This window comes from Cupriavidus sp. GW823-FHT07B10 (assembly GCF_058794355.1).
Window position 1 is genome coordinate 54,980 of the sequence record NZ_JBXAGS010000012.1, and the last position, 55,025, is coordinate 110,004.

57 protein-coding genes, 1 tRNA gene and 1 pseudogene (2 of these 59 running past the window's edge) are annotated in these 55,025 nt (G+C 64.9%); 21 read left to right on the plus strand and 38 right to left on the minus strand.

Features of this window, described 5'->3' with window-relative positions; translation table 11 throughout:
• Positions 1–2,391: the 5' portion of a carbohydrate-binding family V/XII gene (locus AC1Q6V_RS22975; RefSeq protein WP_454750845.1), read on the minus strand. 6 nt of this gene lie to the left of the window's left edge; 2,391 of the gene's 2,397 nt are visible here — the first part of the coding sequence; it begins with the start codon at positions 2,389–2,391; its stop codon lies off the left edge, out of view.
• A gap of 372 nt (positions 2,392–2,763) precedes the next feature.
• Here AC1Q6V_RS22975 and AC1Q6V_RS22980 point away from each other — a divergent pair, with 372 nt between their 5' ends.
• A complete protein-coding gene (locus AC1Q6V_RS22980) occupies positions 2,764–3,912 on the plus strand; it encodes a metallophosphoesterase (protein ID WP_010812268.1) in 1,149 nt (382 codons plus the stop codon).
• A 369-nt stretch (positions 3,913–4,281) separates the two neighbouring features.
• Here AC1Q6V_RS22980 and ettA read toward each other — a convergent pair whose 3' ends face one another.
• Positions 4,282–5,949, minus strand: a complete 1,668-nt coding sequence (gene ettA / locus AC1Q6V_RS22985; RefSeq protein WP_010812269.1) for an energy-dependent translational throttle protein EttA — start codon at positions 5,947–5,949, stop codon at positions 4,282–4,284.
• A gap of 138 nt (positions 5,950–6,087) precedes the next feature.
• On the opposite strand from ettA, the gene AC1Q6V_RS22990 reads away from it, so the two are divergent.
• Together AC1Q6V_RS22990 and AC1Q6V_RS22995 are read left to right on the plus strand one after the other, a co-directional pair.
• Positions 6,088–6,312 (plus strand): hypothetical protein, encoded by a 225-nt coding sequence (locus AC1Q6V_RS22990; RefSeq protein ID WP_010812270.1) that lies wholly within the window; start codon positions 6,088–6,090, stop codon positions 6,310–6,312.
• Positions 6,313–6,361: 49 nt separating this feature from the next.
• Positions 6,362–6,886, plus strand: coding sequence for a M48 family metallopeptidase (locus AC1Q6V_RS22995; protein ID WP_037023855.1), 525 nt, complete (start codon positions 6,362–6,364; stop codon positions 6,884–6,886).
• Here the strand turns inward: AC1Q6V_RS22995 and AC1Q6V_RS23000 are convergent.
• Entirely contained in the window at positions 6,868–7,767 is a 900-nt protein-coding gene (locus AC1Q6V_RS23000) for an endo alpha-1,4 polygalactosaminidase (RefSeq protein WP_010812272.1), read from the minus strand. The genes AC1Q6V_RS22995 and AC1Q6V_RS23000 overlap by 19 nt on opposite strands.
• Before the next feature lie 416 nt (positions 7,768–8,183).
• Here AC1Q6V_RS23000 and AC1Q6V_RS23005 point away from each other — a divergent pair, with 416 nt between their 5' ends.
• From AC1Q6V_RS23005 to AC1Q6V_RS23020, 4 genes are all read left to right on the plus strand, one after another.
• A complete protein-coding gene (locus AC1Q6V_RS23005) occupies positions 8,184–9,086 on the plus strand; it encodes an amidohydrolase family protein (RefSeq protein WP_011616127.1) in 903 nt (300 codons plus the stop codon).
• 45 nt (positions 9,087–9,131) lie between these two features.
• A complete protein-coding gene (locus tag AC1Q6V_RS23010) occupies positions 9,132–10,046 on the plus strand; it encodes an amidohydrolase family protein (protein ID WP_010812274.1) in 915 nt (304 codons plus the stop codon).
• 109 nt (positions 10,047–10,155) lie between these two features.
• A complete protein-coding gene (locus AC1Q6V_RS23015) occupies positions 10,156–11,598 on the plus strand; it encodes a UbiD family decarboxylase (RefSeq protein ID WP_454750844.1) in 1,443 nt (480 codons plus the stop codon).
• A 230-nt stretch (positions 11,599–11,828) separates the two neighbouring features.
• Positions 11,829–13,220, plus strand: coding sequence for a nucleobase:cation symporter-2 family protein (locus tag AC1Q6V_RS23020; RefSeq protein WP_010812276.1), 1,392 nt, complete (start codon positions 11,829–11,831; stop codon positions 13,218–13,220).
• Between the two features lie 5 nt (positions 13,221–13,225).
• On the opposite strand, the gene AC1Q6V_RS23025 is transcribed toward AC1Q6V_RS23020, so the two are convergent.
• A complete protein-coding gene (locus tag AC1Q6V_RS23025; protein WP_010812277.1) occupies positions 13,226–14,149 on the minus strand; it encodes a LysR family transcriptional regulator in 924 nt (307 codons plus the stop codon).
• 192 nt (positions 14,150–14,341) lie between these two features.
• Between AC1Q6V_RS23025 and AC1Q6V_RS23030 the strand changes: the two genes are divergently transcribed.
• From AC1Q6V_RS23030 to AC1Q6V_RS23050, 5 genes are all read left to right on the plus strand, one after another.
• A complete protein-coding gene (locus AC1Q6V_RS23030; protein WP_010812278.1) occupies positions 14,342–15,214 on the plus strand; it encodes an FAD binding domain-containing protein in 873 nt (290 codons plus the stop codon).
• Complete coding sequence (locus AC1Q6V_RS23035; protein ID WP_010812279.1) at positions 15,202–15,708, plus strand: (2Fe-2S)-binding protein; 507 nt, start codon at positions 15,202–15,204, stop codon at positions 15,706–15,708. The genes AC1Q6V_RS23030 and AC1Q6V_RS23035 overlap by 13 nt, the downstream gene beginning before the upstream one ends.
• Positions 15,708–17,996, plus strand: coding sequence for a xanthine dehydrogenase family protein molybdopterin-binding subunit (locus AC1Q6V_RS23040; RefSeq protein WP_454750856.1), 2,289 nt, complete (start codon positions 15,708–15,710; stop codon positions 17,994–17,996). The genes AC1Q6V_RS23035 and AC1Q6V_RS23040 overlap by 1 nt, the downstream gene beginning before the upstream one ends.
• Complete coding sequence (locus tag AC1Q6V_RS23045) at positions 17,993–18,589, plus strand: UbiX family flavin prenyltransferase (RefSeq protein WP_010812281.1); 597 nt, start codon at positions 17,993–17,995, stop codon at positions 18,587–18,589. Before AC1Q6V_RS23040 ends, AC1Q6V_RS23045 begins: the two co-directional genes overlap by 4 nt.
• A 62-nt stretch (positions 18,590–18,651) precedes the next feature.
• A complete protein-coding gene (locus AC1Q6V_RS23050; protein ID WP_010812282.1) occupies positions 18,652–19,740 on the plus strand; it encodes a CobW family GTP-binding protein in 1,089 nt (362 codons plus the stop codon).
• A gap of 33 nt (positions 19,741–19,773) precedes the next feature.
• Here AC1Q6V_RS23050 and AC1Q6V_RS23055 read toward each other — a convergent pair whose 3' ends face one another.
• Together AC1Q6V_RS23055 and AC1Q6V_RS23060 are read right to left on the minus strand one after the other, a co-directional pair.
• Positions 19,774–20,250, minus strand: coding sequence for a MaoC family dehydratase (locus tag AC1Q6V_RS23055; protein WP_010812283.1), 477 nt, complete (start codon positions 20,248–20,250; stop codon positions 19,774–19,776).
• Between the two features lie 54 nt (positions 20,251–20,304).
• Entirely contained in the window at positions 20,305–21,288 is a 984-nt protein-coding gene (locus AC1Q6V_RS23060; protein ID WP_010812284.1) for a tripartite tricarboxylate transporter substrate binding protein, read from the minus strand.
• Positions 21,289–21,445: 157 nt separating this feature from the next.
• On the opposite strand from AC1Q6V_RS23060, the gene AC1Q6V_RS23065 reads away from it, so the two are divergent.
• Both AC1Q6V_RS23065 and AC1Q6V_RS23070 read left to right on the plus strand, forming a co-directional pair.
• On the plus strand, positions 21,446–22,348 hold the full coding sequence (locus tag AC1Q6V_RS23065; RefSeq protein WP_011616132.1) for a LysR family transcriptional regulator: 903 nt from the start codon (positions 21,446–21,448) through the stop codon (positions 22,346–22,348).
• Positions 22,349–22,478: 130 nt separating this feature from the next.
• Positions 22,479–23,669, plus strand: coding sequence for a CaiB/BaiF CoA transferase family protein (locus AC1Q6V_RS23070; protein ID WP_454750843.1), 1,191 nt, complete (start codon positions 22,479–22,481; stop codon positions 23,667–23,669).
• Between the two features lie 38 nt (positions 23,670–23,707).
• Here the strand turns inward: AC1Q6V_RS23070 and AC1Q6V_RS23075 are convergent, their stop codons facing one another.
• Entirely contained in the window at positions 23,708–24,715 is a 1,008-nt protein-coding gene (locus AC1Q6V_RS23075) for an AraC family transcriptional regulator (protein WP_037023832.1), read from the minus strand.
• A 345-nt stretch (positions 24,716–25,060) separates the two neighbouring features.
• Between AC1Q6V_RS23075 and AC1Q6V_RS23080 the strand changes: the two genes are divergently transcribed.
• The 3 genes from AC1Q6V_RS23080 (at position 25,061) to AC1Q6V_RS23090 (ending at position 28,359) form a co-directional block, all read left to right on the plus strand.
• Complete coding sequence (locus AC1Q6V_RS23080) at positions 25,061–26,410, plus strand: nucleobase:cation symporter-2 family protein (RefSeq protein WP_439668317.1); 1,350 nt, start codon at positions 25,061–25,063, stop codon at positions 26,408–26,410.
• 3 nt (positions 26,411–26,413) lie between these two features.
• On the plus strand, positions 26,414–27,820 hold the full coding sequence (locus AC1Q6V_RS23085) for an amidohydrolase family protein (protein WP_058698054.1): 1,407 nt from the start codon (positions 26,414–26,416) through the stop codon (positions 27,818–27,820).
• A gap of 359 nt (positions 27,821–28,179) precedes the next feature.
• Entirely contained in the window at positions 28,180–28,359 is a 180-nt protein-coding gene (locus tag AC1Q6V_RS23090; protein WP_037023834.1) for a DUF1484 family protein, read from the plus strand.
• A gap of 69 nt (positions 28,360–28,428) precedes the next feature.
• Here AC1Q6V_RS23090 and AC1Q6V_RS23095 read toward each other — a convergent pair whose 3' ends face one another.
• The 7 genes from AC1Q6V_RS23095 to AC1Q6V_RS23125 all read right to left on the minus strand — a co-directional run bounded on the left by AC1Q6V_RS23095 (position 28,429) and on the right by AC1Q6V_RS23125 (position 33,763).
• Positions 28,429–28,851 (minus strand): type II toxin-antitoxin system VapC family toxin, encoded by a 423-nt coding sequence (locus AC1Q6V_RS23095; RefSeq protein ID WP_010812291.1) that lies wholly within the window; start codon positions 28,849–28,851, stop codon positions 28,429–28,431.
• Positions 28,848–29,102: a type II toxin-antitoxin system Phd/YefM family antitoxin gene (locus tag AC1Q6V_RS23100; RefSeq protein ID WP_010812292.1), complete on the minus strand. Its 255-nt coding sequence runs from the start codon at positions 29,100–29,102 to the stop codon at positions 28,848–28,850. Before AC1Q6V_RS23100 ends, AC1Q6V_RS23095 begins: the two co-directional genes overlap by 4 nt.
• Positions 29,103–29,311: 209 nt before the next feature.
• Positions 29,312–29,770: a DUF2846 domain-containing protein gene (locus AC1Q6V_RS23105; RefSeq protein ID WP_010812293.1), complete on the minus strand. Its 459-nt coding sequence runs from the start codon at positions 29,768–29,770 to the stop codon at positions 29,312–29,314.
• A complete protein-coding gene (locus tag AC1Q6V_RS23110; protein ID WP_010812294.1) occupies positions 29,767–30,174 on the minus strand; it encodes a hypothetical protein in 408 nt (135 codons plus the stop codon). The genes AC1Q6V_RS23105 and AC1Q6V_RS23110 overlap by 4 nt, the downstream gene beginning before the upstream one ends.
• 264 nt (positions 30,175–30,438) lie before the next feature.
• The gene (locus tag AC1Q6V_RS23115) at positions 30,439–31,443 is read right to left on the minus strand and encodes a Bug family tripartite tricarboxylate transporter substrate binding protein (RefSeq protein WP_454750842.1); all 1,005 of its coding nucleotides are present in this window, start codon (positions 31,441–31,443) and stop codon (positions 30,439–30,441) included.
• Positions 31,444–31,458: 15 nt separating this feature from the next.
• A complete protein-coding gene (locus AC1Q6V_RS23120; RefSeq protein WP_454750841.1) occupies positions 31,459–32,880 on the minus strand; it encodes an amidase family protein in 1,422 nt (473 codons plus the stop codon).
• Positions 32,881–32,986: 106 nt separating this feature from the next.
• Positions 32,987–33,763 (minus strand): FadR/GntR family transcriptional regulator, encoded by a 777-nt coding sequence (locus AC1Q6V_RS23125; protein WP_010812297.1) that lies wholly within the window; start codon positions 33,761–33,763, stop codon positions 32,987–32,989.
• Between the two features lie 253 nt (positions 33,764–34,016).
• On the opposite strand from AC1Q6V_RS23125, the gene AC1Q6V_RS23130 reads away from it, so the two are divergent.
• A complete protein-coding gene (locus AC1Q6V_RS23130; protein WP_010812298.1) occupies positions 34,017–34,340 on the plus strand; it encodes a 2TM domain-containing protein in 324 nt (107 codons plus the stop codon).
• 38 nt (positions 34,341–34,378) lie between these two features.
• On the opposite strand, the gene AC1Q6V_RS23135 is transcribed toward AC1Q6V_RS23130, so the two are convergent.
• Positions 34,379–35,140, minus strand: a complete 762-nt coding sequence (locus AC1Q6V_RS23135) for a LytR/AlgR family response regulator transcription factor (RefSeq protein WP_010812299.1) — start codon at positions 35,138–35,140, stop codon at positions 34,379–34,381.
• A 13-nt stretch (positions 35,141–35,153) separates the two neighbouring features.
• Positions 35,154–35,996, minus strand: coding sequence for a sensor histidine kinase (locus tag AC1Q6V_RS23140; protein WP_454750855.1), 843 nt, complete (start codon positions 35,994–35,996; stop codon positions 35,154–35,156).
• 389 nt (positions 35,997–36,385) lie between these two features.
• On the opposite strand from AC1Q6V_RS23140, the gene AC1Q6V_RS23145 reads away from it, so the two are divergent.
• Positions 36,386–38,218, plus strand: a complete 1,833-nt coding sequence (locus AC1Q6V_RS23145; RefSeq protein ID WP_454750840.1) for a DEAD/DEAH box helicase — start codon at positions 36,386–36,388, stop codon at positions 38,216–38,218.
• A 20-nt stretch (positions 38,219–38,238) separates the two neighbouring features.
• Here the strand turns inward: AC1Q6V_RS23145 and AC1Q6V_RS23150 are convergent.
• The 7 genes and pseudogenes from AC1Q6V_RS23150 to petA all read right to left on the minus strand — a co-directional run bounded on the left by AC1Q6V_RS23150 (position 38,239) and on the right by petA (position 42,935).
• Positions 38,239–38,474, minus strand: a pseudogene (locus AC1Q6V_RS23150) (type II toxin-antitoxin system Phd/YefM family antitoxin).
• A 152-nt stretch (positions 38,475–38,626) separates the two neighbouring features.
• Positions 38,627–38,702, minus strand: a tRNA-Thr gene (locus AC1Q6V_RS23155).
• A 52-nt stretch (positions 38,703–38,754) separates the two neighbouring features.
• Positions 38,755–39,243 (minus strand): ClpXP protease specificity-enhancing factor, encoded by a 489-nt coding sequence (locus AC1Q6V_RS23160; RefSeq protein ID WP_010812310.1) that lies wholly within the window; start codon positions 39,241–39,243, stop codon positions 38,755–38,757.
• 57 nt (positions 39,244–39,300) lie between these two features.
• Positions 39,301–39,912: a glutathione S-transferase N-terminal domain-containing protein gene (locus tag AC1Q6V_RS23165; protein ID WP_010812311.1), complete on the minus strand. Its 612-nt coding sequence runs from the start codon at positions 39,910–39,912 to the stop codon at positions 39,301–39,303.
• Between the two features lie 219 nt (positions 39,913–40,131).
• Complete coding sequence (locus AC1Q6V_RS23170) at positions 40,132–40,875, minus strand: cytochrome c1 (protein WP_010812312.1); 744 nt, start codon at positions 40,873–40,875, stop codon at positions 40,132–40,134.
• 36 nt (positions 40,876–40,911) lie between these two features.
• Positions 40,912–42,315: a cytochrome b gene (locus AC1Q6V_RS23175; protein WP_454750839.1), complete on the minus strand. Its 1,404-nt coding sequence runs from the start codon at positions 42,313–42,315 to the stop codon at positions 40,912–40,914.
• Between the two features lie 2 nt (positions 42,316–42,317).
• Positions 42,318–42,935 (minus strand): ubiquinol-cytochrome c reductase iron-sulfur subunit, encoded by a 618-nt coding sequence (gene petA, locus AC1Q6V_RS23180; RefSeq protein ID WP_010812314.1) that lies wholly within the window; start codon positions 42,933–42,935, stop codon positions 42,318–42,320.
• A 214-nt stretch (positions 42,936–43,149) separates the two neighbouring features.
• Here petA and mscL point away from each other — a divergent pair, with 214 nt between their 5' ends.
• Complete coding sequence (mscL, locus tag AC1Q6V_RS23185; protein WP_010812315.1) at positions 43,150–43,575, plus strand: large conductance mechanosensitive channel protein MscL; 426 nt, start codon at positions 43,150–43,152, stop codon at positions 43,573–43,575.
• 72 nt (positions 43,576–43,647) lie between these two features.
• Here the strand turns inward: mscL and AC1Q6V_RS23190 are convergent, their stop codons facing one another.
• On the minus strand, positions 43,648–44,394 hold the full coding sequence (locus tag AC1Q6V_RS23190) for a Nif3-like dinuclear metal center hexameric protein (protein WP_010812316.1): 747 nt from the start codon (positions 44,392–44,394) through the stop codon (positions 43,648–43,650).
• Positions 44,395–44,414: 20 nt separating this feature from the next.
• Here AC1Q6V_RS23190 and AC1Q6V_RS23195 point away from each other — a divergent pair, with 20 nt between their 5' ends.
• Positions 44,415–45,608 (plus strand): Do family serine endopeptidase, encoded by a 1,194-nt coding sequence (locus AC1Q6V_RS23195; protein ID WP_010812317.1) that lies wholly within the window; start codon positions 44,415–44,417, stop codon positions 45,606–45,608.
• Between the two features lie 453 nt (positions 45,609–46,061).
• On the opposite strand, the gene AC1Q6V_RS23200 is transcribed toward AC1Q6V_RS23195, so the two are convergent.
• The 14 genes from AC1Q6V_RS23200 to hisC all read right to left on the minus strand — a co-directional run.
• The gene (locus AC1Q6V_RS23200; RefSeq protein ID WP_454750838.1) at positions 46,062–47,168 is read right to left on the minus strand and encodes a porin; all 1,107 of its coding nucleotides are present in this window, start codon (positions 47,166–47,168) and stop codon (positions 46,062–46,064) included.
• A gap of 243 nt (positions 47,169–47,411) precedes the next feature.
• Complete coding sequence (gene tatC / locus AC1Q6V_RS23205) at positions 47,412–48,209, minus strand: twin-arginine translocase subunit TatC (RefSeq protein WP_010812319.1); 798 nt, start codon at positions 48,207–48,209, stop codon at positions 47,412–47,414.
• A 140-nt stretch (positions 48,210–48,349) separates the two neighbouring features.
• The gene (tatB, locus tag AC1Q6V_RS23210; protein WP_010812320.1) at positions 48,350–48,862 is read right to left on the minus strand and encodes a Sec-independent protein translocase protein TatB; all 513 of its coding nucleotides are present in this window, start codon (positions 48,860–48,862) and stop codon (positions 48,350–48,352) included.
• Between the two features lie 95 nt (positions 48,863–48,957).
• Entirely contained in the window at positions 48,958–49,191 is a 234-nt protein-coding gene (tatA, locus tag AC1Q6V_RS23215) for a Sec-independent protein translocase subunit TatA (RefSeq protein WP_010812321.1), read from the minus strand.
• Between the two features lie 148 nt (positions 49,192–49,339).
• Positions 49,340–49,696 carry a histidine triad nucleotide-binding protein gene (locus AC1Q6V_RS23220; RefSeq protein WP_011616140.1) on the minus strand — a complete coding sequence of 119 codons (357 nt, stop codon included), beginning with the start codon at positions 49,694–49,696 and terminating at the stop codon, positions 49,340–49,342.
• Between the two features lie 63 nt (positions 49,697–49,759).
• Complete coding sequence (locus tag AC1Q6V_RS23225; RefSeq protein ID WP_010812323.1) at positions 49,760–50,152, minus strand: DUF4870 family protein; 393 nt, start codon at positions 50,150–50,152, stop codon at positions 49,760–49,762.
• Positions 50,153–50,212: 60 nt separating this feature from the next.
• Positions 50,213–50,584 (minus strand): phosphoribosyl-ATP diphosphatase, encoded by a 372-nt coding sequence (locus tag AC1Q6V_RS23230; protein ID WP_010812324.1) that lies wholly within the window; start codon positions 50,582–50,584, stop codon positions 50,213–50,215.
• Entirely contained in the window at positions 50,581–50,985 is a 405-nt protein-coding gene (gene hisI, locus AC1Q6V_RS23235) for a phosphoribosyl-AMP cyclohydrolase (protein WP_010812325.1), read from the minus strand. The genes AC1Q6V_RS23230 and hisI overlap by 4 nt, the downstream gene beginning before the upstream one ends.
• A gap of 2 nt (positions 50,986–50,987) precedes the next feature.
• On the minus strand, positions 50,988–51,758 hold the full coding sequence (gene hisF / locus AC1Q6V_RS23240) for an imidazole glycerol phosphate synthase subunit HisF (RefSeq protein ID WP_058698047.1): 771 nt from the start codon (positions 51,756–51,758) through the stop codon (positions 50,988–50,990).
• 60 nt (positions 51,759–51,818) lie between these two features.
• A complete protein-coding gene (gene hisA, locus AC1Q6V_RS23245) occupies positions 51,819–52,565 on the minus strand; it encodes a 1-(5-phosphoribosyl)-5-[(5-phosphoribosylamino)methylideneamino]imidazole-4-carboxamide isomerase (RefSeq protein ID WP_010812327.1) in 747 nt (248 codons plus the stop codon).
• Between the two features lie 138 nt (positions 52,566–52,703).
• Positions 52,704–53,357 carry an imidazole glycerol phosphate synthase subunit HisH gene (gene hisH, locus AC1Q6V_RS23250; RefSeq protein ID WP_010812328.1) on the minus strand — a complete coding sequence of 218 codons (654 nt, stop codon included), beginning with the start codon at positions 53,355–53,357 and terminating at the stop codon, positions 52,704–52,706.
• Positions 53,354–53,977: a YchE family NAAT transporter gene (locus tag AC1Q6V_RS23255; protein WP_010812329.1), complete on the minus strand. Its 624-nt coding sequence runs from the start codon at positions 53,975–53,977 to the stop codon at positions 53,354–53,356. Before AC1Q6V_RS23255 ends, hisH begins: the two co-directional genes overlap by 4 nt.
• A gap of 92 nt (positions 53,978–54,069) precedes the next feature.
• Complete coding sequence (gene hisB, locus AC1Q6V_RS23260) at positions 54,070–54,657, minus strand: imidazoleglycerol-phosphate dehydratase HisB (RefSeq protein ID WP_010812330.1); 588 nt, start codon at positions 54,655–54,657, stop codon at positions 54,070–54,072.
• A gap of 4 nt (positions 54,658–54,661) precedes the next feature.
• Positions 54,662–55,025, minus strand: partial view of a histidinol-phosphate transaminase gene (gene hisC / locus AC1Q6V_RS23265; RefSeq protein WP_439668327.1) — the 3' portion only. The gene runs 737 nt beyond the window's last position; the window shows 364 of its 1,101 coding nt (coding positions 738–1,101); its start codon lies off the right edge, out of view; the stop codon is at positions 54,662–54,664.

Genomic DNA, 55,025 nt, shown 5'->3' on the forward strand with positions numbered 1-55,025 from the left:
GCGGAACCCGCCATGGAAACCGCCGCCGCGGAAACCCCCGGCACGGCCGCCAAAACCGCCCCCACCGCCGCGCCCCTGCCACTGCTGGGCCGTGCCCTGGAAACGCTGCTGGCCAATCTCACGCGCCTGGCGCTGCTGCTCTAGCCGCGCAGTGGCGTCGTTGCCGGACTGCACCGGTTCCCAGCCGCTGGGGGTGTGCTTCTGCCAGCCGTTGTCGGTGTGCTGGTACACCGAGCCGTCGTGGCCGGCATACACGTTGCCGTTGTTCCACACCACCGCATTGTTCTTGTCCGGATTGGCGACAAAGCCACGGCTGCCGGCAGTGTGCTGGCCGGTCTGTGTATTGCCGGCAATGCCCGCCTCGGCCGCGCCGACGCGGCCGGTCTGCGCGTTGTAGCCCGCCGCCTGGCGGCCGGCGGCATAGTTGCCGGTGTAGGTGTTGCCGGCCACGCCGCCGCGCGCGGCGCCCTCGCGCCCGGTCGACGGATTGGCGAACGAGCCCTGGCGGCCCGCCGCATAGTTGCCGGAATAGGGATTGAACGCCGCACCGCGGCTGCCCTGGTAGCGCGCCCCGGTGGCCGGGTTGTAGCCGGCGCCGGTGGTGCCGCGCCATTCGGTGCCGGTCCACGCGTTCCAGCCCTGGGCGTGGGTCACGGTGCCCTGGCCCCAGCGGCCGTAGAAATTGGCCCGGTTCACGTTGACGTAGTTCCAGTTGTACGCGCCGCCCCACCAATAAGGGCCCCAGTACGGCGACGCCGCCCCCCAGAACGCACCGGCGGCGAAGCCGAAGGCAAAGCCCTCGGCCATGCCGATGCCAAAGCCGGCGCCGTAGCCATAGGTGGCCGGGTAGCCGTAGTAGACCGCGCCCACATAGGGCGGATAGACATAGCCGGTGCCGTACACCACCGTGCCGTCGGCGCTGACCACCACGCCCATGTAGCCGGGGGTATAGCCCACCACCACGGTCTCCGGCGTGACCGAATAGATGCGCACATAGGTCACGTAGTACACCGGCGAAGTCGGCGGGATGGTGTAGATCGCCGACGGCACTTCGGTGGCCACACGCCACGGGCCGGACGGTGCCGGCGCCGTGAACCAGACGCCGTTGGCGACCGCGTAGTAGTGGCTGCTGTCGACCTCGATCACCGGCGTGCCGCTGTTGACCGCGTAGCTGAGCGAGGTGCCGGTGATCGGCGTGAAGCGCGGCGCGCCGTCATACGCCACCGCCAGGCTGGCCTTGCTGCGCGACAACGTGGCGGTCTGCGGAATGGTCGCCGCGATCTCGGCCTCGCGTGCCTGCGGCGTGCCGGGCACCGAGACCAGCACATTGGCCTTGGGGTCGGTCGCCGGGATCCTGGCGAAGTCTGCCGGCAGCTGGGCGCCGGGCACGTACTCCCACGGCCCGGTCAGCATCGGCGCGCGGAACCAGCGGCCCGAGACCAGCACGTAATACTGGTTGGCACCCGGATCGACAAAGACCGCGTGGTCGGCATTGGACATCGTCAGCAGGCTGACGCCGCTGACCGGCGTCATCTGCGGCGCGCCGCTGGTCATGACCAGCTCGGTCGGCTGCGTGGCAAAGAGGATCGCCGGCGCCCTCGCCGGCCGCTTGCCGTCGGCCGGCAGCATCGTGTCGGGCTTCATGCCGGCCGCCGCCTTGGTGGCCGCGCTCTCCAGCGCCTTGGGCACGGTCGTCATCACTTCCCAGGCGCCGCCGGCCGATTCGGAGCGATACCAGTAGCCGGCCGCCTTCAGGTGCAGCTCGCCGCCGGATTCGCGCAGCAGCAGCGCTCGGCTGTTCAGCGCCCGTTCGTACTGCGTGCCCGGCACGGCGCGCCAGGCCGGCTCGCCGTCGACCAGCACCAGCAGCGTCGGCGTGGTGGCAAAAAGGATCTGGGGCACGTCATTGCGCACCGCCACGCGGCCAGCCTTGGCCAGTTGCTGCGATACCGCGTAGCTGGCCTGCAGCTGGTCCAGCGGCACCGTCAGCCCGTTGGCCGGCAGGCGCGACACCAGCGCCTGGCGCACCCGGTCGGCGGCGTCGGGCCGGGTCGGCACTTCGACGCTGTCCACCGTGATTCGGGTCAGTTGCACCAGCCCTGAGGACTTGTCGATATCGCCGGTTGCCGAGAAATGCACCACGCCGTAGGTCGGAGAACCCGACTTCTCGCCCACCGCCACCGCCGCGCGCCCGGACAGCCGGTTGCCGTCCCAGGTCTCGATCTGGGGCTGGTACAGCTCCACGTGATCGGTGGCGGCGTCAAAATTGCGCGGCCAGCTCAGGGCAGCCGCGGTTGGCGTGGGCGGCGTGGCGGCCTGCGGGCTGAGCGGGGCGAATGCAAGCCACGCCGCGGCGATCAGGGCGCTGGTCTGCTTCAGGCGAAAAGACATGGGTTTCTCCGGGAGGAAGCCGCCTGCGCCGGCGGGCCGGCACCGCGGGCACGATGCTGCACAACAGGCGGTCCATCCCGCGAATCTAAATTAGGCCGCCAAGCCGAACAATCTGATTCGAAAACATTCAGGATCCGTCCCCAAAAAAGACAGATCAGCCGGTGGCATGGGGCATGCGCGGCGGCCATCGACAGCGGCCTTCATACAAAGAAGTAGTCGGGGCGGCAGGCGGCCATGTCAAGCCGCAATGCGCCGTTGCGACGCGCGCAGGCAAGGCGGGTGTGCATCTTGCTTGGCCTGATGCCACCACAACGGCCCTTGAAGCCGCCCCGCACGGCCTCATCTTTGAAGACTCCGCCCAGGCCCGCCCCCATGCCTCCACGCACCACCATCCTGACCGCCGCCCTCGTGACAGCCCTGCTGCACGGCTATATCGGGCTGCGCCTGCTGCCGGCGATGCCGGTGCCGATGGCGGTCAAGGCATTGGCCGTCGCCTGGCTGGCCCTCTCCTGCGCCCTGCTGCCGGCCGGGCTGCTGGCGCGGCGCGTCAGCCAGCCCTGGTCGGACCTGGTTTCCTGGATCGGCATGCTGGCAATGGGATTCTTCTCATCCCTGCTGGTGCTGACGCTGGTACGCGACGTGGCGCTGGCGGCGGCCTGGCTGGCCGGGCAACTGCTCGGCTGGCACGCGCCCGGCCTGTCCGCGGGCAGTGCGGTGGCGGTGCCGCTGCTGGCGCTGCTGGTCACGCTGGCCGGCTATATCAATGCCCGCCGGCTGGCGCGCGTGGTTGAAGTCGACGTGCCCGTGGCCGGCCTGCCCGACGCCCTGCATGGTTTCACCATCGCCCAGATCAGCGACATCCATGTCGGGCCCACCATCAAGCGGCCCTACCTCGACCGCATCGTCGACCGCGTCAACAGCCTGCAGGCCGACGCCGTCGCCATCACCGGCGACCTGGTCGACGGCACCGTGCGCGAACTATCCGCCCACACCGCGCCGCTGGCCCGGCTGCAGGCGCGCCACGGCACCTACTTCGTCACCGGCAACCATGAGTACTACTCCGGCGCGGAGCCGTGGATCATTGAGCTGCGCCGCCTGGGCGTGCGCGTGCTGATGAACGAACATGTGGTGCTGCAGCACGACGGCGACGCGCTGGTACTTGGCGGCGTCACCGACTACTCCGCCGGCCGCTTCCACGAAAGCCACCGCAGCGACCCGCACCGCGCCATCGCCGGCGCCCCGGCACACGCCGGCGCGCGCGTGCTGCTGGCCCACCAGCCACGCACCGCTGCCGCCGCGGCGGAAGCCGGTTTCGACCTGCAGTTGTCCGGCCATACCCACGGCGGCCAGTTCTGGCCGTGGAACCTGTTCGTGCCGATGCAGCAGCCATACACCGCCGGACTGGTGCGGCATGGTTCACTGTGGATCTATATCAGCCGTGGCACCGGGTATTGGGGGCCGCCGAAGCGGTTTGGGGCGCCGTCGGAGATTACGCGGGTTAGGCTGGTGAAAGCGGGCTAGGAGAATGCCGTAGAAGGCCGAAGAATGGTCGCAGGGACTACTCAGCAGAAAGCCCCGCTCATTTGAGTCGGGGCTTTTGCTTATGGCACGAGCGCTGTCTGCTCACCGCTGGCGCCGCTCGGGCCCCAGGGGCTTTATTTGCCCTTCAGGTTCATCGAGCTGAATGCCTTTCGAGCCAAGTCTGAGATGCGTTTCTTGTTCCGCCTTAGCTCGGCGATTTCGGATTTTGTCAGGTATAGGGAAACTGGAGACCTGCCAGATTTCATCATCACTCCTCCCGTCCTGCAGGACTTGCGACAACACTGCGTCATTCGCCATTCGCCATTCGCGCGAAAGCGCGAACGACGAATTAACTCCCCTCCACAACGCTCACCGCACAATCGGCTTATACCGAATCCGCTTGGGCTTGGCCCCTTCCTCACCCAGCCGCCGCTTCTTGTCCGCCTCATATTCCTGGTAGTTGCCGGGGAAGAACTCCACATGCGAGTCCCCCTCGAACGCCAGGATGTGCGTAGCAATCCGGTCCAGGAACCAGCGATCGTGCGAGATCACCATCACGCAGCCCGCGAATTCCAGCAGCGCATCTTCCAGCGCCCGCAGCGTTTCCACGTCAAGGTCGTTGGACGGTTCGTCCAGCAGCAGCACGTTGCCGCCCGCAATCAGCGTCTTGGCCATGTGCAAGCGGCCGCGTTCGCCGCCCGACAGCGTGCCGACCTGCTTCTGCTGGTCGCCGCCCTTGAAGTTGAAGCGGCCGATATAGGCGCGCGACGGCGTTTCGTACCTGCCCACCGTCAGGATGTCGGAGCCGCCCGAGATCTCTTCGAACACGGTCTTGGTGCCATCAAGCGCGTCGCGGCTCTGGTCGACAAAGGCCATCTTCACGGTCGGCCCGATCTTGATCTCGCCGCTGTCGGGCTGTTCCTTGCCGGTCAGCATGCGGAAGAAGGTCGACTTGCCGGCACCGTTCGGGCCGATGATGCCGACGATGGCGCCCGGCGGCACCTTGAAGCTGAGGTTGTCGATCAGCAGACGGTCGCCGTAGCCCTTGCTCACGCCGTCGAACTCGATCACCTCGTTGCCCAGGCGCTCACCCACCGGGATGAAGATTTCCTGGGTTTCGTTGCGCTTCTGGTAGTCCTGGCTGTTCAGTTCGTCAAAGCGGGCCAGGCGCGCCTTGGACTTGGCCTGGCGGCCCTTCGGGTTCTGGCGCACCCACTCCAGCTCCTTGTGCAGCGCCTTCTGGCGGGCCGATTCGCTGGCCTCTTCCTGCTTCAGGCGCGCTTCCTTCTGGTCCAGCCACGAGCTGTAGTTGCCCTTCCAGGGGATGCCCTGGCCGCGGTCCAGTTCCAGGATCCACTCGGCGGCGTTGTCGAGGAAGTAGCGGTCGTGGGTCACGGCCACCACGGTGCCCGGGAAGCGCGTCAGGAACTGTTCCAGCCATTCCACCGATTCCGCATCCAGGTGGTTGGTCGGCTCGTCCAGCAGCAGCATGTCGGGGCGCGACAGCAGCAGGCGGCACAGCGCCACGCGGCGCTTTTCACCGCCGGAGAGATGCTCGATCCTGGCGTCCCACGGCGGCAGGCGCAGCGCGTCGGCGGCGATTTCCAGCTGCAGTTCGACATTGTTGCCGTCGCTGGCGGCCAGGATGGCTTCGTACTTGGCCTGGTCGGCGGCCAGTGCATCGAAGTCGGCGTCCGGTTCGGCATAGGCCGCGTAGATCTCGTCGAGCTTCTTGCGCGCCTCGAACACGCCGCCCAGCGCCTCTTCCACCGATTCGCGCACGGTCTGCTCGGGATTGAGTTGCGGTTCCTGCGGCAGGTAGCCGATGTTCAGGTTCGGCATCGGCGTGGCTTCGCCCTCGATTTCCTTGTCGAGGCCGGCCATGATCTTGAGCACCGTGGACTTGCCCGAGCCGTTCAGGCCCAGCACGCCGATCTTGGCGCCGGGGAAGAACGACAGCGAGATGTCCTTCAGGATGTGACGCTTGGGCGGGACGATCTTGCCCACGCGGTTCATGGTGAAAACGTACTGTGCCATGGGTGCGTGTTGGAGGGTTGTTCGGGAATGGCGGGAGTGTATCAGGCAGGCGCGGCGCGCTGAGGCAGCGCTGCTCGATTCCGCCCTGGCCGGTACAATGACAGGTTCGATTTTTCGCCGATTTCCCGAGCCATCGCCATGAGCAAACCCGCCCTGACCCTGAAGTTCAAGTGCAAGAAGTGCACCAAACCCGTCACGCTGTACCTGCAGAAGACGTCGGCCTGCTCGCACATCACCCCGTACCAGGGCTTCTGCAAGTGCGGCGAGATGATGCGCCACGCCACCGGCGACAAGGACGCGGTCGAGTCCTTCGTCAACTCGCTGGACAACAGCTGGATGCACCACCATCACCACCACCACTGAGCAGGCCACTGCCGTGAGTGAAACCTGGCGCCCCGCCGCCAAGGACCCGATGCGCTTCCTGGGCGGCTACCCGCCCGGCGTGCTGGAGCAGGTGCGCGAGCTGATCGCCGCCGGCCGGCTCGGGGACCATATCGCCCGCCGTTACCCCGGGCGCCATACCGTGCAGACCGATCGCGCGCTGTACGAGTACACCACGGACATCAAGCAGGAATATCTGCGCAGCGCGCCGCCGCTGCACAAGGTCGGCTTCGATGCGCGCCTCGATTCGGCCCAGCGTGCGCTGGGCCTGCACACCGCGATCTCGCGCGTGCAGGGCGGCAAGCTCAAGGCCAAGAAGGAAATCCGCGTGGCGTCGCTGTTCAAGGAAGCGCCGCCGGAATTCCTGCGCATGATCGTCGTGCACGAGCTCGCCCACCTGAAGGAGAGCGATCACGACAAGGCCTTCTACCGGCTCTGTGAACACATGGAGCCGCGCTACCACCAGCTGGAATTCGATACCCGGCTCTACCTGGCCTGGCGGGAGCTGGAACGCGCCGCCCCCGCCGGCGCAGGCACTCAGGCGTCGCAGGCGTAGCGGAACGAGCCGTTCAGGGTCTTGGGCAACACCAGCGTGCGCAGGTTGGCGGCCTGCGCCTTGGCGCACAGCCCGGCGCGCGTGGCCGCGTCCTTGTACTTGGTGGCGTACTCGATCTGGAACACCGGCTTGCCCTGCCCCGTGAACGCCGTATAGGCGCCGCACTCCCGGTACTGGAAGCACTGCTCGTTGATGGCGAAATCGAAGCTCGCCGCCAGGTCCGCCACCTGCTCCACATCGTTCTTCAGCCCCACCGCCAGCCCGCGCGCATGCGCCTCGGCCGCCAGGAAGCGGTTGTAGTCGAGCTGGGTCTCGGCCGTCAGCGGCAGGCCGGTGCTGTTGGTATAGCCATCGACGTTGTCCGGATCGACCGCGTCGCAGCCCTTGCTGACCGCCAGGTCCATGCGCGCCTGCATGATGCGGCGCACGTTGGCCGAGCGCGTATCGAGCCAGCGCTCGCCCGCCCAGCCCGACAGCGGCGCGCCCATGTCCGCGGCGGCAAACTGGTTGTAGTCGGGGCGCCAGTCCTCGGAGCTGCCCGCGGAGAAATAGCAGATCACGCGCCGGCCCTGGGCCTTGAGCGCAGCGATAGTGGCCTGCGGCGTATCGAACAGGTCGAAGTCATAGGCAGTCACCGCATAGCTGGTGTTGAGCTTGCCGGTCAGCTGGATCTGCCAGGTATCGGTCAGCGCCGGTGCCCAGCGCGTGGTCGCGCTGGTGGTGGTTTCCGTGACCCCGTATTTTGTTGTCGTGGCCGCCGTGGTCGTCGCAGTCGGCGACACCATCTCCGTCTGGCCCCCATCCCCGCCGCAGCCGCCCAGCGCCATCGACAGCGCAACAGACAGCATGGCCCCCGCCATCACCGCATAGTTGCCGTGCATGTTTTTCACCCTTCCCCGTGATAAACCCCGTTCAAAGCAATCGGCCCGAGTTCTCCCTGCCCCGCGCCGGCGGGCCTGCCACCACGGTTTATGCAATGTAGCGGATTCGTACCATGGTTGGAATGCACGTGCGCCCGCTGTTCGTGCGGCGCAACACACGATGCGCTTGACGCAACGCTTGCGCGCTAGGTATAAAGAGCGCGTGGGTAGAAGCGGTCGATTGGACAGCAGCGGTGCAATGCCGCGAGGTTCAACTGGAGATTGCTCACTGACGGAGGGTTTCGTCGGTGGCGCAGTGGTCCAACAGCTCCCCTGACAAAGACTCCCGATAGCAGCATGCAAGGCCGGCCCCGCGGCGTTGTTCGCGCACGCCCGCCGCATGCGTGTCCAACCTAGTCATTGTTAGGGGATCTCCCATGATCATCGACACCAGCTGTTATCCGACCAACCTGGTGGACCTGGCCTGGCGCCACGACGGCGACCCGTTCACCGGCGAGCGCCTGATCCAGATGATGGACGGCCCGTTCACCATCAACGGCAAGCCGCGCCGCATCGACAAAGCCTTTATCCAGCCCCCGCAGGGCAACACCATCTACACCTACACCGACGGCGTGAAGTCAGGCAGCGAGTCCATCGACGCGTACATGGCCTACACCGCGGAGATGGTGAAGAAGTATCCGGAACGCTTTATCGGCTGCTTCGTCTACAACCCGCGCTGCGGCGTCGAGAACGGCGTCAACGCCATGGAGCACTACGTCAGGAAGCTGGGCTTCAAGATGGTCCAGTTCCAGGCCAACATGCATGCCTACCGCCCGGACCGCGCCCTCGACTGGCTGCGCCCGGCACTGCAGAAGTGCGCCGAGCTGGGCGTGCTGGTCAAGCTGCATACCGGCGACGGCCCCTACAGCATCCCGACCGAATGGGTGCCGATGATGAAGGAGTTCCCGACGGTGAACTTCATCATGGCCCACTTCGGCGTGCAGACCGGCGGCGTGTATTGCTTTGAGCCGTTCCAGATGGCCATGGACATGCCCAACGTGTACTGCGAATCGGGCTGGTGCCTGCAGTCGCGCATCGTCGAGTTCGCCAAAGTGCTGCCCAAGCACAAGATCCTGTTCGGCTCCGACACCCCGCCCAACGAGCCCGGCATGTGGCTGCGCCTGCTGGAAGTGCTGTGCTTCGAGCCGCCGCAGGGCCTGAACCTGGATGAAGACACGCTGGAAGACTACCTCGGCAACAACGTCGCCCGGATGATCGGCCTGGAACCGACGCCGGTCCCGCGCACGCTCGAAGAAGCGAAAGCACGCCTGGCCGCGTAAGCGCACAGGCCCGCGCCACCGACAACGGACTCCGGAGCACACAACATGATTATCGATACCCATCTGCACCCGACCAATCTCGTCGACGAGGCCTGGCGCCACACCGGCGAGCCCTTCAACGGCGAGCGCATGCTCAAGATGATGGACGGCCCCTACATGATCAACGGCAAGCCGCGCCGCATCGACATGGGCTTTATCCAGCCGCCGCCGGGCAACACCGGCTACCGCGACGGCAACCGCCGCGGGCGCGAAGGCATCCGCGACTACATGGCCTACATCGCGGAGCTCTGCCAGAAGTACCCCGACCGCTTTATCGGCAACTTCACCTTCAACCCGCGCTGGGGCCCGGAAGAAGGCGCGCAGGAGCTGGAATTCCACGTCAAGGAATACGGCTTCAAGATGCTCAAGCTGCATGCCAACATGCACGGCTACCGCCCCGACCGCGCGCTGGACTGGCTGCGCCCGGCGATGAAGGTCTGCGCCAAGTACAACGTGGTGGTGCTGATCCACACCGGCGACGGCCCGTACACCATCCCGACGATGTTCTACCCGATCATCCGCGAATTCCCGATGGTCAATTTCATCATCGGCCACTTCGGCATCCAGACCGGCGGCAACTACTCGTTCGAGGCCTTCTGGATGGCAATGGACACGCCCAACGTGTATTGCGAATCGGGCTGGTGCTTCCAGTCGCGCATCGTCGAGTTCGCGCGCCAGCTGCCGCGCGACAAGATCGTGTTCGGCACCGACACCCCGCCCAACGAGCCCGGCATGTGGCTGCGCGAGCTGGAGATGCTGTGCGGTCCCGCGCCGCAGGGCATGGACCTGGACGAGGACGGGCTGGAGGACTACATGGGCAACAACATCGCCCGGCTGGTCGGCATCGAGACCACGGCGCCGCCCAGGACGCAGCAAGAGGCATTGGCGCGGCTGAAGGATACGTACGCCAGCACGCGCTGACATGTAGTCGCTAGCTGTTCGGCAGGCAGGCACGGCACGGCGGCCGGGAGCACTCCCGGCCGCCGGGGCAGCCTTCGCCCTGGCCAACCCTGACCACAGGAGCCGATCCATGAACTCACCCTCAGCGCCCTTCGCCTCAGCGGCATCGGCGCGCAAGCCCTTTCACGACACCTCGCAGGACTTCCACCAGTTCCTGGCCGCCTACCGCGAGGCCTTTCCCGAAGACGTGCTGCATATCCGCGAGCCGGTCGGCGCGGACCAGGACCCGACCGCACTGGTGTGGGCGCTGGCCGCGCAGGGCCGCCATCCGGCCCTGCTGTTCGACCATGTCGAAGGGCTGGGCACGTCGCTGGCGACCAACCTCTTCGCCTCGCGCGAGCGCGTGGGGCGCATGCTGGGCGGCGTGGCGCCCGCCGGCATCCATGCCGAATACCAGACCCGCAGCCGCCGCATGGTGGCGCCGCGCGTGCTGGACAGCGGCGCCGTCACCGGCCATGTCGAGACTGAACACATCGACCTGCGCACGATCCCGGCGATCAAGCACTTCGCCACCGACCGCGGCCCCTACATCACCAACGCGATCCTGATCGCGGAAGACCCCGACACCGGCATCGGCAACGCCAGCTACCACCGCTCGATGCTGCACTCGCCGACCGAGATCGCCACCAGCCTGCATTCGCGCGGGCACCTGTGGCGCATGCAGCAGCGCGCCACCGAACTGGGCCGGCCGCTGCCGGTGGCCATGGTGATCGGCGCGCATCCGCTGTTCATGCTGGCCGGCGCTGCGCGGCTGCCCTACGGCGTGGACGAGCGCCACGTTGCCGGCGGCCTGTTCGGCGCGCCGCTGGAAGCGGTACGCACGCCGCGCCACGGCATCCTGGTGCCGGCGCATGCGGAGATCGTGCTTGAAGGCGTGATTGATCCCGACGCGCGCGTCGACGAAGGCCCCTTCGGTGAATTCACCGGCTATTCGTCGGACCGCTCGACCAACAACCTGCTGCGCGTGGAAAGCGTGATGCGCCGCACCGATGCATGGCTGGTCGACGTGGTCGGCGGCAACTCGGCCGAACACCTGAACCTGGGCCGCATCCCGCGCGAATCGGAGATGGTCGAAAAGCTCAGGGAGCGCTTCCCCGGCGTCACCGCCGTGCACTACCCCAGCTCCGGTACGCACTTCCACGCCTACGTGGCGCTGCGCCAGAGCCGCCCAGGCGAGGCGCGCCAGGTGATGCTGGGCCTGCTCGGCTGGGATCCGTACCTGAAGACGGTGGTCGCGGTGGACGAGGACGTCGACATCACCCGCGATGAAGAAGTGCTGTGGGCGATGGCCACGCACCTGCAACCGCACCTGGACGTGGTGGTGGTCGACGGCCTGCCTGGCAGCGCACTCGACCCCTCGGCCTCGGGCGTGGGCACCACATCACGCATGGGACTGGACGCCACGCGCGGACCTGCCTTCGACGGTATCCGCGCTCGCATCGACCCTGCCGCGATGGAGCGCGCGGCAGCACTGCTGAAGCGGCTGGAACGCGCGGGCTCCCACATGCCGTAAGGGATAACCCGCTGAAACAGGCGGATTCATCGTTTCACCCGATCGATAAATCCGCCGCGAACGTTGTACCTTCCCGCCGCCGCTGTCATGCTGGACTGACAAGACAGGACAGGCGCGGGCATCGCACGAGAAGGATGGCGACTGACCATCCCGGAAAGGAAACTGCCGGCGACCTTGGCGACACGTGAGCGCAATGCGCGACCGGCGTGGTACCGACCAAAGGAGACAGTATGAATTCCACCCTGCCTACGCAAGGGAATGCCCCCGTGCATCCCGTCGACGAGGTCCTGCCCCCGACCCGCCTGCTGGCCCTTGGCCTGCAGCACGTGCTGGTGATGTATGCCGGCGCCATTGCCGTGCCGATGATCATCGGCGGCGCCCTCAAGCTGCCCAAGGACCAGGTGGCCTTCCTGATCGCCGCGGACCTGTTCTGCTGCGGCCTGGTGACGATGATCCAGAGCATCGGCATCTGGAAGGTCGGCATCCGCCTGCCGGTGATGATGGGCGTCACCTTCACCGCCATCGCACCGATCATCGCCACCGGCTCCAATCCGTCGCTGGGCCTGCCGGCCGTGTTCGGCGCGGTGATGGTGGCGGGCATCTTCACCTACATTGCCGCGCCCTATGTCGGCAAGATGGTGCGCTGGTTCCCGCCGGTAGTGACCGGCACGGTGGTGCTGGTGATCGGCGTCTCGCTGATGCGCGTCGGCATCAACTGGGCGGCGGGCGGCAACCCGACCATCAACACGGCGGCCGGCCCCGTGCCCAATCCCAACTTCGGCCTGCCGGTGAACATCGCCATCGCCACCGCTGTGCTGTGCACGGTGCTGGCGCTGGTGGCCTTTGCCAGGGGTTTCCTGTGCAACGTGGCGGTGCTGATCGGCATCGCGGTGGGCTTCGTGATCGCGCTGTCGCTGGGCAAGGTCAACTTCGACGGCCTGCACAACGCGCACTGGGTGGAGTTCATCACGCCCTTCCACTTCGGCTGGCCCACCTTCGATGCCATGACCGCGGTCACGCTGTGCGTGGTGATGATCGTGATCATGATCGAGGGCGTGGGCCAGTTCCTGGCGCTAGGCGAGATCGTGGGCCGCCCGGTGGGCTGCGACGACCTCGCGCGCGGCCTGCGTGCCGACGGCGTGGGCGCGCTGGTGGGAGCGGTGTTCAACACCTTCACCTACACCTCGTACGCGCAGAACGTGGGGCTGGTGCAGGTCACCGGCGTGCGCAGCCGCTGGGTCTGCGCCACCGCCGGCGGCATCCTCATCGTGCTGGGCTGCCTGCCCAAGCTGGCCTTCTTTGCCGCCTCGATCCCGCAATACGTGCTGGGCGGCGCCGCGCTGGTGATGTTCGGCATGGTGGCCGCCACCGGCGTGCGCATCCTCGGCCATGTGGACTTTGTCGAGAACAAGAAGAACGCCTATATCGTCGCCGTCAGCGTAGCGCTGGGCATGATCCCGCTGGTGTCGGACAAGTTCTTCGCGCAGATGCCGGAGCTGCTGGCCAAGTTCTGCCAGAACGGCATCCTGCTCGGCACGCTGACCGCGGTGCTGCTGAACCTGCTGTTCAACGCCCGCTCGCCGGTCCCCCAGGCCCACGGGCTGGCGAAGGAGCCGGCATGACGTAGTCAGGCTGCGTCGGCCAGCTTGGCGCGATAGCGCATCAGCAGGTCGCGGAAAGCCTGGGCCGGCGGTGACAGCGACCGGTCCGCGTGCACCAGCAGCGAGATCTCGCGGTGGATCACCGGATCGGTCGGCATCACCGTGGCCAGCCCCAGCGCGGAAGTCAGCCGCGTGACCGCCGCGCTCATCACCGCGATGCCCAGCCCGGCATCCACCATGCCCACCATGGTCAGCGGCAGGAACACCTCGTGCACCCGCTGCAGCGAAATGCCGCGCGCGGCCAGCGCGGTATCCAGGCAGTCGCGGATCGGGTTGCCCTTGTGCGGCCCGATCACGGGCAGGCCCGCCACGTCTTCCCAGCGCAGCGTCTTGCGCCGCCGCAGCGGATGATGCGCCGGCATCACGATCACGAAGGGATCGGACATCAGCCGGTGGGCGCTCAGGTCGGGCTGGCCCTCGGGAATGGTGCCGATGCCGAAATCCACCTCGCCCGAGCTGACCATCTTGGTCACCTCATGCTCGGACACGTCGTGCAGTTCCACCTTCACGCCGGGATGGCTCACGCAGAACTCGCGGATCACGCGCGGCAGCATCAGCGCGGCCTGGATCGACGACGCCGAGATCGACACGCGCCCGCGCCCCAGCGTGCGCAGCTCGCTGGAGTTCTCGATCACGCTGTCGATATCGGCCACCGCCTTCTTCACCAGCGGCAGCAGCTCCGCGCCCGCCTGCGTGATGTGCAGCTGGCGCGTGTGGCGGTCGAACAGCTTCAGGCCGAGGTTGCCTTCCAGCTCGTGGATCAGCGCGCTGACCGACGACTGCGACAGGTCCAGCTTCTCGGCCGCGCGGGTGAAGTGGCGCTCCTGCGCCACGGCGATGAACGCGCGCAGCTGGCGCAGCGACACGTTCATGTTGCTGATGTTTGGCACGTTGTCTACCTCCGGGATGTCGGGGTGCGCACTTGTCTTGCCAGATTGGCCGGCGCGTCTGATTCAGAGGGTAACACGATCAATTAATCCGTTTCCGGGTCTTTACCGATGAAGCCCATCCGCCCATGATGACTTCAACGGTGCGCGCCCCACACGACAGGCAGACGCCGATGGCACAGACCAGGAGGAGCAATGAGAGCGTTTGAATATTTCGAACCGGCAACGCTGGCGGAAGCCTCGGCCATGCTGCACCGGTGCGGCGGCAAGGCCAGCGTGCTGGCCGGCGGCACGGACCTGCTGGTCCAGATCAAGGAGTCCGTGCGCAAGCCCGAGCAGGTGATCAATATCAAGAAGATCCCGGGCATGGACGTGCTGACGTTCGACCCCGTCAACGGCCTGCGCATCGGCGCGCTGGTGACCACGCGCGCGGTGGAGACCTCGGGCTTCGTGCAGCGCCATTACGCCAGCCTGGCGAAAGCCGTGACGGACTTCGCCTCGATCCAGGTGCGCCATCGCGCCACCGTGGTGGGCAACGTCTGCCGCGCGTCACCGTCGGCCGATTCGATCGCGCCGCTGGTGGCGGACGGTGCTTCGGTACACCTGTATGGCCTGTCAGGCTCGCGCGAGCTGCGCGTCGAGGACTTCGTCACCGGCGTCGGCAAGACCGCCATCGCGCCGGACGAGATCGTCACCCGCATCACCGTGCCGGCGCCGCGCCCCCACACCGGCAAGGTCTACCTCAAGCATGGCCGCCGCGTGCAGATGGAACTGGCCACTGTCGGCGTGGCGGTATCGCTGACAGTCGAGAACGGCCATTGCGCCGAGGTCGGCATCGTGCTGGCAGCGGTCGGCCCCACCCCGGTACGCGCCATGCGTGCCGAGCAGGTGCTGCGCGGCCAGCGCGTGACGGACGCCCTGGTCCTGCAGGCCGCGCACGCCGCCATGGGCGAAGCGCGCCCCATCAGCGACGTGCGCGCCAGCGAAGCCTACCGGCGGCAGATGGTCAGCGTGCTGACCCGCCGCGCCCTGGAACAAGCCCTGGAGGCCGCAACATGCGAAAGATAATCGAACTCGTCATCAACGGCGAACCGCGCGAACTGGCGGTGGAACCGCACGGCACGCTGCTCGACGCCCTGCGCAACGACGCCTGCCTGACCGGCACCAAGAAGGGCTGCGACGTGGGCGAATGCGGTTCATGCACCGTCATCATCGACGGCCAGCCGATGAATTCCTGCCTGGTGCTGGCGCCCGAAGCGCACGGCTGCCACATCACCACCATCGAAGGCGTGCAGCCCGCGCCCGACACCGTGCACCCGATCCAGGAGCAGTTCATGCAGTGCGGCGCCGCGCAGTGCGGCTTCTGCACGCCGGGCTTCGTGGTGATGGCCAAGGCGCTGCTGGACGAGAACCCGCGTCCCACGCGCGACGAAATCCGCTTTGCCATTGCCGGCAATATCTGCCGCTGCACCGGCTACACCAAGATCATCGAGGCCATCGAGAGGACCGCCGAGGCCATGGAATTCGCGGGCTGCAAGGCCCGCGCCAGCGAGGAGGCATGATGACCCACGCCGTGATCGGACACAGCGTCAAGCGCACCGACCTGCTCGACAAGGTCACCGGCAACGCCAGATACGTTGCCGACATGCCCTTCCCCGGCCTGCTGTTCGGCAAGATGAAGCGCTGCAACCTCGCGCACGCGAAAATCCACCGCATCGACACCTCGCGTGCGCTGGCATTGCCAGGCGTCAAAGCCGTGCTGACCCATGAGAACGTGCCGCGCGTGCTGCACGCCGGCTCGCCCCACCCGCGCTCCGCCTCGGTGACCTGCGACCAGTACATCCTGGACGACAAGGTGCGCTACTGGGGCGAAGGCGTCGCCGCGGTGGCCGCCATCAGCGAAGAGATCGCCGAGCGCGCGGTCGAGCTGATCGAAGTCGAGTACGAAACGCTGCCCGCCGTCTTCACCACCGAGGACGCCGAGCGCTCTGACGCCCCGCGCATCCACGACCGCGAACCCGGCGGCAACCTGGTGCTGCCGCCGGTGATCATCAAGCGCGGCGACGTCGAAGCGGGCTTTGCCGAGGCGGACTTCATCCTCGAAGGCATCTACGAAGGCGGCCGCCCCACCCCCGCCTACATGGAGCCCAACGTCTGCACCACCAGCTGGGACGGCAACGGCAACCTGACGGTGTGGATCTCCACCCAGACCGCCTTCATGGTGCGCGGCATCATGGCCGAGGTGCTGGGCCTGCCGCTGCACAAGGTGCGCGTGCTGGTCGACCACATGGGCGGCGGCTTCGGCGCCAAGCAGGACCTGTTCCAGCAGGAGTTCCTGTGCGCGCTGCTGGCGCGCGAGACGCGCCGCCCGGTGCGCATGGAATACACGCGCGAGGAAACCTTCCTCGGCGGGCGCACGCGCCATCCGGCGAAGATCTGGCTCAAGCAAGGCTTCCGCAACGACGGCACCATCACCGCGCGCCAGGCCAAAGTGGTGTTCAACTCCGGCGCCTATGGCTCGCATGGCCCGGGTGTGACCAATGTCGGCACCGCCGCCATGGTCTCGCTGTACCGCTGCGACAACGTGTTGCTCGAAGGCCGCTGCGTCTACACCAACAGCCCCATCGCCGGCGCCTTCCGCGGCTATGGCGTGGTCCAGACCTATTACGCGCTCGACGTGCAGATGGACGAGGCCGCCGAGCACCTGGGCCTGGACCCCGCCGGGCTGAAGCTGAAGAACGCCGTGCGCGAAGGCGACATTGCGCCGTCCAACCATCCGCTGATCGGGCACGGCCTGGAGGCCTGCATCGAGAAAGGCATGGAACTGGTCGACTGGCCCGCGCTACGCCGGCGCCCGCGCGACACCAACGGCCCGATCCGCACCGGCTGGGGCCTGGGCTGCGAAATGCACGGCAGCAGCGCCTATCCCGGCATCAAGGAGCAGGGCAACGCCATCATCAAGATGAATGAGGATGGCACCGTGGTGCTGCTGACCGGCGCGGCCGGGCTGGGTACCGGTGCGCATACCGCCCTCGCCCAGATCGTTGCAGAAGAACTGACCCTGCCGTTCGAAGCGGTGGCGGTCGTGCACGGCGATACCGACGTGGTGCCCTGGGACATCGGCGCCTTTGCCAGCCACACCACCTATATGGTCGGCAAGGTCGCGCAGATGGCGGCGGGCGAGATCAAGCGCCAGCTGTTCGATCGCGCGGCCAAGCTGATGGAATGCGAGCCCGAGGCCCTGACACTGACCGCCGGCGTGATCGCCGTGCGCGACCGCGACGGCCCGACCCTGACCGTGCGCGAGGCCGTGATGCCGCGCAAGGGCATCCCCGCCGCGCAGCTGGTGGGCACCGCCACCTATCACCCGACCAAGTCGTATTCATTCGCCGCGCATTTTGTCGAGGTGGCGGTCGATACCGAAACCGGCTTCATCACCGTGCAGCAGGTGTTGCCTGTGCATGACGTCGGCAAGGTGATCCACCCGGTGGCTGCCGCAGGGCAGATCGAAGGCGGCATCCAGCAAGGCATCGGCCATACGCTGTATGAGGACTACCAGATCGATATGCGCACCGGGCGCTCGCTCAACGCCAACTTCGTCGACTACAAGATGCCGCTGGCGATGGACATGCCACCCATCCACACGGTGATCCTGGAAGCGGCCCCCGACCCCGGCGGCCCGTTCGGCGCCAAGGGGGTGGGCGAGGACCCGATCGTCGCGATCGGGCCGGCGATTGCCAATGCGGTGTTCGATGCCATCGGCGTGCGCTTCCGGCACTACCCGATCAAGCCGGAGCAAGTGCTGCAGGCACTGGCTGAGAAGGCAGCGAAGGAAGGCGCCACCCCATGACCCGCAAGCAACGCCTGGTGGTGGCCATTACCGGCGCCAGCGGCGCGGTGTACGGCGTGCGCGTGCTGCAGGCACTGTCGGCACTGGACGGCTGGGAGACCCACCTGGTCTGCTCGCCGTCCGGCCTGCTGACCGCGCACCATGAACTGGGATTGCAGCGCCCGCAGCTCGAAGCCATGGCCGACGTGGTGCACAACGTGCGCGACATCGGCGCCACCATCGCCAGCGGCTCGTTCCGCTGCGACGGCATGGTAGTGGCGCCGTGCTCCATGCGCACGCTGGCCGCCATCGCCACCGGGCTTGCCGACAACCTCGTCACCCGCGCCGCCGACGTGATGCTCAAGGAGCGCCGCCGGCTGGTGCTGCTGGCGCGCGAGACGCCCTTCCACCTGGTGCACCTGCGCAACATGACCACGGTGACCGAGATGGGCGCCATCGTGGTGCCGCCGGTGCCGGCCTTCTACACACATCCGCAGTCAGTGGACGACATCGTCAACCACACCGTGGGGCGCGTGCTGGACCTGTTCGACGTGCCGCACGACGGGCTGGTGGAACGCTGGCAAGGCTTGCGCCCCAACGTGGCTACCGCCTGAAGAGAACTAGAGAACTTTCGCCCCGCGATAGCGGGGAACGCAGTACCCAATCAGGAGACAACATGAACGCACCTGCCGTCGCACAACAACCGCCCGTCCCGGTCACCATCCTTACCGGCTTCCTCGGCTCGGGCAAGACGACGCTGCTCAACCACATCCTGACGCAGAAGCATGGCCACCGCATCGCCGTGATCGAGAACGAGTTCGGCGAGGTCGATGTCGATTCCGACCTGGTGATGACCTCCGACGAAGAGATCTACCAGATGACCAACGGCTGCATCTGCTGCGTGGTCGATGTGCGCACCGACCTCGTGCGCATCCTGCAGAAGCTGCTGGAGCAGCCCGAGCGCTTCGACCATATCCTGGTCGAGACCAGCGGCCTGGCCGATCCCACGCCGGTGGCGGCCACCTTCTTCATGGACAACGAAGTCGCCAAGCAGGTCACGCTCGACGGCATCCTGACGCTGGTGGACGCGGTGCATATCGAGAGCCACCTCGATGATCCCCAACTGACCGGCTTCGACAACCAGGCCGTCGACCAGATCGTGGCGGCCGACCGCGTGATCCTCAACAAGACCGACCTGGTGAACGCCGCGCAGCTAGACAGGCTGGAGGCACGCATCCACCGCCTGAATGAGGGTGCGCAGATCCTGCGCTCAAACTTTGCGCAGGTGGACCTCGGCAAGATCCTCGGCATCGGCGGCTTTACCACGGGCACGATCCAGGCGGACGCGCACGCTGACCACCACGAACATGCGCACGACCACGACCATCACGACCACGTGTGCGACGAGCATTGCGACCACGTGCACGATGACGACGCGCACGGCCACCGCCACGATCCGTCGGTGACGTCCGTATCGCTGGTGTTCGACCAGCCGTTCGACCGCCAGCGCCTGGAGCACGGCCTGAAGGCACTGCTCGCGGCGCAAGGGGACGATGTGTTCCGGATGAAGGGGATCGTGGCCGTGGAGGGCGATGACCGCCGCTACGTGCTGCAAGCCGTGCACCGGCTGATGGATTTTCATCCCGCCGATGCGTGGGGCGCGGAGGCCGCGCAAAGCAAGTTCGTATTTATCGGCCGGCACCTCGACAAGCTGCGCTTGCAGACGCTGCTGAGGGTCTGCCTGCCCGTGGCCCAGGCAGCCTGACGGTCCTGACCGGCAGCGGAGGCTGACCTCCCGTCAGTCCCCGCTGCTGCCCGGCACACGCTTGCGCAGCAAGTACCTTTGCGTACCCTCCATGACGCAGACGTCGTTCTGGTTTCGCACCTCCGACCGCATCGCCAGCACGCCGGTCGTACGACCGGGAACCAGCTCGGTGACGGTGAGGCGGCAGTACAACGTATCGCCGACATAGACAGGCGCGAGGAAGCGGCTGCTCTGCTCGATAAAGCCCTTCAGGGACTCCTCGACCATATGGGGAAACAGGCCCGCCCCCGCGGCAGTCTGGATCACGACCTGGAAGCCGTGCGCCAGCATGTGCGGCATGCCGAGAGCACGGCAGTACTCGACGTCGTAGTGAACCGGATGGTTGTCCCCGCTTGCCAGCTGGAACGCCGCGAACAGCGCGTCGGTCATGGTGCGGGACGGCAGGTTGAAGTGCTCTCCGAGTTCGAAATCCTCAAAGTAGCGTTGCGGACAAAGTTGATAGGCGTTCATGGCTTCTCCGTATTCCTGATGGTTGGTTCCGGCGCTGGCCTGCGCGGGTTTCGCTCAGTCGGCTTTCATATTCGTGGCGACGGCCACCCGCTTCCACTTCTCCAGTTCCGCGCGCAGGAACTGGTCGAGCCCCGCTGGTGTAGGCTGCGTCTCCAGCTGCAATCCGAGTTCGAAGGCTTTGCTTTGCAGGGCGGGATCGCTGAGTGCATCGCCAAGTGTCGAGACCAGCTTCTGGACAACTGCCGACGGTGTTCGGGCTGGCACGAATACCGCGTTCCAGGTGTACGCCTCATAGCCTGACACGGCTTCCGCAATCGCCGGCGTCTCCCTGGTCTGCGGCAGGCGTTTTCCCATCGACGTTCCCAGCAATCGCACCGTTCCCGCGCGCACCTGCGCCAGCCCTGTCGGTGCGCTGTCGATCATGAATTCGACATGGCCACCGATAAGATCGGCCATGGCAGGCGCGCTCCCCCGATATGGGACGTGGACCGCTTTCGTTCCTGCCGTGTAGTTCAGCAGTTCCCCGGCGAGATGCGGGGCACTGCCAACTCCGGCTGAGCCATAGTTGACCTGGCCGGGACGCGACTTCAGATAAGCGAAGAATTCCGGCAGTGTTTTCGCCGGGACGCCCTTGTTCACGACCAGCACCAGCGGCGCACGAGCCGCCAGCCCGACTGGCGCAAAGTCCTCGATCGTGCGATACGGCAGGCTGGCGTGAATGCTTGGGTTCACGGCATGCGCGACAGTGGTCAGCAGCAACGTATAGCCGTCCGGTGCCGCTTTCGCCGCGAGCTCGGTGCCGACTATCGTGCCGGCCCCCGACTTGTTCTCGACAACCACCGAGGTGTTCAGCTTGCGGCCCCAGCTTGCAGCCAGCGATCGGGCGAAGGTGTCCGTCGGCCCGCCAGCGGGGTACGGAACGATGAGTCGGACAGGCCGCACCGGGTAGTCTGTCTGCGCCACTGACGGGGACGCCCAGGCCAGGAGTGTCGCGGCGCTGCCCAGCGCGCTGGCGATCCTGCGGAAGAATATAGTCATGTTGGTCTCCGATTATTTCTCGCATAGCACAGCGGTAGCTGCCGTGACGAGCCGAAATATAGAATCGGACCCTGCAAGGACACCAGTCGAAAGCTCCTGGGGTGTCGTTAGAATTCCTCTAAACATCCCCAGGAACTGTCGGGCAACGGAGACAAGCGTGCGTTTCGAACTCACCGATCTGCGAGTATTCCTCGCCATTGCGCAGGCCAAGAGCGTGACGGCAGGAGCGTCAGATATGCATTTGACGGCGCCTTCGGCCAGCTACCGCCTCAAGAACCTCGAACAGGCGATGGGCGTCCCGTTGTTCAACAGGACGCAGAAGGGCATGGCCCTGACGCCGGCGGGCGAGACGGTACAGCACTATGCCGAGGCGATCATGGAGAACGTCGAACGCTTGCAGTCGGACATGCGGCGCCATACCGACGGCATTGAAGGGCATATCCGTGTCTACGCGAACAGCAGCACCATGGCCAGCCTGCCCGCGGCGCTTAGCCGGTTCCTGGCGGCGTACCCGAACGTCAATGTCGACCTGGAGGAGCACCTCAGCGAGGACAGCGTGCGGGCAGTGATCGAGGACCGGGCGGACGTCGGACTGGTGGCCGGCGCGATCGATATGCGGGGCCTGGAGTTCATTCGATATGGCGTCGATGAGTTGATGTTCGTGGTTCCGGCACGCCACCCGTCCGGGCTGCTCGACAAGATGTCCCTTGCACAGGCATTGGCTTACGACCTGGTATCCGTCGGCAGCAAGAGCAGCAATTTCCTCTTCCTCAATGACATGGCCGCGCGTGCCGGCATCAAGCCACGCGTTCGCGTGCATGCACCCGACTTTGCCGCGGCCATGCGTTGCGTACAGGAAGGCGCCGGCATCTCCCTCGTGCCACGTTCCGTAGCGGGCCCCCTGATTGAGCAAGGGGTGGTGGAAGGGGTCACCCTGGATGAGCCATGGGCCCGGCGCGAGCAGCGGATTGTCGTGCGGAGCCAGAAGGCGCTCCCGGCCTATACGCGGGACTTTATCCGGTATGTCGCCGAATGGGGCGCACCGGACGCTGCGCCCTAAGGGCAGGCATGCGGCCAGTTTCGAAGACTTCGAAGCCGCCTTAGGAATTCTCGACTGTTCGGGGGAAGAGGACCATTCCTATACTTTGTCGTCCGGCCCGTGTGCCGCCAGGCCCCTTCATTCTCCCTCCATGAAACCCAGCCTACGCCCCCTTGATGGCATCACCGTTCTGGCGCTTGAGCACGCTGTAGCGGCGCCCTTCGCCAGCCGCCAGCTCGCCGATCTCGGCGCCCGCGTCATCAAGGTGGAACGCCCGCTCGTTGGCGATTTCGCCCGCGACTATGACCATTCCGTGCACGGCCAGTCGTCGTTCTTTGTCTGGGCAAATCGCGGCAAGGAAAGCCTCACGCTGGATCTCAAGAAGCCCGAGGCCAAGGCGATCGTGCACAAGCTGCTCGCCGAAGCGGACGTGTTCATCCAGAACCTGGCGCCGGGAGCCGCCCAACGCATGGGACTGGACTTCGAGTCATTGCATGCTGACTATCCTGAGCTGATCGTCTGCGATATCTCAGGGTATGGTGACAGCGGGCCATACCGCGACAAGAAGGCTTATGACCTGTTGATCCAGGCCGCTGCGGGCCTGATCTCGGTAAGCGGTACGGAAGCTGCGCCGTCGCGCACCGGCATTTCCATCGCGGACATTGCCGCTGGCATGTACGCCTATACCGGCATCCTGTCCGCCTTGCTGCAACGCGCACGGACTGGCGCCGGCCTCCGGGTTGAAGTCACCATGCTCGAGGCGTTGAGCGAATGGATGTCATATCCCCTGAACTTTGCTCACTATGGCGGCACGCCGCCGGCACGCAACGGCGTTGCGCATCCGGGTATCGCCCCCTATGGCCAGTACCAGACCGGCGATGGGGCCAGCGTCATCTTCGGGCTGCAGAACGAACGGGAATGGCAGCGGTTCTGCTCCGAGGTGCTGGAGGACCCGGCCCTGGCGGCAGATGACCGCTTTAACTCCAATCTCCAACGCGTCGCCAATCGCGCGGCGCTGGACCAGGAGATCGCCAGTCATCTCCGCTCCATGACCGGGGAACAGCTGGTCAAACGTCTCGATCGCGGGGGCATTGCCAACTCGCCCCTGAACGACATGCATGATGTTTGGCAGCACGCGCAATTTGCCGCACGCAATCGCTGGCGGGAAGTCCAGACGCCGGGTGGCGCCATCCAGGCACTTCTGCCGCCGGCTACGCTGTCGGGCGTACCGGCTTCCATGGGGAATGTTCCGGCAGTCGGCGAGCACTCTGCTTCTGTCCTGAAGTCGCTCGGCATGAACGAGGCAGAGATCGAGGCACTGGCGGCGGCGGGCACGATCTGAGTGCTGAAGGTCCTGAGCAACAGGGGGCCGGCTCGCCGTCAGCCCCCCTGCTGCGCTGCCGCCCGCAAGGTCTGCGACGGCAGCTCGCCAAACTCGCGCCGGTACTCGCGCGAGAACAGGCTCAGGTGCGTAAAGCCGTGCCGCAGCGCAATCGCGCTGACCATCCCCTTCTGTTGCCGCGCCCGTTGCAGATCGGCGCGTGCGCCATGCAGGCGCAGCAGACGCAGGTACTCCATCGGCGTGGTGTTCTTGCTCTTGCGAAAACCCAGTTGCAAGGTGCGCGCCGATACGCCGCAATGTGCGGCGATCTGCTCCAGCGTCAGCGGCTGTTCAAGATTGGCGCGCAGGTAGGCGATGGCATTGCGCACATAGTCAGGCAGCACCGCCTCGAACCGGCGCGGCAGCATATTGCCGTCCGCGGCAAAGCGGTCGAGCAGCAGTGTCGACAGCACGATGCGCTCGATGCTGCCGTCCACCGCCGGCACGCCGCTGCCTTCGCGCCGCACCCGCGTTTCCGCGCGCAGGTAGCTCACCAGCGCCTGCCAGCGCGCGGCGCGGCCATCGTCCGCCACCGGCTGCATGTCGAATTCAATCGGCACCGGCGGCTCGAAGCTGAACTGCTGGCGGAACGCCTCGTCGATCAGCTGCCGGCGGATCACCACGCTGAAGCGCTCGCAGCCAGGGTCCAGCGACAACGTGGCCGGCACGGTGGGCGAGAACACAAAGGTCGCACCCGGCGGCATCAGCATCGCACCGCGCGGGGTCTCCACGCGGCACGTACCCGCCAGCACGGTCTGGATCACGAACTCATCCTTGTTCGGCTGCGGCTCGATCTGCACTGCCTGGTTGTAGGCAATGGTGACCAGCGTCAGCCGGCCGATGGTGCTGGTGTCGATACGGGCATCGAGCGCCGCATCGGCCTCCGTCGCGCGCAGCCGCGTGGGACCGAACACGCGGCCGGACAGAGACTGGATGCGGTCGAGGTCACCGCCGCGGCTGACTGGCGAGCGGGAGGCAGCAGCAGACCATCCTGCGGTGGGTGACATGGCGTTGGGAAAATGGTGGAAAGCGCCGGGAATACGTCTTCGCTTCCAGCGCATTCGGATAGCAATGAAGAAGCGCATCCATCCTATGACCACCCCCGCCCTCACGCAACCCAAGGGAAACCCCTGATGCCCCGGGCGCGCATTTTGCAAGCGCGATTGCGGCCCGGTGCCAGGGCCTTCGCAATAGCGCTATGACGGCATGCCGTGCATCACTACTGTGCAAGGCATGCGTCGGCCATGCGCCGCGCATGGCACCGTGACGGACCGAGCCCGGCAACCAACAGACCGGGCCAGCCGCCGCCGGCATGGCGCACTTTCCCCCAGCACGCGGCAGGAGACAACATCATGCAAGCAGCGGTTCACCCCGTCGACCAGGTCCTGCCGGCACGCGCCATGGCGACGCTCGGCTTCCAGCACATGCTGGTCAGTTATCTCGGTGCCATCGCCGTGCCGATGATCGTGGCCGGCGCGCTCAAGATGACGCCGGCGCAGACCACCATGCTGATCAGCACCGCGCTGTTCACCTCCGGCATCGCCACCCTGCTGCAGACCGTCGGCTTCTGGAAGTTCGGCGTGCGCCTGCCGCTGATGCAGGGCGTTGCATTCAGTTCAGTGGGCCCCGTCATCGCCATCGGCACCGATCCGTCGCTGGGCTTCAACGGCGTCTGCGGCGCCATCATCGCCGCGGGCGTAATCGCGATGTTCCTTGCGCCCATCATCGGCAAGCTCAAGCGCTTCTTCCCGCCGGTGGTTAGCGGTTGCACCATCACCGCGGTGGGCCTGTCGCTGTTCCCGGTTTCGTTTCACTGGTTTGGAGGCGGAAGGGGGGCGTCGGATTTCGGCGCCCCCATTTTTTTCATCGTTGCCTTCGGCGTGGTGGCGCTGATCCTGTTCATCAACCGGCACGGCAGCGAGCTGATCCGCAACCTGTCCGTCGTGATCGGCCTGCTGGTCGGCGGCGCGGTGGCGTGGATGCTGGGCATGGGCAGCTTCGACGAAGTTGCGCGCGCACCGTGGTTCACCATGGTGACGCCGTTTGCCTTCGGCATGCCCACCTTCAACGTGGGCGCCATCACCACCATGGTGATCGTGATGGTGGTGCAGATGGTGGAATCGATGGGCCTGTTCATCGCCGTCGGCGATATCGTCAAGCGCCCCCTGACCGAGCGCGATGCCACCCGCGGCCTGCGTGCCAACGGCCTGGCCAGCGCCATCGGCGGCATGTTCGCGGCGTTCCCGTATATCGCCTTCATGGAGAACGTGGGCCTGGTCATCGTCACCGGGGTGCGCAGCCGCTGGGTAGTGGCCACCTGCGGCGCGATGCTGTGCGCCGTGGCGCTGGTGCCCAAGATCGGCGCCCTGTTTGCCTCGATCCCGGCCGCGGCGCTGGGCGGTGCAACCATGGTCATGTTCGGCGTAGTCGTGGCCGCCGGCATCAAGACGCTGGGAGAGGTCGAATACGACCGCAATCCCAACAACCTCTCCATCGTCTCCATCACGCTCGGCTGCGCGATGATGCCCGTGATGCTGCCCGGCATGCTGGAGAAGCTGCCCGGCTTCCTGCAGCCCTTTGTCCACAGCAGCGTGATCATCGCCTGCGTGGTCTCTGTGCTGCTCAACCTGATTCTCAACGGCGTGCCCGCCCGTGAAGCCGACGAGCTGCCCGCCAGTGCCGACAACGTCCAAGGGGTCTGAAACATGGTGCAGAACACCAACGCCACCAGCGCCGCGCCCGCCGGCGGCCTTCTGATCCGCAACGCCGCCGCCGTGATGACCGGCCGCACCGGCAATGCCGCGCGAGCGGGCGCCGCCGACATCCGCATCCGCGACGGCCGCATCGCCGAGATCGGTGCAGTCCTGCCGCGCCACGACGACGAGGCTGTGCTGGACGCCACCGGTTGCGTGGTCTACCCGGGCTGGGTCAACACCCACCACCACCTGTTCCAGAACCTGCTCAAGGCCGTGCCCAGCGGCATGAACGTGGGGCTGGAGCAATGGCTGGCCTCCGTCGCCTACCCGCGCCTGGCGCGCTTCACGCCGGAGATCTTTCGTACCGCCGTGCGACTGGGCATGGCCGAACTGCTGCTGTCCGGCACCACCACCTGCGCCGATCACCACTACCTGTATCACCACGGCCATGGGGCGGAGACCGGGGACGTGCTGTTCGAGGTAGCGGAAGAGCTTGGCATGCGCCTGGTGCTGTGCCGCGGCGGCGCCATCCAGTCAGCCTCCGATCATCCGGGTATGCGCGCCACCGCGCTGGTGCCCGAGACGCTGGACGAGATGCTGGCCGATATCGAGCGACTGAAGGCGCGCTATCACGACGCTTCGGCCGATGGCCTGCGCCGCGTAGTGGTCGCACCAACGACGCCAACCTTTTCGCTGCCCCCCGCACTGCTGCGCGAGCTGGCCGCCTTCGGGCGCGGCATGGACCTGCGGCTGCATTCGCACCTGTCGGAGACCGACAACTACGTGAAGTTCTGCCGCGAGAAGTACCAGTGCACGCCGGTGCAGTTCGTGGCCGACCACGACTGGCTGGGGCCGGACGTCTGGTTCGCGCACCTGGTCACCGTGAATCCCGAAGAGATCCGAATGCTCGCCGTAACCAACACCGGCATGGCGCACTGCCCCGTCAGCAATGCGCGGCTCGGCAGCGGCATTGCGCCAGTGCGCGCGATGGCCGATGCGGGCGTGCCGATTTCACTGGGCGTGGATGGAGTGGCGTCCAATGAATCGGGCAGCATGGTGCATGAGGCCAATTTCGCGTGGCTGGTGCACCGGGCGCTGGGCGGGGCCGCGCAAACCCGCGTGGAGGAAGTCATCCACTGGGGTACCGCAGGCGGTGCGCAGGTGCTGGGGCTGCCGGGTATCGGCACGCTCGCGCCAGGGCAGTCTGCCGACCTGGCGATCTATGACGTCAGCGGGCTGCGGTTCCATGGCTTCCATGACATCGGCACTGCGCCTGTGGCGGCTGGCGAGCCTACGCCGGTGCGGGATGTGCTGGTGCGCGGGCGGCACGTGGTGCGTGATGGCGCGATCGTGGGGCTGGATCTGGAGAAGCTGCGCCGGGAGGCGCGGGAGGCATTGGCGACGCTGGTGGATTGAGGCGAGTGGTTTAGGCGTTTGGCTATTTGCTGGCGGGCGTGGCTCGGGCAGGATGCGGCGTCCGTGTAGGAATGCGAAGTGTCTTATCGAGTTGTTGGCTCTGACGCGTGAGACTGACACGGTCATCGCACACAACGGTGACCGGGTGTGGAAACCCGAATGTCAGCAGCCGGACGGTCGTCCCTGACGACCGTTCTTGCCTATACGGGCAAGCCATCTATGGCGGGCCGGATGAGGCAGCCGCAAGGCTGACCGGCAATGGCTGTGGCACCGGTTTCCACCCTCGTCGTCAGGCCCGCCGCCCTTCCCTAACGTCGTGCGGCGGACCTTCACTCAACGATAGGAGGTCCTAGTCGGAAATCGATCTATCCACGGCGCGGTACAGCCTTCAGTCAGTCTCGGCTGGTATGGATGGTGTGCTTACCCTGCTGGAACAGCAGAGTGTGCAATTCGAGGGCTGCTTTAGTGCATTTTGCTTGTTGGGGCTGGTGAAGGCGCAGCTGGAGAGTGTGTTGGCGGATGAGCTGCCTGCGTCTTAACGGGGATGGCTTCCCGGCTTGATGACTGTGACGTCGGGAAGCTCCTTGGGAAAAGACGGCGGCTCACGATCAGGCGTCCCAAGGGTTCAGGACGCTCACGCCAGTTGCCATGAAGTCGGCGACATTTTGTGTAACGACGGTCATTCCATGCACGATTGCTGTTGCGGCAATCAACGCATCCCGCTCCGATTGCCGGTCTGGTACGTGCAGCCGAGCGCAACGCAGGGCCACGGCGGTATCAATGGGCAAAACGCGGCCTGCGAATTCGGGCAATACATGGTGGTCCAGCCACGCCCGCAGCAGCGCACCTTGGCGGGCATCCCGCCGCTCGATTTGCAAGACACCGGTTTCCAGTTCCATGATGGTGACCGCCGACACAAAGAGCCAAGCTGCATCAACGCTGGCAGACCACGCTGCAACGTTTGCATCAGCCTTACCGGCTCGGACCTTGCGCAGTTCGGAAACGACATTGGTATCGAGCACGAACATCATGTGAGATCAGCGGGCCGGAATTTGATGTTGGCACGTGGCGGATTGAACTCGATGTCCTCAATGCCGGGCATCGCGAGTGCATCTGCAATATTGCGACGCTGCTGGGTGAGCCTCTGATATTCCTCGAAGCTCAACAGCACATGCGCCGGTTTGCCGCGGTCCGTGATGAAGACCGGACCGTCCTTCGTCGCCTTCTTGGCTTTTGTCACGTCCTGATTGAGTTCTCGGCTCGATAGGGTTGTGATCGTCATGATGACCCTCCTAGCAACTTCAATGTAGTTACGTTACTACAATGAAAAGGGTGGCGCAACCCTGCTTTGCCAACATCACGAGGAGGTGCCCCGCCTACGTTGATAGGCCCGCGCTGAGCCGCAAGCCATGCGGAATTCCGATGCGTCAATTGACGACGCACCGGCGTCGTCAACGCGACTCAGCCTGCAACGCGGCTGAATCAATCCGCTTACTTCGCCGCAGTCTTCACCTGGTCCCCCGTGTAGCTCAGCGACGCCAGCTCTTCCTTCGCCTTCTCCGGCGTTTCCAGCTCCAGCACCACGCGGCCCACCATCAGCCCCAGCGACGGCGAGCTGCGCACGTACTTGGTCTCGCCGGCATCCAGCACGAAGCTGAGTGTCTTCTCGGTTTCGGTCGAGGCCGCCGCGACATACTTGCCAGCCGTGCGGTCCACGAAGAAGAAACCGCCGGGCTTGGATTCGCCAACGACCTGGCTATTCAGGCGGATATCCGGCTGGATGGCCGCCCCGAACATCGACGCCGAACGCAGGAAATAAATCCGACCCTCGCCCGGCTTCAGCGTGGGCATCGATGCCGCCATCTCGGCGTGCTTCACGCCCGAAGCGCATCCCGCCAGCAGCGATGACACCGCCAGTCCGGCGATCAGCATGCGCGCAACCCGTTTCATTCCGATTCTCCCAAGTTCAAAGGTACTGCTGTCGTTAGCGGGGAGTAGTTCTGCTCCCCAGGCAGATAGAAGCCCACCAGCGTCTTGTTGCGGACGACCAGGTAGGCCTCATGAACGTGGCGGCCCTCGATTGTGAGAATGGTGCCGATGGGGCGGTAGACATCGCCTTGCGGGAGGCGCCCGACCTGCGACCAGGTCGACCTGGCAGCGAGGTCTCGGGAATAGCCGGTGTCGAGCTTGACCTGCGCCGGCGCCAGAAGCTGGACGCGCTTGGCCGTGGCGGCTGGCTGCATGAGCTCCACCGTTGCCGGGGTGGTCGCGATCATCGGGGCGCAGGCGGAGAGTGCCAGGCCAAAGCCTGTGGCGAGCCACAGGCGGCGGGCGCGGAAAGAGAAGGAGGTCATGGCTGGATACGCTCGGGTGTATGGCTCGCAGCCTGAGCGGCTGCGAGCCACAGCAATTGCGCCAGTCGGCACGATGCGGCGCCATTGGCACTTTCCCTTGGCGCCGCCCAGGTTGTCTTCTGAGGCTAATTACGACACTGGGACAGACATGCTTAATACAAAGCGGCACCCTACAGGAGGAGGGTGCCGCGGGAATTCTCCAGCAAGCTGACACAAATGGAAATCGTCTCCAGCCGAGTTTGGGGTGCGGCTACGAAATTCCTCTCAATCCCCCTTGAAACCCGACGCCTTGATCACCGGCGTCCACCGTGCCGAAAGCGCGCTCGCATACCTGGCAACCTCATCAGCAGTGCCGCCCGGCAAGATGTCATAGCCAGCGCGCGCGAGCTTTTCGCGCACATCCGGCATGGCCAGCACCTTGCGCACGGCCTGATACCACTGCGTGGTCACGTCGGGCGGCGTGTTGGCGCGGACATAAAGCAGGTAGCGCGACGAGGTCACCAGGTTGGGGAAACCAGACTCCGCAAACGTAGGCACATCCGGCAAGGCATCGGCGCGCTTTTCCCCTGCCACGGCCAGCACGCGGAGCTTGCCGCCGCGATGCAGTTCGGTGAAGCTCGTGATGGCGTCCATGCCCGCCGCGACCTGGTTACCCATTATTTCCGTCACCATCGCCGCGCCACCGCGATACGGTACCAGCGTACTGCCGGTGCGCGACTGGCTGACGAACTCCACGGCAAGGAAATGCAGCAGCGAGCCAACCGTGCTGATGCCGATCGAATAGTCAGCCGGCTTGGCCCTGGCGGCCTTGACGAAGTCGGCCAGTGTCTTGATGGGTGAGCTGGCGCTGACTGCAATGCCGAACTGGACGCCCGTCACATCGGTGATCGCCGTGAAGTCGGTGGCGGGGTTGAAGCGCATATTGCTGTAGATCAGCGGCCCGATGAACATCGGATCGACAGGTGCCAGCAGCACGGTGGTGCCGTCGGCCGGGGCGTTCTTCAGCACTTCGGCCGCCACGCGCGTCCCGGCACCGGGGCGGTTGTCGACGATGACGGTACGGCCCATGGCATCTTTCAGCTTCTCGGACAGCAGGCGGCCCATGTAGTCGGCCGGCCCTCCCGGCGGAAACGGCACGATGATGCGCGATACGGACTGCCCCCATGCGGCCCTGGAGAGCAGGCCACCGGTACACAGAGCGGCGGCGGTGCCGGCCAGCATGGCGCGGCGCGACAGCCGTGGGGCGTAAGCAGGTTTGCGTTCGTTCATGGGAAGCTCCTGGGTCTAGATGCCGGTTTGCAGGTCGGTGTAAGGGGTAAAACGCGCCGCGTCCTCAATGGCCTGGCCGGCGCGCAGCAACAGGTCTTCGCGGAAGCGCCATGCCATCAGCTGCACGCCGACCGGCACGCCGCCGGCCATGCCAGTCGGCACGGACAGCCCCGGCATGCCGAGCATCGCTGTTGCCAGCATGGGGCTCTGTGCGTCCAGCAAGGCCCGGTTCTCTTCGGGCGTGCGGGTATCCGCGTCTTGCACGCTCGGGCGCTGCCACGACACCGGCATCAGCACCAGCGGATACGTTTGCATGAACAGCGACCAGTTGCGTGCGATCGCCTGGCGGCGTGCCAGGGCATCGAGAAAGCCATCGCGGTCGGTCTCCTGCATCCCGTCCAGCATGTTGCGCTGGCTTTGCCGCATGGCCTCGTCGCCATGCTGGTCAACGCCTGCGATGATGTTGCGGCGGCTGTCGTCGACCGTCAGCGTGCGCCACAGCGCTGCCGCTTCCAGGAAGTCAGGCAGGCTGGCTTCTTCGACGGCGTAGCCCGCTTGCTGCAGCCATTGCCCGGCACTGTCCAGCGCCGCGCTGACCGCGGGGTCGACGGGAACGCCCGGACACCGCCGGAACAGCGCCACGCGTATCGGTCCCGGCGGCAGCGGCAGTTCCAGCGGCACCGGCACCCATGCCGGGTCGCGCCCGTCATAGCGGGCCATGGCGTGGTAGCCGAGCCGCAGGTCGGCAATGCTGCGCGCAAGCGGCCCCTGCACGGACATGAGTTGTGGCGTGATGCTGCGCTCGGCAGTGGCCGACGGGTTGTACGCGGGCACCCGCCCGGTCGTCGGCCGCAAGCCGGCGACACCGCAGGCATAGGCCGGATAGCGAATGGAGCCGCCGATGTCATTGCCATGCGCCAGCGCCCCCATGCCGGAAGCGACCGCGGACGCGGCACCGCCGCTGGAGCCGCCGGGGGTGATATCCGCATCCCACGGGTTCAGCGTGCGCCCGTGCAGGCCGTTGTCGGTAAACCAGCGCGAGGAATAGGTAGCCGTATTGCTGCGCCCGACGATGATGGCCCCGGCACTACGCAGGTTCGCAACCACGGGGGCATCCTCACGCGCAATGTTGTGCTTCAGCGGGATCACGCCGTTGGTGGTGGCATGGCCTGCCTGGTCGACATTGATCTTGATCGTGACCGGCACGCCATGGAGCGGCCCCAGCTCTGCGCCCTCAGCGACCTGGCGGTCCGCGGCATCCGCGCTGGCCAGCGCCTCTTCTGCCAGCACCTCCGGCAACGCATTCAGGCGAGGGTTAAGGGCATCGATGCGGGCCAGCACGCTGGCCGTGACCTCGCGGCAGGAAATCTCGCGCCGCCGCACGGCATCGGCAATATCGACAGCGCTCCAGCGCCAAAGCAATTCAGCAGGTTTCACGTCAAGGCTCCCAGGATTCAGGCAATAGGAATCCCACCCGCCGTGTCGGATGCGACGATGGCGGTTGGGTGTGCAGAAAAAAGGGGGACGCTAGCGCGTCAGGGGATCAGTCGACCGGGCTCATCAGCAAGCTCCCGCGGTCCACGCGGGATTCGGCTTCCAGGGCCAGGGATTCGGCATGCTCCATGTGCTCCTGCATCAGGGCACGCGCACGCTCCGGGTCACGCGACCGGAAGGCTTCAATCAGCGCGTTGTGGCTGTGGAAGATCTCTTCATCAAAGTCGTCGAAATCATCCTGCGCATTCCGGACCACGATGACGCGGCGGATGATGTCGTTGAGCAGGCGACAGAACAACGCCAGCATCGGGCTGCTGCAGGCATCGGCCAGGCGGTCGTGGAACAGCAGGTCGGCCTCGCGCCTCTCGTTCCAGTCCGTGCTGCCGCCATGTTCCGGGTGGCTCAGCCCGATCAGCGCTTCGAGATCGGCGATGTCGGCATCGGTCAGGCGCAAGGCGGCGTTGGCGGCCAGCTCCGGCTCAACCGCGCGGCGCAGGGCGTACAGCGTGACGATGTCGACCGACTGGAAGTACAGGAAGTTGGACACTGCCTCCAGGCATCGCTCATAAGGCGGCTGCGTCAGCGTGGCACCGCCGTTTGGCCCCGTGCTGACCTTGACCAGCCCCTGCGCCTGCAGCGAGGCAAGCGCCTCACGCACCGTCCCGCGTGCGACGCCCATCTGTTCGATCAACGCTGCTTCCTGCGGCAGCTTGTCTCCGACCTTCTGGTGCGTCTGCACGATCCAGCGCTTGATATCGTTGACCACCTGGTCCGAGCGCTTCACGCGTTTGCTGCCCTCTATCTGCGGGGTCGGCTTGGAATCCATCGCTTCGTATTTATGATCATAATTACTATGATTATGGTGAAGGACTGGGCTTTTCCTATGCGGGTATTCCCGGCGAGACGGGTCAAGAGCTGCAACAAGTCGGGGGTCATGGAGGGTCGGACCCGCCGACATTCGCGCGATCCGCGCGCCCACCGGCGAACGAAATCCGTCGATTCGGCCCTTGGGCCTGGAGCGGCGCTTTGCAATGGCCTATACCTGACGCAAGCCAACCATCTTGATCACGGGGTATCCCATGCACCACGCCTTCCCGCCCAACGACGACCCCAACGCCATGGCCTACTGGCGCGCGCGCCGCATGGTGCACGCCCTGCGCGGCTGGTACATCCACCTGCTGGTCTACGCTGTCGTCAACGGCTGGCTGTGGTTCCGCTTCTTCTACTTTCCGTCGCCGCGGTGGTCGCATTACGCCGCCACCGGCTGGCCATGGCCGCTGACCACCACCCTGGCCTGGGGCCTGGCGCTGACCGTGCATGGGTTGCTGGTATGGATGCGGCTGTCGCGCCGCGGGCGTGACTGGGAACAGCGCAAGATCCAGGAATTCATGGATCGCAAGTGAATCCCTCAGCCGGCGGCGCAGTGGCGCCGCCGACCGCCTTACATCTGCCGGAAGCGGTGCATGTAGGCGCGCGATACCGGCAGTTCGGCTTCGCTGTCACGCATCCGGACAAAGAGCCGCCCTGCCTCATCGCGGCGCGTTCCGGCCACGTATTCCATGTTGACGATGGACGAGCGGTGGATCTGCCAGAACACCTCGGGATCGAGGCCGGCGATCAACTCCGCCAGCGGCGTGCGGATCAGGTGCTCGCCATCGCGGGTATGCACGACCACGTACTTGTCGTCGCTCTGGAAGTACATCACTTCCTGGATCGGCACGTGGCTGGTGGTATTGCCACGGCTGGCGCGTACCCAGCGCAACTGGCCGCCGCTTTCCGCGCGCGGCTGGGCGCGTGTGAGCTGGCTGAGTAGCTGTGCCAGTTCCGGCAAAGGCGCCGCTTCCTGCAACGCCTTGCGCAGCCGCTCGATGGTGCGGCCGAGCCGTTCCTCGCTGACCGGCTTGACCAGGTAATCGACGGCCGCGCGCTCGAACGCATCGAGCGCGAATTCATCATAGGCCGTAACGAACACCAGCCGCGTATCGGTTTCAATCCCTTGCGCCACCTCCAGGCCGGACAGGCCGGGCATCTTGATGTCGAGGAAGGCTACGCTCGGCGACAACCGTGCGATGGCGTCGGCGGCTTCGATGCCGTTGGTCGCCTCGGCAACGATCTGCAGTTCTGGCCAATGGCGTTGCAGCTTGCTGCGCAGATATGCGCGCAGGTGCTCTTCGTCGTCGGCAATCAGGGCGGTGGGCGTCATGGGCGTCTCCGTTTCAGGATGCACGCGGCAGCGGGATTTCGATCAGCACGGCAGTGCCGGGCGAGCGTTCTTCAATCCGAACGTGGGCGTCACCGTCATACAGCACGGCCAGCCGTTCACGCAGGTTAGAAAGCCCGACGCCGGCGCCGGCCGAGGGACGAAAGCCCATGCCATCGTCCTCGATGGTCGCCAGCATGCGCGGGCCGCGCCGCTCCAGCCGGACCAGCAGCCGCCCGCCTTCGATCTTGGGCTCCAGCCCATGCTTGATCGCATTCTCGACCACTGGCTGCAGCAGCATCGGCGCCAGCGGCATCGATTCGAGTTCGGGGTCGACATCGACCGAGTAATGCAGCCGGTCCCCCATGCGGATCCGGATCAGCGCCAGATAGTCACGCAGCAGCTTCGCCTCCTGCGCCACCGTGCCTTGCGTGGCGCGGCTGGCTGCAAGCGATGCGCGCAGGTACGCGATGAAATGCTCCAGCATCAGCGTGGCCTTCTGCGGCGCGGGCTCGATCAGGCTGACCACGTTGGCCAGGGTGTTGAACAGGAAGTGCGGTTCGATCTGGGCCTGCAGCAGGCGCATGCGGGCTTCGACCAGCTGCTTCTCCGTCGACAGCGTGCGCACCTGTTCCTGCGCCATGTATTGCGCGATCTTGCGCTCTTCCCACTGCCGCCCGAGCAGGCCGACGCGACTCCACGTCATCACGCCGTGTATCGCCAGCCCGATACCCCAGCCCATGAGCGGCCCACCAGACCACGGCCGATGCGGCGATCCCACCAGATGGAAGCCGATCAGCAATGCATTGACCGCCACGTAGACCATGGCGTGCATGTAGAAGAAGCGCAGCGCGCGCACGCGGCGGCGGGCGTCTTCAAAGGCGCGCTGCTCGGGGGCGGATCGCCAGATGCGGGAGTCTGGGGGGTGCACGTGCGGGTGGCTGGGGGCGGAGATAGCGGGAGGTTACCACTGCGATCCGGGCTCTGATATGGGGGTGGCGGGAATCGACGGATCGGCGGCGCGGATCGCCGGAAAGCAGGCGCAGACCGCTTGGCAGTCCCCCGGAGCCGCCGGCTCGCCAGTGTCGCCAACCGGCAAATCACCAAAACTACCGAAATAGCCACCGTTACCGTTTTGTGCCTACAATTGCCGCATAACAAACCTGCCTGACCGCCGTCGCACCGGGTCCGCGACACCTACCGTGGTCAGCGCAGCTCCTGAACGGGCAATAAGAAGAGCAACAACGCATGGCCACGCTGATTCCCGCGCTGGGTTCGGTCACTTCGCGCATGACCAGTGGAGAGAGACGCTTCGCCGAGCGTCTGGAGACAAAGCTGGAGGACGACTACCTGTGCTGGTATGACGTCGCCATCGGAGAGAAAACCAGGCATCCGGATTTCATCGTCTTCCATCCCAGCCGGGGTCTGCTGGTGTTGGAGGTGAAAGACTGGAGGCTGGATACCATCCGGGAAATCGACCAGCGCGATGTCACGCTGCTGACGGATCGCTGGCTGGTGCGGGAGATGAATCCCCTCGAGCAAGCCCGCCAGTACATGTTCTATGTCACCAACCTGCTGCAGCGCGATCCGCAGTTGGTCTGGCCTGGCGGCTCGCTGAAAGGCAAACCCTTCTTTCCCTACGGCTGCGGCGTCGTCCTGTCCAACATCACGCGTGCCCAGTTCGACAAGACCAACCTCGGCGACGTCCTGCCGCCGCACCTGGTGATCTGCCAGGACGAGATGTACGAGTCGGTCGACGCGGAACACTTCCAGCAGCGCCTTTGGGAGATGTTCCCGGTCAAGTTCACCTTCAAGCTTTCCTTGCCGCAGATCGAGCGGATTCGCTGGCACCTGTTCCCGCAGATCCGCATGCCGGAGCAACGCGCGCTCTTCCCGGAGGAAGCCGCGGAGCCGCTGGATATGCCTGACATCCTTCGCGTCATGGATCTCCAGCAGGAGCAGCTGGCACGCAGCCTTGGCGAAGGCCACCGGGTCATTCATGGCGTCGCCGGCTCTGGCAAGACGATGATCCTCGGCTACCGGGCTGAGCATCTGGCAAAGATCGTCACACGGCCAGTGCTCGTGCTTTGCTACAACAAGACCCTCGCCGCCAAGCTGGCGGCGACGATGATCGAGAAAGGCATCGAAGAAAAGGTCCACGTCTATAACTTCCACGCGTGGTGCTCGCGGCAGTTGGAGACTTACAACATTGACCGCCCCAAGGGCCGCCCCAGTGATGCGCTGTTTGAGGAAATGGTGAATCGGGTCATCCAGGGCGTGGACCGGAAAGCGATCCCGGCCGGCCAGTATGACGCCGTGCTGATCGATGAGGGGCATGACTTCCGGCCGGAGTGGTTCAAGCTGGTCGTGCAGATGGTGAATCCGGAGAGCAATTCCCTGTTGGTGCTCTACGACGATGCGCAGTCCATTTATGGCGGCGCCAGGAAACGCGGGATGACCTTTGCCAGCGTGGGCATCCAGGCCCGAGGCCGTACGACCATCCTCAAGCTGAACTACCGCAATACGCAGGAGATTCTGGCTGTCGCGCGCAGCTTTGCGGATGAGTTGCTGCGGCCGACCGAGGCAACCGAAGACGAAGCGCCTACCGTGCAACCTGTCGGTGCCGGGCGCCACGGCAACAAACCGCTGCTGATCGAATTGCCAAACGTAGAGGCGGAAGCTGAGCGCATTGCGCAGATCCTGACTGACGAGAACCGGGCTGGTACGCCCTGGTCAGAAATGGCGGTGCTCTATCGCCATTGGGACACGGTCGGACACGTCACCAGCGCGCTGACGCGCAAGGGCATTCCGTTCGAATGTCCCCAAATCACCAAGCGATTTACGCCCGGCGCGGACAGCGTCAAGGTAATCACGATGCATAGCAGCAAGGGGCTTGAGTTTCCGCTGGTGTGCATTCCGGCCACGGGGATGCCGCATAAGCACGATGAGGCGGATGAAGACGAAGCGCGGCTGATGTATGTGGCGATGACGCGGGCTACGCGGCAGTTGGTGATGACGTTTGGGGATGGGTCGCGGTTTGCTGGAAAGCTGAGTGCTGCGCTGGGTGCAGTAAGGGAATAAGGCACGCTTATCCAGCACGATCACCGCTCGGCCTCCCACTCAACGTCCACTGGCTCCGTCGGCGCGTCGTAGCGCACCACGGTGCCGCGTAAATACCTGAAGGGGGTCGCGCTCCAGCCCGCGATAGGGACGCACTTCAAGTGTGGGCTTGCCGTGGTCCGTGACAATGACCGGCTCGCCCGAGGCTTCGATCTGGCGGAAATACTTACTCGAGGGCGCGCGCCTTGAACTCCGTCTTGGAAATCAGGCTGCCCAGCCATGGATTGCCTCCTAGCCATTGCTACTAGTCAGAAATCTACGCCACAACGACTAGATGAATAAGTCATTTTTCGGCATTGAGGCGGCTGTGCGCCCTTGCCACAAAAACAAAACGGGCTACGCAATCTTGCGTAGCCCGTTTTCAGATTCTGGTGCCGGCTGCAGGACTCGAACCCGCCACCTGATGATTACAAATCAACTGCTCTACCTGATGAGCTAAGCCGGCATGTCTGGTGCAGACCGCGATTCTACTGCATTGCGGTCCGCTTTGGGATGGCTTACTTCACCACTTTCAGTGCGGGCTTCTTGCTGCCGATGCGGGGCACCGGGGGTGGCGTGTCGTCGTCTCCGGGGCCGGAGTCGGTGGTAGTTGCCGAGGTCTCGGCTTCCACCGGGGCCAGCTTGGGCGGCGGGTTGTTTTCGCGCTCGGTGGCGGCCTGGGTTTCCGGCAGGCTGCGTTCGACCGGGAAGGCCATGCCCTGCCCGTTTTCACGGGCGTAGATGGCCAGCACGTTCTCGACGGGGACGTCGATCTTGCGCGAGACGCCGCCAAAGCGTGCGCTGAAGGTGATCCACTCGTTGCCCATGTCCAGGCCGCTGGTGGCGTCGAAGCTGACGTTGAGCACGATCTCGTTGTTCTTGACGAACTCGCGCGGCACGCTGGTGTTGGCGTCGACGAAGACGGCGATGTACGGCGTGAAGCCGTTGTCCGTGCACCATTCATAGATGGCGCGGATCAGGTAGGGCTTGGTGGAGGTTTCAGGCATTGTGCTTCCAATGGCGCCGTAGTGGCCCGAGGGCGGATGCCTTCGGGCCGGTGCCGGTTAGCGGCGCATCACCTTTTCGGACGGGGTGAGCGCTTCGATGTACGCGGGACGGCTGAAAATGCGTTCAGCATACTTCAGCAGCGGCGCGGCGTTCTTCGACAGCTCAATGCCGTAGTGGTCCAGGCGCCACAGCAGCGGCGCGATGGCGACGTCGAGCATCGAGAACTCTTCGCCCAGCATGTACTTGTTTTTGACGAAGATCGGCGCGAGCTGCGTCAGGCGGTCGCGGATCGCAGCGCGGGCGCGTTCGTGGTTCTTCTCCGCGGCCTTGCCCTTTTCGTTCTCCAGCGTGTAGACGTGGGTGAACAGTTCCTTTTCGAAGTTGAACAGGAACAGGCGGGCGCGGGCACGCTGCACCGGATCGGCCGGCATCAGCTGCGGGTGCGGGAAGCGCTCGTCGATGTATTCGTTGATGATGTTCGACTCATACAGGATGAGGTCGCGCTCGACCAGGATGGGCACCTGGCCGTACGGGTTCATCACCGAAATATCTTCGGGCTTGTTGAACAGGTCGACGTCGCGGATTTCAAAATCCATGCCCTTTTCAAACAGGACAAGGCGGCAACGTTGGGAAAACGGGCAAGTCGTACCCGAATACAACACCATCATGGTTGGATTCCTTGGGCTTAGCCGAAGCAGGGTCGGACAGTAAGGTCTGCCATTCTGCCAAAGTCGACCACCAGAAAGCAAATTAGTGGCAAATGACGCACTTTATTGGCCCGCTTCGGCAGGTTTTCCAAGAGAAAAGGCCAGGGGCGGTGCTGCTTTCGCAGCGGCCACCCCTGGCCTTTGCCTTGTCCGGGCCCGGATTCGGGCCCTGGCATGCCTTTACTTCACGTCCTTCCAGTACGCGGCGTTGAGGCGCCAGGCAAAGACAGTGAACACGCCCAGGAACAGCAGCACCCAGACGCCCAGGCGCTTGCGGTGGTTCTGCGCCGGCTCGGCCATCCAGTCCAGGAAGCTGACCAGGTCAGCGGCGGCCTGGTCGTACTCGACCTTGCTCAGCTTGCCCGGGCTCAGTTGCTCGAAGCCGGCAAACTTGTGCACCTTCTCGCCGTGCTCTTCCACTTCCGTGAACTTGGCGGCGCGCTGGCCCTGCAGTTCCCACAGCACGTGCGGCATGCCGACGCTCGGGAACACCAGGTTGTTCCAGCCGGTGGCGCGGCTGTCGTCACGGTAGAACGTGCGCAGGTAGGTGTAGAGCCAGTCGTCACCGCGGGCGCGGGCGATCACCGACAGGTCCGGCGGCTGCGCACCGAAGAAGGCCTTGGCCTCCTTCGGTTGCATGGCGATGGTCATGGTCTCGCCAACCTTGTCCGCGCTGAACAGCAGGTTCTCGCGGATCTGGTCGTCGGTCAGGCCGATGTCCTTGAGCCGGTTGTAACGCATCATCGATGCGCCGTGGCAGTTCAGGCAGTAGTTGACGAACAGCTTGGCGCCGCGCTGCAGCGACGACAGGTCAGCGGTGTTCACCGGTGCCGGCTCAAGGGGGAAGCCCCCCTCGGATGCCATGGCAGGCGCGCCGGCAAAGCAGGCGCCGGCCAGCGCGAGGATCGAAAGCAGCTTTTTCATCTTGTGTCCTTGTGCTCTTGTCGGGGTTCGCTTCGCTCAGTGCGGGTGGAACGTGACACGCTCCGGGACCGGCTTGAACTCGCCGACACGGCTCCACAGCGGCATGGTCAGGAAGAAGGCGAAGTACAGCAGCGTACCGAGCTGCGACACCTTCTCACCGACCGGCGACGGCGGTTGCACGCCAAGATAGCCGAGCACCAGGAACACCACCACGAAGACGGTCAGGATGGTCTTGTGGAAGGCAGGACGATAGCGGATGGACTTGACCGGCGAGTGGTCCAGCCACGGCAGGAAGAACAGGATCACCACCGAGCCGCCCATCACCAGCACGCCCCAGAACTTGGCGTCGATGAAGTAGAAGCCCACGGCCAGGATCACCGCGACGGCGATGGCGCCGATCTTCACGCGCGCATCCTTGCTGCGCAGGAACACCATGCCGAGCAGCAGCGCGAAGAACACCCACAGGATCGGCAGGAAGTTCGACGTGGTGGCACGCAGCATCGAGTAGAACGGCGTGAAGTACCACACCGGCGCAATATGCGGCGGGGTTTTCAGCGGGTCAGCCGGGAAGAAGTTGTTGTGTTCCAGGAAATAGCCGCCCACTTCCGGGAAGAAGAAGATCACGGCCGAGAACAGGAGCAGGAAGCCGGCAACGCCCAGCGTGTCGTGCACCGAGTAGTACGGGTGGAACGGGATGCCGTCCAGCGGGATGCCGTTCTCATCCTTCTTGGCCTTGATCTCGACGCCGTCCGGGTTGTTCGAACCCACTTCGTGCAGCGCGATGATGTGGGCAATGACCAGCGCCAGCAGCACCAGCGGCACGGCGATGACGTGGAACGAGAAGAAGCGGTTCAGCGTTGCATCGCTCACCACGTAGTCACCGCGGATGAACAGCGACAGGTCCTGGCCGATCACGGGAATCGCCGAGAACAGGTTCACGATCACCTGGGCGCCCCAGTACGACATCTGGCCCCATGGCAACAGGTAGCCCATGAAGGCTTCCGCCATCAGGCACAGGAAGATCAGGCAGCCGAAGATCCAGACCAGCTCGCGCGGCTTGCGGTACGAACCGTACAGCAGGCCCCGGAACATATGCAGATAGACCACCACGAAGAAGGCCGAGGCGCCGGTCGAGTGCATGTAGCGCACCAGCCAGCCCCAGGGGACTTCGCGCATGATGTATTCCACGCTGGCGAAGGCCACGGGAATGCCGGCGGCGTTCAGCGTGGCGTCGGGCTTGTAGTTCATCACCAGGAAGATGCCGGTGACGATCTGGATCACCAGCACCAGCAGCGCCAGCGAACCGAAGAAGTACCAGAAGTTGAAGTTCTTCGGCGCGTAGTACTTGGAGAGGTGGTCTTCCCACAGTTGGGTTGCGGGGAAGCGGGCGTCGATCCAGCCCAGCAGGCCGGTCGTCTTGACTTGTTTTTCGGCCGCCATGATCAGGCTTCTCCTTTCTCGTCCTTGCCGATCACGATCTTGCTGTCGGTCAGGAACTGGTAGGGGGGAACATCGAGATTCTGCGGAGCCGGCTTGTTCTTGAAGACGCGCCCGGCGAGGTCAAAGGTCGACCCGTGGCAGGGGCAAAGGAAACCGGGATCGGAGCCGAGCTGGGAATTGGCACCGGCGGCGAAGGGACCCGACGGCGAGCAGCCCAGGTGGGAACAGATACCCACCACGACCAGGACGTCCTTGTGTTCTGCGCGCGAACGGGTTTCGTTCTTGCAGTATTCAGGCGTCTGCATGGTGAATGCAATCTCGGAATTGGGATCGGCCACCTCGCCGTCCGTCTTCTTCAGCGACGCCAGTTGTTCGTCCGTGCGCCGCATGATCCAGACCGGCTTGCCGCGCCATTCGACAGTCATCATCTCGCCTGGCTTCAGCGCGCCAATATCCGCCTCGACTGGAGCACCCGCGGCTTTGGCCTTCTCCGATGGTGCAAAAGTACTGACGAAAGGAACCGCTACCGCTACGCCTCCGACGCCGCCAGCGACGGATGTCGCGATCAACCAATTGCGGCGCCCCTTATCCACGCTCTTCACGTCTTGCTGGTCACTCATTCCAAACCCCAGGGGAAGTCAATTTAGATTTTGCGTCAACCATAAAGTGTACCTTAGACACCAGCGCACTAGATAGGCAGAAAATGCCACGGCCATGCGCGATTATCGGACGTGCAACCCGGAAAGCGGCTTCGGTGCTTGCTTTCCGGTGAGTGATGCGGCAGGCTTCGAGCTTGAAACCGTTCATCGCTAGCGACAAGAAGGAGAACCCCCCATGGGCATGATCTCGGAATTCAGAACCTTTGCCGTACGCGGCAACGTCATCGACCTCGCGGTCGGTGTGATCATCGGCGCGGCTTTCGGCAAGATCGTGGATTCAGTGGTCAACGACCTGATCATGCCGTTGGTAGGCCGCGTGATCGGCAAGCTGGACTTCTCCAGCATGTTCATCGTGCTGGCGGATCCCCCACCCGGAACTCCCACTACGCTCGATGCCTTGAAGAAGGCCGGCGTGCCCGTGTTCGCCTACGGCAATTTCCTGACCATCGTTGTCAACTTCCTGATCCTGGCCTTCATCATCTTCCTGATGGTGCGTGCCTTTAACAGGATGCGCGCCGCGGAACCGGAAGCAGCGCCCGCCGCACCGCCCGAGGAAGTCGTGCTGCTGCGTGAGATCCGCGACAGCCTGAAGACCCGCTGACTGGTGCGCCATATGCGCGCCGACCCCGGAAGATAAAACGGCCCCGATGGGGCCGTTTTGTTTTGCGTCAGATCAGACGGGATTAGGAATATCGATAAACGTATGGAGCAGGCCAAAGCGTTCGGCCACATGCTCGCCCAGCGAGCGGATGCCGTAGCGCTCGGTGGCGTGATGGCCGGCGGCAAGGTAAGCCACGCCGCTTTCGCGCGCCAGGTGCGTGGTCTGCTCCGAGACTTCGCCGCTCAGGTAGGCATCGACACCCGCGGCCACCGCGGCATCGAAATAGCCTTGCGCCCCGCCCGTGCACCAGCCGACGGTGCGGATCATCTGGTCCGGCTCACCGATGGCCAGCGGCTCGCGCCCCAGTACGCCACCAACGTGCGCGGCCAGCGCGGAGAGCGGCATCGGCGCGGGCAGCGTGCCGGTCCAGCCGAGCTGGTCGTCGCTGAAGCGGCCGGTCGGGGTAAAGCCGAGCTGCAGCCCGAGCTGGGCGTTGTTGCCGAACTCCGGGTGGTTGTCCAGGGGCAGGTGGAAGGCGAACAGGTTGACGTCCGCGCCAAGCAGGCGCTTCAGACGCGCGTGCTTCTGCCCGACCACGCGTGCATCTTCGTTTTTCCAGAAGTAGCCGTGATGGACGAGGATGGCGTCGGCCCCCGCTTCGATTGCGGCATCGACCAATGCCAGGCTTGCAGTCACTCCCGTCACGATGTGTGTGATCTCCGAGCGACCTTGCACTTGCAGTCCGTTGGGACAATAGTCCTTGTAGCGGGAAACTTCCAACAGGTCATTCAAGTACAATTCAAGCTCTTTTGTTTTCATTTTCTGCTCAAAACTCCAATATGTTGCGGCGCTTTTGGCTGTTCTTTGCCCAGGCTGTCACCGTCGTGCTGGCGGTCTGGTTCGTCGTGGCAACGCTCAAGCCTGATTGGCTGCAGAGGGGGCGCGTCGCGGTCCAGTCCGGTTCGCCCATCGTGGCGCTCAAGGAAGTCGTGCCCAACGTGTCCGGTCCTGCCGCCGAAGGGTCTTACAGCGAAGCCGCCCAGATGGCCATGCCGGCCGTGGTCAATATCTTTACCAGCAAGAACGGCAACAAGCGCTCGCCCAACCCGCAGGCCGAGGATCCGTGGTTCCGCTTCTTCTTTGGCGACCGCCTGCCTGAGCGGCAGGAGCCGGTCTCCAGCCTGGGGTCCGGCGTCATTGTCAGCGCCGAGGGTTACATTCTAACCAACCACCACGTGGTCGACGGCGCCGATGAAATCGAGATCGCGCTGACCGACGGCCGCAAGGCCAACGCCAAGGTAGTGGGCTCCGACCCGGAAACCGACCTGGCCGTGCTGAAAGTGACGCTCAAGGACCTGCCCGCGATCACGCTGGGCCGGCTCGAGAACGTAAAGGTCGGCGACGTGGTGCTGGCCATCGGCAACCCGTTCGGCGTCGGCCAGACGGTGACGATGGGCATTGTCTCGGCGCTGGGCCGCAGCCACCTGGGCATCAACACCTTCGAGAACTTCATCCAGACCGACGCGGCCATCAACCCGGGCAACTCGGGCGGCGCGCTGGTGGATGCGCAGGGCAACCTGCTGGGCATCAACACGGCGATCTACTCGCGTTCGGGCGGCTCGCTGGGGATCGGCTTTGCCATTCCGGTGTCGACTGCCAAGCAAGTGATGGAGTCGATTATCTCCACCGGCAGCGTGACGCGCGGCTGGATCGGGGTCGAGCCGCAGGACATGACGCCCGAGATCGCCGAATCGTTCGGCCTCGATGCCAAGGAAGGCGCACTGATCGCCGCGGTGGTCCAGGGTGGGCCGGCCGACAAGGCGGGCGTGAAGCCCGGCGATGTGCTGACCAAGGTGGATGGCTTGTCGATCACGGACACGACCGCGCTGCTCAATGCGATTGCCCAGCTCAAGCCGGGAGTGGACATCAAGATGACCGTGATCCGCCGCGGCAAGGCAACGGACCTGACGGTGACGATCGGCAAACGGCCTCCGCCGCCGCGCCGCGCGCTGCCGTTTGAAGAGGAAGAGTGAGGCTGGGCACGACGACACGGCCCTGAAGACGGAACCCCGCCTTGGATGGCGGGGTTTTTTTATGCCTGGCGCAGCTGCTGCCCTTGGCATCGAGGCAACGATCACGGAATGCCGCGCCGCGCTGCCGGATCGCGGCGGTGGAACCAGGGGCCGTCACTGGCAGGCGCAAACTCACGCCCGGGGCGTGATCGACGTGCATACCGGGTCACGATCGACATGAGCAACGCCGCGCCTGATCCACATCGCCGCGAAGCAGAACGCCGGCACACCGCGCTGCACCCACGCCACCCGCCCTCTGGCCGGCCATCCAGGCGCGGCATGGCTGGCACAGCACGATAACAGCGCAACAGCCTGTACCAGCATTTGGTGCCACAAAAGACAAGAGGCCGGCATCCTTGGGATGCCGGCCTCTTGGTTCAAGCCAATCCTAAGCGGGCTTACACCCGCGTCAGATTAGAACTTGTGGCGCAGACCAACCACAGCACCGAACTGATCCTTGTTCGCCTGAACGTTGGTGGTGGTGGCGGTGTTGAAACCGTTCACGCCCAGGGCCGAGCCCTTGTCGTTCAGGGTGTACGACAGCGAGGTGTACACGTCGGTACGCTTCGACAGCGCGTAGTCGGCCGTGATCACGAACTGCCACGGATCGGCTTCGCTCTTGCGGAAGTCTTGGTAGTACGCAGCGCCCGACAGCGAGAACGCCGGGGTCAGTTGGTAACCCAGACCCAGCCAGTACAGGTTCGAAGCCGTCGACGTGGTCAGGACACCATTGTCAACCGTCGTGCCGCCCGTCAGAGCAGCGCCGTCGAAGGCCTTGGCCCAGCGATAGCCAGCGTAGACCTTGGCCGGACCGAAGGCGTAGTTGGCGCCAACGGTAGCACGGCGAGTACGCTGGCCGCTTTGGTCAACGCCACCAGCCGACACGGAGCCGTGGATTTCGTCATAAGCAGCACCAACCGCGAACGGGCCAGCTGCGTAGCTCACCAGCGCGCCGTACTGTTGGCCGCGGCGGAATGCGCCGGCGACTTCCTGGCCGTTGTTGTTGAAGCTGTAGAAGGCCGAAGCGGTCAGGCCACCGAACTTGCCGATGTACTTGACGGTGTTGTCAGCGCGCGAAGCGAAGGCGCCGTCCTGGGACAGGATGCCGTAACGCGACGAAATGGCCATCGGGTCGAACTGCAGACCGAAGTCATAGAACGACGTTTGTTGACGGCCCAGCAGCAGCGAGCCGAACTGGCTTTGCAGACCGACGTAGGCTTGACGGCCGAACAGACGACCACCTTGGCTCGTGGCATTGCTGCCCGTGTCCAGGTCGAAACCGCTTTCCAGCACGAACACGCCCTTCAGGCCGCCGCCCAGATCTTCCACGCCACGCAGGCCCCAGCGCGAACCGGACTGGTTACCCGACGACATGCGGAACAGGTCGTCGCCAGCGGCGTTAGCGTTGTTGACGTACTCGAGGCCGACGTCAGCCACGCCGTACAGGGTTACGCTCGATTGGGCATAGGCGCCACCAGCGGCCAGAGCGGCGACGGCAGCAGCAAACAGTTTCATCTTCATATCGACACTTTCCTTGTCAACTGATTGGGAAATCTTGGTTGCCCAAGTACTTGGGCGACGCATTTACATTCACGTCTGCTGCGTATTATGTGCCAGCCCCCCCGGCCGTCAGAAGGCTTTTTCGGCGTAAACCATGCTTACTGGCGGTTTTTGTTGTGGGGGAGCAACAGGAATGGGAGGGAAAATCCCCGTTTTGGTGCAAAAACGGGGATTGGCAGATACGAAAGACCTACCTCAGCCGAATTAGTCGGGCTGCGTTTCCCCTGAAGCAGTCGCTTCAGGTGACGGACGGCCGACAAAGCGCGCCAGCAGCAGTCCGAGTTCATAAAGCGCCACCAGCGGCACGGCCAGCAGCAGCTGCGACAGCACATCGGGCGGGGTCACGATGGCAGCGATGATGAAGGCCCCCACGATCACATAGGGGCGGATCTGCTTGAGCTTTTCCAGCTCCACCACGCCAAAGCGCACCAGCACGATCACCACCACCGGCACCTCGAAGGTGATGCCGAAGGCCAGGAAAGTGGTCATGGCAAAGCTGAGGTATTTGTCGATGTCAGTCGACATCTCCGCCCCCAGCGGGGCGTTGTAGTGCGCCATGAAATGGAACACCGTGGGGAACACCAGGAAATACGCGAACGCCACGCCGCACAGGAACAGGAAATAGCTGCTCGATACCAGCGGCAGGATCAGGCGCTTCTCATGCTGGTACAGGCCGGGCGCGACAAACTGCCAGACCTGGTACAGCACCCACGGCAGCGCGATCAGGAAGGCCACCAGCAAGGTGACTTTCATCGGCACGAAGAACGAGCCGGTGACATCGGTCACGATCATCTTGCCGCCCTTGGGCAGCGACTCCATCAGCGGCGCGGCAAACAGGTTGAAAATCACCGGGGCCCAGTAGACCAGGCTGACGAAGACCAGGATGATGCCGGCCACCGCCTTGACCAGGCGTTGGCGCAGTTCGACCAGGTGGGAAATAAAGGTTTCCTGCTGCGACTCGTCTTGCGGGTCTTGGGGATCTGGGGACCGGGTGTCGCTCATGGCGTGAACCGCTCAGCCGCGGGGGCTGGCAAGGTGGATCGATGGGGCCGCAACGCGGCGGCGCGCGAATGCAACCAGGACTGCAGCCACGACGGCAGCGGCCGGAACGACGGCCGGCAAGGTGATGCCGCGGCGCATGCTCACTCGAAGAAGGATCGGGATGGCCGGGTGACCGGCCGGTGGCGCTTGACGCGCGCCGCGCCCGACTGCACCCAGACGCGGACATTGTGCTGGCGCTTGAACCAGAGCGGGCGGGCGCCCTGCTTGACGCGCCAGCTCTTGCGCCCGTTGTGCGCCTTGTGGGCCGCATCCCAGCTTGGCACGAAGCCGCCGCCGGCGTCGGCGCTACCGCCGCCGCTGGTTCCCTCGGCACCGCCCAGGGCTTCGTTCAGCGCCTGGGTCTGCTCGTTGACTTCCTTATGGATGGTGCGCTCGACATCGCGCGCGGCGTCCTCGAATTCCGTGCGCATCTTGCGCAGTTCTTCCAGTTCAACCTCGCGGCTGACTTCGGCCTTGACGTCGTTGATGTAGCGCTGCGCCCGGCCGACCAGCGCGCCCACAGTGCGCGCAACCTTGGGCAGCCGTTCGGGACCGATCACGATCAGTGCCACGGCGCCGATCAGCGCCAGCTTGGAAATGCCGAGATCAATCATGCGGACACATCATGCGGACAACATGCGGAAAAGCGCAGGCGCGGGACGACACGCAGGCAGCGAGGTTTGCGTAGAAGGGATGGCACACCGCCGGATTACTGCTGGCGGGTCTTTTCCTTGGCTTCGACGTCGATGGTGGTGGAGTCGCGCAGTTCCTTGGACTGGGCGGGATCGGCGGCAGCCTTGCCCTCGCCGTCCTTCATGCCGTCCTTGAAGCCCTTGACCGCGCCGCCCAGGTCCTGGCCGATATTGCGCAGTTTCTTGGTGCCGAACACGAGCATGACGATCACCAGCACGATCAGCCAGTGCCAAATGCTAAACGAACCCATTTCTTGCTCCTGATGAAGCCGCGGGCGCAATCAGATATGCCCGGACCCGTTGTTCCGTCCCGTTATGGCCGCGCCGGGCGACGGTTGCCGACGCAGCTTCTGCCCGAGGCGTTGCCGCCGCGGACACTCCCATGCCAAAAGCTGCCGGTCAGGGCAGCGGTCCCTTCCACTCGTGGCGCGGCCCGCCCAACACATGGAGATGCAGGTGGTAGACCTCCTGGCCGCCGTCCGGGCCGGTGTTGATCACCGTCCGGAATCCGTTGGCACAGCCTGCCGCCCGCGCCAGTTCAGGCACCTTCAGCATCATTCTAGCAAGCAGCTCCCCTTCGCCGGCGCCGCAATCGGCCAGCGAGTCGACATGCGACCTGGGAACGACCAGCAAGTGTACCGGTGCCTTGGGATGGATATCGTGGAAGGCCACCATATCGTCGTCTTCGTAGACCTTGCGCGACGGTAGCTGGCCGGCCACGATCTTGCAGAAGATGCAATTATCCTGAGCGTTCATGAAGATTTCATTGCGACGGCCGCGGCACCCGGTGTCAGCTTCACGCGCCCGGCCTGCCCGGGATCAGAACTGCTGATCCGGGTACATCGGCTTGCTGTCATTCAGGTACAGCCAGCCCTTGACGATACGATACAGCATCCACAGCGACAGCACGCCCCAGACGGCAAAGGCCAGCGGCATCAGCACGACTGTCGCGAACAGCACCCCGCCCAGCACGCCCCACACCACCGACCACCAGAACGAGCGGATCTGCCAGGCGAAGTGCGAGGCATACAGCGAGCCGCGCGCGTCGTCGCGCTTGACGTAGTCGATCACGATGGCGATCAGCGCGGTGATGCCGCCGGTCAGCCAGAAGATCGCATACAGGGCATACAGGATGTGCAGCAGCTTGCGCAGGCTGCTCAACTGCTCGCCGCTGGGGGTGGTGACTTGCCCGGTGTAGTCGTTCGCCATCATTGCCCTTGGTTAGAAGCCTGCCTTGCGGGCAGGCGGAAGACCGGCCGGCGCCTGCGCCAGCTAGTCCTTGCGCCGGGCCTTTTCCTCGAGGCCGGACAGCCCCTCGCGCCGCGCGAGCTCGTTGACCACATCCGCCGGCGTCAGGCCGAAGTTGGCCAGCAATACCATGCTGTGGAACCACAGGTCGGCCACTTCATAAACCACCTTGCCGGCCTCGGCGCCAGTCTGCCCGGCGGCGCGCGCGTCCTTGGCGGCCATCACGGTCTCGGTGGCTTCCTCGCCGATCTTCTTCAGGATGGCGTCGTCGCCCTTGCTGAACAGGCGCGCCACATAGGATTTGTCAGGGTCGCCGCCGTTGGCGGGCTTGCGCGATTCCAGCACTTCGGCCAGGCGCGCCAGGACATCATTGCTGCTGAGTTGGTTGTCGCTCATGGCTTGGTGTAGATCTGGGCAGGGTCCTTCAGCACCGGCTCGACTGTCTGCCAGTCGCCGGCTTCCACATCGCCCTCGAACTTCTGGAAGAAGCAGGAATGGCGCCCGGTATGGCAGGCGATATTGTCGATCTGGGTCACCTTGAGCAGCACCACGTCTTCATCGCAGTCCAGGCGGATCTCGTGCACCTTCTGCACATGGCCGGACTCTTCGCCCTTGTGCCACAGGCGCTTGCGCGAGCGCGACCAGAACACGGCCTCGCCCAGCTCCACGGTGCGCTGCAGCGCGTCGCGGTTCATGAACGCGAACATCAGCACGTCGTTCGAGCCGACTTCCTGCACGATCACCGGCACCAGGCCGTTATCGTCCCATTTGACCTTGTTGAGCCACTTCTTTGCCATGATCAGATCCGCACGGGAATGCCCTCGCGGGCCATGAATGCCTTGGCTTCGCCCACGGTGTGTTGCCCGTAGTGGAAGATGCTGGCGGCCAGCACCGCGTCGGCGCGGCCCCGGGTGATGCCATCGGCCAGGTCCTGCAGGCCGCCGACGCCACCCGAGGCGATTACCGGCACCGGCACCGCGTCGCTGACGGCGCGGGTCAGTTCCAGGTCGAAACCGCTCTTGGTGCCGTCGCGGTCCATGCTGGTCAGCAGGATCTCGCCGGCGCCGCGCGCGGCCATCTCGCGCGCCCATTCGACCGCATCCAGCCCGGTGGCCTTGCGCCCGCCGTGGGTGAAGACTTCCCAGCGCGGCGCTTCGCCCGGGGCGGAACTGCGCTTGGCGTCGATCGCCACCACGATGCATTGCGAGCCGTACTTGGCAGTCGCATCCGACACCAGCTGCGGATTGGCGATGGCCGACGAATTGACGCTGATCTTGTCCGCGCCGGCATTGAGCAGGCGCCGCACGTCTTCGACGGTGCGCACGCCGCCGCCCACCGTCAGCGGGATAAAGACCTGCGAAGCCACAGCCTCGATGATGTGCAGCATCAGGTCACGCCCGTCGCTGGTCGCAGTGATGTCCAGGAATGTGATTTCATCGGCGCCCTGCTCATCGTAGCGGCGCGCGATTTCCACGGGATCGCCCGCGTCGCGCAGCTCGACAAAGTTGACGCCCTTGACCACCCGCCCGTTGGTCACGTCCAGGCAGGGGATGATACGTTTGGCTAGCATGAGATTCCTTGTCCGCCGCCAGCTCCAGTCTGGCGGCGGCTGCGCCCGCGGCGCGTTGCCTTATTGCCCGTCGCGCAGCTTGTCCGCCAGTGCCTGCGCGGCGGCAAAGTTGAGATCCCCGGAGTAGATCGCGCGGCCGCAAATGACGCCTTCGACACCTTCGCCCTCGACCGCGCAGAGATTGTCGATGTCGGCCAGGTTGGACAGCCCGCCGCTGGCGATCACCGGGATCGACATCGATTGCGCCAGCTTGACGGTGGCATCGATATTGATCCCCTGCAGCATGCCGTCGCGGCCGATATCGGTGTAGATGATGGCCTCGACGCCGTAGTCTTCATACTTGCGTGCCAGGTCCGCCACCTCGTGGCCGGTCAGCTTGCTCCAGCCGTCGGTCGCTACCTTGCCGTCCCTGGCATCCAGGCCGACGATGATATGGCCGCCGAAGGCCGAGCAGGCATCCTTCAGGAAACCGGGGTTTTTCACCGCGGCGGTGCCGATGATGACGTACGACAGCCCGTCATCCAGCCAGCGTTCGATGGTGTTCAGGTCGCGGATGCCGCCCCCCAGCTGCACCGGGATCTCGTCGCCGACCTCGGCGATGATGGCCTTGATGGCCTCCTCGTTGCGGGGCTTGCCCACGAACGCGCCATTCAGGTCCACCAGGTGCAGGCGGCGGGCGCCCTGCTCCACCCAGTGGCGTGCCATGGCGGCGGGATCTTCGGAAAAGACGGTGGCCTGGTCCATGTCGCCTTGTTTGAGGCGTACACACTGACCGTCCTTCAGGTCGATGGCCGGAATGAGCAACATATGCGTGACGAGCGTGGTTGAGTGATAGAGATTGAGCGAGACCGGCGCTGCCGGTCAGGTCGGGTCGATAGTCGATCGGAAACAGGTCGGGTGACGGGTCGAGTTAGCGGTCGATGATCGGTAAAAAAACGAATCGGGTCAGGGCTTCCAGTGGACGAAGTTCCGGTACAGCTGCAGGCCCAGGGCCGCGCTCTTCTCGGGGTGGAACTGCGTCGCGAAAATATTATCGCGCGCTACCGCGCTGGTAAATACGACTCCGTATTCCGTTTCACCGGCAACATGGGCCGGGTCCTGCGCCTGCACATAGTAACTGTGGACGAAATAGAACCAGCTGTCGTCCGGGATACCGTCCCACAGCGGGTGAGGCCTGGCCTGGCGCACCCGGTTCCAACCCATCTGCGGCACCTTGTAGCGCGAGCCGTCGGGCTGCGTCATGCCGTCCAGCGCAAAGCGCACCACCTGGCCGGGCATCAGGCCCAGCGCCGGCGTACGGTCCGCGCCGGCCCGGCTTTCGGTGCTGAACTCGAACAGCATCTGCTCGCCCACGCACACACCCAGCATCGGCTTGCTGGCGGCGGCCTGCACCACCGCCTCCTGCAGCCCGGACGCGCCCAGCGCCGACATGCAGTCGGGCATCGCGCCCTGGCCGGGCAGCACCACGCGGTCCGCCGAGCGGATGCCTTCGGGGGCATCCACCACGCGCACGTCCGCTTCCGGCGCCGCGGCACGCAGCGCCTGCGCCACCGAGCGCAGGTTGCCCATGCCGTAATCCACAATTGCTATGGTAGTCATGATTTCAAAACAGGCAACAATGTCTTCAGCCCGTCCACAATGAATTCCACGGCCAGAGCCGACAGGATCAGCCCCATCAGGCGCGTGCCGATATTGATGCCGGTGCGGCCGATGACCCGGGCGATCGGGTCGGCCGCGCGGAACACCAGGTACACCACCGCACCGATCACCACGCCCAGGCCGACCAGGATCAGCAACTGGTACCAGTGCTGGGTCTTGCCGGCATAGACGATCACCGTGCTGATCGAGCCCGGCCCGGTCAGCAGCGGCAGCGCCAGCGGCACCACCGCGATGCTGGACTTTACCTCGGCCTCGTCCTCTTCTTCCGGCGTGGCCTTGGTGCGGCTGGTCTGCGCGTTCAGCATGTTCATGGCCATCATGATCATGATGAGCCCGCCACCCACCTGCAGCGACGCCACCGAGATATTGAAGAACTCGATGATCTGCTGCCCCAGCAAGGCCGACACCGCCACCACGATCGCCACCGAAACCGATGCGATCTTGATGGTACGCAGCTTTTCCGCTTCCGTCTGCAGGCTGGTCAGGCTGATGAAGAACGGGATCGCCCCGATCGGGTTGATCAGCGCCAGCAGCGAAATAAACGACTTGAGCGTATCCATCGGTTGCGGGTCGCCAGCATCGCTGGCCAGGTTCAGGCTTGGAAGGTCAGCGGGCGCCGCAACCAGCCGGCACGCCTACCGTGGTGGAAAGGTCAGAGCGTACCCTTGGTCGACGGGATCGTGTTCGCCGCGCGCGGGTCCAGCTCCACCGCCATGCGCAATGCCCGGCCAAAGGCCTTGAACACGGTTTCGCACTGATGGTGGGCATTGATGCCGCGCAGGTTGTCGATATGCAGGGTCACGCCCGCATGGTTGACGAAGCCGCGGAAGAACTCGATGGTCAGGTCCACGTCGAAGCTGCCCACGCGCGCACGCGTGAACGGCACGTGGAATTCCAGGCCGGGACGGCCGGAGAAATCGATCACCACGCGCGACAGGCATTCGTCCAGCGGCACATAGCTGTGGCCGTAGCGGGTGATGCCTTTCTTGTCGCCGATGGCCCTGGCAACCGCCTGGCCGAGCGTGATGCCCACGTCTTCCACCGTGTGGTGGTCGTCGATATGCGTGTCGCCGGTGGCTTCGACCTCCAGGTCGAACATGCCGTGCCGGGCGATCTGGTCCAGCATGTGGTCAAGGAACGGCACGCCGGACGCCAGTTTCTGGCGGCCGCTGCCGTCGAGATTCAGGGAAACGCGAATTTGCGTTTCCGAAGTATTGCGGGTGACCTCTGCAACACGCATGGTGTTAATCCTGCAGCGACGCTGCGAATGCCTCAAGGAACTGCGCGTTTTCTTCGGGGGTGCTGACCGTGACGCGCAGACAATTGGCCAGCAACGGGTGCATTTTACTCACGTTCTTGATCAATACCTTGCGGGCCAGCAGCCGGTCGAACGTCTGTGCGGCATCCGGCACGCGCGCGAGCAGGAAATTGGCGGCGCTGGGGAACACCGTCACGCCCGCATTCGCGGCCATGCCTTCGGCCACACGGGCGCGTTCGTCGCGCAGTTGGGCGGCCTGTTCGTCCAGCACCGACACGTGCTCCAGCGCGAACAGCGCGGCGGCTTCGGTCAGCACGTTGACGTTGTACGGCGGGCGCACCTTGTCCAGC

Bases quoted from the DNA above. Each gene is read 5' to 3' on its own strand.
- AC1Q6V_RS22980 (WP_010812268.1), top strand. From the start codon at position 2,764: ATGCCTCCACGCACCACCATCCTGACCGCCGCCCTCGTGACAGCCCTG.
- ettA (WP_010812269.1), bottom strand. From the start codon at position 5,949: ATGGCACAGTACGTTTTCACCATGAACCGCGTGGGCAAGATCGTCCCG.
- AC1Q6V_RS22990 (WP_010812270.1), top strand. From the start codon at position 6,088: ATGAGCAAACCCGCCCTGACCCTGAAGTTCAAGTGCAAGAAGTGCACC.
- AC1Q6V_RS22995 (WP_037023855.1), top strand. From the start codon at position 6,362: ATGCGCTTCCTGGGCGGCTACCCGCCCGGCGTGCTGGAGCAGGTGCGC.
- AC1Q6V_RS23000 (WP_010812272.1), bottom strand. From the start codon at position 7,767: ATGCACGGCAACTATGCGGTGATGGCGGGGGCCATGCTGTCTGTTGCG.
- AC1Q6V_RS23005 (WP_011616127.1), top strand. From the start codon at position 8,184: ATGATCATCGACACCAGCTGTTATCCGACCAACCTGGTGGACCTGGCC.
- AC1Q6V_RS23010 (WP_010812274.1), top strand. From the start codon at position 9,132: ATGATTATCGATACCCATCTGCACCCGACCAATCTCGTCGACGAGGCC.
- AC1Q6V_RS23015 (WP_454750844.1), top strand. From the start codon at position 10,156: ATGAACTCACCCTCAGCGCCCTTCGCCTCAGCGGCATCGGCGCGCAAG.
- AC1Q6V_RS23020 (WP_010812276.1), top strand. From the start codon at position 11,829: ATGAATTCCACCCTGCCTACGCAAGGGAATGCCCCCGTGCATCCCGTC.
- AC1Q6V_RS23030 (WP_010812278.1), top strand. From the start codon at position 14,342: ATGAGAGCGTTTGAATATTTCGAACCGGCAACGCTGGCGGAAGCCTCG.
- AC1Q6V_RS23035 (WP_010812279.1), top strand. From the start codon at position 15,202: ATGCGAAAGATAATCGAACTCGTCATCAACGGCGAACCGCGCGAACTG.
- AC1Q6V_RS23040 (WP_454750856.1), top strand. From the start codon at position 15,708: ATGACCCACGCCGTGATCGGACACAGCGTCAAGCGCACCGACCTGCTC.
- AC1Q6V_RS23045 (WP_010812281.1), top strand. From the start codon at position 17,993: ATGACCCGCAAGCAACGCCTGGTGGTGGCCATTACCGGCGCCAGCGGC.
- AC1Q6V_RS23050 (WP_010812282.1), top strand. From the start codon at position 18,652: ATGAACGCACCTGCCGTCGCACAACAACCGCCCGTCCCGGTCACCATC.
- AC1Q6V_RS23055 (WP_010812283.1), bottom strand. From the start codon at position 20,250: ATGAACGCCTATCAACTTTGTCCGCAACGCTACTTTGAGGATTTCGAA.
- AC1Q6V_RS23060 (WP_010812284.1), bottom strand. From the start codon at position 21,288: ATGACTATATTCTTCCGCAGGATCGCCAGCGCGCTGGGCAGCGCCGCG.
- AC1Q6V_RS23070 (WP_454750843.1), top strand. From the start codon at position 22,479: ATGAAACCCAGCCTACGCCCCCTTGATGGCATCACCGTTCTGGCGCTT.
- AC1Q6V_RS23075 (WP_037023832.1), bottom strand. From the start codon at position 24,715: ATGTCACCCACCGCAGGATGGTCTGCTGCTGCCTCCCGCTCGCCAGTC.
- AC1Q6V_RS23080 (WP_439668317.1), top strand. From the start codon at position 25,061: ATGCAAGCAGCGGTTCACCCCGTCGACCAGGTCCTGCCGGCACGCGCC.
- AC1Q6V_RS23085 (WP_058698054.1), top strand. From the start codon at position 26,414: ATGGTGCAGAACACCAACGCCACCAGCGCCGCGCCCGCCGGCGGCCTT.
- AC1Q6V_RS23095 (WP_010812291.1), bottom strand. From the start codon at position 28,851: ATGATGTTCGTGCTCGATACCAATGTCGTTTCCGAACTGCGCAAGGTC.
- AC1Q6V_RS23100 (WP_010812292.1), bottom strand. From the start codon at position 29,102: ATGACGATCACAACCCTATCGAGCCGAGAACTCAATCAGGACGTGACA.
- AC1Q6V_RS23105 (WP_010812293.1), bottom strand. From the start codon at position 29,770: ATGAAACGGGTTGCGCGCATGCTGATCGCCGGACTGGCGGTGTCATCG.
- AC1Q6V_RS23110 (WP_010812294.1), bottom strand. From the start codon at position 30,174: ATGACCTCCTTCTCTTTCCGCGCCCGCCGCCTGTGGCTCGCCACAGGC.
- AC1Q6V_RS23115 (WP_454750842.1), bottom strand. From the start codon at position 31,443: ATGAACGAACGCAAACCTGCTTACGCCCCACGGCTGTCGCGCCGCGCC.
- AC1Q6V_RS23125 (WP_010812297.1), bottom strand. From the start codon at position 33,763: ATGGATTCCAAGCCGACCCCGCAGATAGAGGGCAGCAAACGCGTGAAG.
- AC1Q6V_RS23130 (WP_010812298.1), top strand. From the start codon at position 34,017: ATGCACCACGCCTTCCCGCCCAACGACGACCCCAACGCCATGGCCTAC.
- AC1Q6V_RS23135 (WP_010812299.1), bottom strand. From the start codon at position 35,140: ATGACGCCCACCGCCCTGATTGCCGACGACGAAGAGCACCTGCGCGCA.
- AC1Q6V_RS23145 (WP_454750840.1), top strand. From the start codon at position 36,386: ATGGCCACGCTGATTCCCGCGCTGGGTTCGGTCACTTCGCGCATGACC.
- AC1Q6V_RS23160 (WP_010812310.1), bottom strand. From the start codon at position 39,243: ATGCCTGAAACCTCCACCAAGCCCTACCTGATCCGCGCCATCTATGAA.
- AC1Q6V_RS23165 (WP_010812311.1), bottom strand. From the start codon at position 39,912: ATGATGGTGTTGTATTCGGGTACGACTTGCCCGTTTTCCCAACGTTGC.
- AC1Q6V_RS23170 (WP_010812312.1), bottom strand. From the start codon at position 40,875: ATGAAAAAGCTGCTTTCGATCCTCGCGCTGGCCGGCGCCTGCTTTGCC.
- AC1Q6V_RS23175 (WP_454750839.1), bottom strand. From the start codon at position 42,315: ATGGCGGCCGAAAAACAAGTCAAGACGACCGGCCTGCTGGGCTGGATC.
- petA (WP_010812314.1), bottom strand. From the start codon at position 42,935: ATGAGTGACCAGCAAGACGTGAAGAGCGTGGATAAGGGGCGCCGCAAT.
- mscL (WP_010812315.1), top strand. From the start codon at position 43,150: ATGGGCATGATCTCGGAATTCAGAACCTTTGCCGTACGCGGCAACGTC.
- AC1Q6V_RS23190 (WP_010812316.1), bottom strand. From the start codon at position 44,394: ATGAAAACAAAAGAGCTTGAATTGTACTTGAATGACCTGTTGGAAGTT.
- AC1Q6V_RS23195 (WP_010812317.1), top strand. From the start codon at position 44,415: ATGTTGCGGCGCTTTTGGCTGTTCTTTGCCCAGGCTGTCACCGTCGTG.
- AC1Q6V_RS23200 (WP_454750838.1), bottom strand. From the start codon at position 47,168: ATGAAGATGAAACTGTTTGCTGCTGCCGTCGCCGCTCTGGCCGCTGGT.
- tatC (WP_010812319.1), bottom strand. From the start codon at position 48,209: ATGAGCGACACCCGGTCCCCAGATCCCCAAGACCCGCAAGACGAGTCG.
- tatB (WP_010812320.1), bottom strand. From the start codon at position 48,862: ATGATTGATCTCGGCATTTCCAAGCTGGCGCTGATCGGCGCCGTGGCA.
- tatA (WP_010812321.1), bottom strand. From the start codon at position 49,191: ATGGGTTCGTTTAGCATTTGGCACTGGCTGATCGTGCTGGTGATCGTC.
- AC1Q6V_RS23220 (WP_011616140.1), bottom strand. From the start codon at position 49,696: ATGAACGCTCAGGATAATTGCATCTTCTGCAAGATCGTGGCCGGCCAG.
- AC1Q6V_RS23225 (WP_010812323.1), bottom strand. From the start codon at position 50,152: ATGATGGCGAACGACTACACCGGGCAAGTCACCACCCCCAGCGGCGAG.
- AC1Q6V_RS23230 (WP_010812324.1), bottom strand. From the start codon at position 50,584: ATGAGCGACAACCAACTCAGCAGCAATGATGTCCTGGCGCGCCTGGCC.
- hisI (WP_010812325.1), bottom strand. From the start codon at position 50,985: ATGGCAAAGAAGTGGCTCAACAAGGTCAAATGGGACGATAACGGCCTG.
- hisF (WP_058698047.1), bottom strand. From the start codon at position 51,758: ATGCTAGCCAAACGTATCATCCCCTGCCTGGACGTGACCAACGGGCGG.
- hisA (WP_010812327.1), bottom strand. From the start codon at position 52,565: ATGTTGCTCATTCCGGCCATCGACCTGAAGGACGGTCAGTGTGTACGC.
- hisH (WP_010812328.1), bottom strand. From the start codon at position 53,357: ATGACTACCATAGCAATTGTGGATTACGGCATGGGCAACCTGCGCTCG.
- AC1Q6V_RS23255 (WP_010812329.1), bottom strand. From the start codon at position 53,977: ATGGATACGCTCAAGTCGTTTATTTCGCTGCTGGCGCTGATCAACCCG.
- hisB (WP_010812330.1), bottom strand. From the start codon at position 54,657: ATGCGTGTTGCAGAGGTCACCCGCAATACTTCGGAAACGCAAATTCGC.